Raw genomic sequence first — 50,664 nt, forward strand, 5'->3', positions numbered from 1 at the left:
CCTTCCGGCGTCGACGCCCCGGGATTGAAGTGCGGTGCGTATTGCGGGACCCGTCTACATGCAGGCTGCGAATGGGCGAGTCTCCGCGAATGCGTGGGGATGGGCTATGTCAGTCCACACGGCAAGATTCTTACCCTGGTTGCCCGAAAGCCCGGCGAACCCTCAGTGCGCGGGCGAGATGATCGCGTTGCTCGATGACCAACCTGCGCAACGCGGCCGGCGCCCATTCGTGCGCGGACAGCCAGGCATCGGCTGCATCCGTCGACTCCTGCTGAGGAAAGAGGCCGACGACGAGCCGTCGTGCGATCTCGATGCTGCGCGTGGACCACAGTTCTGCGATGGCGTCGAAATAGAGGTCGTCGTACTGGGCGAGCAGGTCTCGCCGTCCACCTGCTCGCAGTCCGGTTACGGTGGCGTCGACCGCGTCGTTGGACAGTTCGGTCGACTCCGTCAGATCGGACCACGCTCGGGCCTTTGCTTCCGCGGTCGGCTGTGCTGCGACCGCGGCTCGGTGCGAATTCAGTCCGGAAGCCGTTTTGTCGTTGTGCAATTCGGCATCCAGAGATGCCCTGGAAGTGTGGCCGAGGGCGCTCAGCGAACGAATCAGCATCCACCGTTGCTCTGGATCCAGTTCGAGGCCTTCGATGGGCAGGGTGCCGTCGACAAGTCGTTCGATCTGCCCGGCGCGGGCGTCCGACGCCTGGGATGCGGCCGCGACTGCTCGTAGCCACACGATCTGTCCATCGCTGCCGGGGTCGGACGTCTCGAGTTGGCTCCAGCAGGTGGAAATCCATGTCTGCGAAGCGGTGTCGGGATCGTCGAGATAGTGGTCGATCGCATACTGAACGTTGGCAACGACAGCGCTGGCAACACCCACCTTCGTCTCGGAACCCGCGAACTTCGATGCGATCTCGACGTAGGTAGTGGGGTCCAGGTCGGCGTCGCGGGTGGAGTTCCACAGAGCCGACCAGATCAAGCCGCGCGCGAGAGGATCCGCGACGCGATCGAGTGACGATTCGATCGTTGCGAGCGAGGAGGCGTCGAACCGCATTTTCGCGTAGGTCAGGTCGTCGTCGTTGAGGAGAGTCAGTGCGGCGCTGGGCAATTCGATCGGCGTGCTCGCCGCGCTGATGTCGATCTCGCGACGGTGGACGCGAACCAAGTTGCCTTCTGAATCCTCGTCGTACAGGCCGATCGCGAGCCGGTGTGGTCGTGGGTCGGTCTGTTCGATTGCCGAGCCGGTGCATGACAGCGTCGACACCCCGGTCGTCTGCAGCCACGCTGCGGCCCAGTCGTCGAGATTGCGACCGGATGCCGCCGATGCATGGATGAGTAGATCTGCGAGCGTCGTATTACCGTAGGCGAATTCGGCGAAGTACCTGCGCGAGGCTTCGAAGAACGCGTCCTCTCCGACATACGCCGCGAGCTGTTTGAGCACGCTCGCGCCCTTGGCGTAGGTGATGCCGTCGAAGTTCAATTTCGCGGCTTCGAGATCAGGGATGTCGGCGACGATCGGATGTGTCGTCGGGAGTTGATCCTGCAGGTAGGCCCACGCTTTGCGGCGATTCGCGAAGCTCACCCATGCGTCGGTGAATCGCGTCGCATGCGCAGACACGAAGGCGCCCATGAAGTCGGCGAACGATTCCTTCAGCCACAGATCATCCCACCACTCCATCGTGACGAGGTCACCGAACCACATGTGGGCCATTTCGTGAAGAATCGTATTGGCGCGCTGCTCGTACTGTGCTTCCGTTGCAGCCGAACGGAATACGTAGGACTCGGTGAACGTGACGAGTCCCGGGTTCTCCATCGCTCCCAGGTTGTACTCGGGTACGAAGATCTGGTCGTACTTGCCGAAGGGGTAGGGCAAGCCGAATTTGTCGTGGTAGAAATCGAGCCCCTGCTTGGTGATCTCGAAGATGTCCTCGGGGTCGAAGTACTCCGCGAGCGAGGATCGGCACAGTGCCGCCAACGGGACGGTCAATGTGCCCCTGGACCAGGTTGATTCCGCCCGGTGGTACGGGCCTGCGGCGACTGCGGTGATGTACGTCGAGATCGGGAGCGTCGGCTCGAAGGTGACCGTCTGGCCGGAACGGTTGCCGCTTCGGTTCGACAAGACTTCCCAGCGCTCGGGTGCCGTGACCTGAAAAGTGAACGGAGCCTTGATGTCCGGTTGTTCGAAGTTCGCGAACACCCGTCTCGCATCGGCGGGCTCGTACTGGGTGTAGAGGTACACCTCGTCGTCGACCGGGTCGACGAAGCGGTGCAGACCCTCCCCGGACCTGCTGTACCTGCCGAGGGCATCGACGACGACGGTGTTGTGGCGGCCCAGTCCGACGAGCTGAATCCGGGAGCCGTCGTGGTCGACGGGGACAGGCGTGCCGTCGATAGTTACCGACAGAACCTCCGGGCCGATGAAGTCGAGCCACGTCGCTTCGGTGCTGGCGTCGAACGTGATGGTTGTTCGTGTGCCGAAGCTGTCTCGCTGGGCATCGGCTGCGCTCCGCAGGTCCAACTCGACGCGATAGGCGACGTTGGAGATGTGCCGTGATCGACGTCGGGTCTCGGTCCGGGAGAGGTTCGCGGTGTTCACGACTTCCAGGGTATGCGGCGTCACCGGTTCGCACCGGCGCGTCAATCAAGGTTGACGAAACTGGTTTGTCAACGTACGTTGACGTTCATGACGGAAGCAACGACACTCGCGGCCGCAGCAGGTAGCCCGGATCCGAAGGAGGGCCTTCGGGCCGTCCTCGCGCTCCGCCGGTTACTCGAGCGGCTGGAGGCGATTCAGGTGCGCAACGCGCGACGGCAGGGGTGGTCATGGCAAGCGATCGCCGACTCGCTCGAAGTGAGCAAGCAAGCCGTGCACAAGAAGCACAACGGAAACTAGGAGCGCGAAGATGTTCGAGAAGTTCACCAGTGATGCGCGTGAGGCCGTCATCGCAGCCCAGAGGGAAGCGCGGCACCTGAAGGCAACGCGAATCGAACCTGTTCATGTTTTTCTGGGTGTCATCGCATCCGCGAAACCTGGGCTCCGCGGCGTGTTGGACGGTGAGGGGTACACCTCCGAGTCGGTGAGATCGAAGCTGTCCGACGGGATTGCGCTGGGTGATGGTGATTCGAAGGCGCTGGAATCGATTGGCATCGACCTCGATGCGGTCCGCGCGAGCCTCGAGGCCACGTTCGGTGAAGGTGCGCTCGACCGACCTGCCGATGAGAAGAAGGGGTGGCTGCGTCGAAAGTCGGGGCACATCGCTTTCGCGCCCAACGCGAAGAAGGTATTGGAGCTGGCGTTGCGTGAGGCCATCGCGCACAAGGATTCGGAAATCCGCTGTGAGCACCTGCTGCTCGGCCTGATTCGAGGCGCTGACGACGGCTTCCTCGACATCGTGCGTCAGCCTGATCGGCTGCGTGAGCGGATCGAATCCCTGGTCCCCTAGTGGCGCGGTTGAGCGCACGCCAGTGCACTCAACCGCGCCACTGGAGCGGAGCGACCGCGGCCACTGGAGCGGAGCGACCGCGCCACTGGAGCGGAGCGACCGCGAGAGCCCGACCACCATCCATGGCTACCGCGGCCCTCACCACCTAGGGTGTCTGGCATGACATTTCTCGTACGGCTCGTCATCAATGCAGTCGCGATCTGGCTTGCAGCGCAGTGGGTCGGCGGAATCGACCTCGCCAGCTCCGGCCGTGGCACCGGCTGGGATTTGATCGTCCTCGCGGGAGTTGCAGCGGTGTTCACCATCGTGAATGCCTTCATCAAGCCGGTGGTGCAGTTGCTGTCGCTGCCGCTTCTGATTCTGACGCTCGGGTTGTTCACCCTCGTCATCAATGCCCTGATGTTGATGTTGACGGCGTGGATCTCGACGGCAACAGACTACGGACTGTTGATCACCGGATTCGGAGCCGCATTCTGGGGTGCACTGATCATCTCGATCGTGAACTTCTTGCTGGGGGCATTCGTTCCCGACAAGCGCTAGGCGAACGCCAGCGCACCTCCGGTCGAGAGACCCCACACCAACATTGCGAGCCCGGAATCGCGGAGGGCCGGTATGAGCGCCAACCCTGTCGCGCCCGTTCGTACCGGTTTGTTCGCCCGAGCGGCGAGGGGGAGCGCGATGAGCGCGACGAGCGCCCACGGAGTGCGGGCCACGAGCGCCACGGTGACCGCGAACGGTACGACCATCAGCGCCAGGTGCAACAGCCGGGTTCGGGTGTCTCCCAACCGCACGGCGAGAGTGTGCTTTCCGGAATCCGGGTCGGTGTCGATGTCGCGCAGATTGTTGGCGACGAGCACCGCGCTGGAGAACGACCCGACTGCCACGGCTGCGACGAGGCCCGCCCAGTCGACCCGGCCTGCTTGAACGAACTGGGTGCCGAGCACCGCGACCAACCCGAAGAACACGAACACCGCGACCTCACCGAGTCCGCTGTACCCGTACGGTTTCGCCCCTCCGGTGTAGAACCACGCGCCCGCGATGCACACGACACCGATCGCGACGAGCCACCATGCCGACGTCGCCGCCAGCGCCAGCCCCGCGACGGCTCCGACGGCGAAGCAGCCGATGGCGGCAGCTTTCACAGCCTGCGGAGATGCGAGGCCTGATCCGACGAGCCGCAAAGGGCCAACCCGCTCGTCGTCGGTTCCGCGGATACCGTCGGAGTAGTCGTTGGCGAAATTGACGCCGATGATCAGTGCCAGCGATACGACGAGTGCCAACAACGCCTTCCACCACACCGCGCCGTCGAGCGAGGCTGCGGCGCCGGTGCCGACGAGGACGGGTGCAATCGCATTCGGGAAGGTTCGCGGGCGTGCGCCCTCGATCCAGTGAGCTGTCGTGGCCATTGCATGATCTTTGCGTATCGCAGACTGCCCGTCTGCACGAGGTACGACGCTGCCACGAGGCACCGAGTCGCTCAGGGCAACGGCAAACGCGGAAGTGCTGGTAGCTGAATCTGAGGCAGCTGAATTTGCGGGAGTTGGAACGGAGCCGGTGCCGGAGCAGGGGCCGGAGGCGGAGGTGCGTACGGCGCCACGTATGCGTCGGTGTCGTATCGCGCAACGTATGGAGTCGGCGCATGGGGATCGGGGCTCGGAGGGACGGTCGTCGTTGCCACCACCGGAGCCGAGGTAGGTGCCGTCGATGTCGCTGCCGGCCGATCGGACGCCGTGACTCTCGTCGTCGACGCCGTCTCTGCGATGGTGGTGACAGGGGTGCCGGCCACAGAACGGTCGGCACTTGCATCCGGCCACAACATCCACGACAGCAGACCGATGGCGACGATCGACGGTAGGCCGAACCTGAGGAGCGGCGTCAGCAGAGTTCTTGCGTTGCGCCTGGCTGCGGTCGGCGTCGGCGGTCGGGCCTCGTCGACCCGCGTCGCGTAGAGCGCTGCGCCTTCGGCGCTGAGCAACTCTGGGTTTTCCGGCACGATCACCGGGATGTGCAGATAGCGACGCAGCACGTCCTGGACGAGCGGAATCCGAGAGCCACCACCGATCGCGACGACGACCTCGGGTGGGATTTCCGACATCTCCGCCAGATCGCGCAGCGCGATTGCGGATCGCTCGGCCGGTCGGATGATCTGTAGGTCGAACATACGACGGTCCATGAGCCGGAACTGTCCGTCGGAGGTCTGCGTCGCCTCGTGTGTGGAGAGCGCTTCCTTGATCTCCTTGCTGAACTCGAGCAGCGAGGCCTCTTCCTCTTGGTTGCGAGGTACCGCGAGGATGTCGAGAGTCAGAAGGTGTTCGCGGACAGCCCAATCGATGGAGGAACCGCTGAGTTCGGACGACCGCGTCGTCGCGTAGACGGTTCCGCTGTCGATGTCGGCGACGGTCATCTCCAGGCCGGTCGCTCCCAGGTCGTACAGCGCGACCGTGCGGTACTTGAACCCCGGGTCCGACCGTAGCTTCTCGATCGTCCCGGCAATCTCCGAGATGATGTGCACTTCCGAGACGTACTCCTCGACCAGGGCGGTCTTGAGAGCGGCGCTGTAATCGGGATCGGGGAACGCCACGCCGAGTGAATGGGGGGCATCGGGCCGATCGACGATCGCGCGAATTGCGTGCGCAACGTCCTCGGCATCGGGTACCGGACCAGCCGACGGGAACCACTCGGCCGCGAACGACCGCCCGTCGGTGGTCCGGACCGCGCGTATCCCGCTGGTGCCCATGGACATGCCGACTGACGAAACCATCGCTGCTCGTGGCCTCCCATCCCCTGACAGCACGTCGCATCCGCCGCGGCGTACGTCTCCTCGGGCCTCACCATACCGTCTCACGGTCTGTTTTCCGACTCATAACCGACTGAAAGGCGATTGTGGTGACCCTAGCGCCTGGTCGCCGACGGTGTCTGGCCGGTCGAACGACGCAGGTGGGGGTTAGAGGGGTAACTCCGTCTCGGTGAGCCCGGGACCACCGCCTACCCGTCGGAACCACTCCCGGCCGAATGCTGTCTGCAGCATCTCGAGAGGCATTTCGAGGAACGGACCGAAGTCGCCGATCTGAGTTGCGTGCGCCTGCATCGCCCGACGTTTTGCATCCATGACCGAACCGACGTCGACGATGGTCGTGATCTCGGATTCGGGCAGTCCGAAGGAGTCCATGTCGGGGGGACTGTTTTCTTCGGACCAGTTCGGATTCGCCTCGACGAGTGCCCTCAAGTGATCACGATTGGTGGTTGTCTCGTAGACGTTTTTCGTGCCCGCGATCTCGGCCGCGCGGAGCCCCACGACGTGGACCGCGATGTGGTCGGGGTGCCCGTACCCACCGTTCGGGTCGTAGATCGTCAGAACGTCGGCGTTCTCCTCGTTCAACACCGCAGCCAGCTTGCCGGCCGCGTCCTCGACGTCGGCGTTGCAGAAAGCGTCGGGATTGCCGTTCTCCGGAGTCCCTGCCATGCCCGAGTCGAGGTAGTGCAGCATCACTATTCGACTCACCCCGAGAATGTCCGCCGATTCGGCCAGCTCGGACCGCCGTCGTTCGGCGAGTGTTTCACCGTCGGACAGGATGCCGTCGGGAAACTCGCCGAGGGCACCGTCGGTAGCGGTGACGAGTACTACTCGATGGCCTGCGTCGGCCGCGAGGCGCATGACGCCGCCCGTATTGAAAACCTCGTCGTCGGGATGGGCGTGAAAGCAGACCAGTGTGCTCATGTACGAATGCTTGCACGGTGTCCGTCGGCTGTCTCACTTGCAGGTTCACCGATGAGGTGCCAGCGTCTGCAACACCGCCCGCAGCCGAGCGCGATCCAGCTTGCCGGGCCCCCGCATCGGGAGCGCATCGACCAGGTACAGCTCGCGGGGAGCCGCCGTCGGATCCAACGTCAGTGCAACGTGTTCCCGCAGCTCGGCCAGCGTCACGGCCGAAGACGCAACGACTGCTGCGACGACTCGCTGGCCGAGCCTGGTGTCGTCGAGACCCGCGACGGCGCACTCGCGCACCGCAGGATGCGTCGCGAGCGCGGCTTCGACGACCTGCGGCACCACCGTGAGACCGCCGGTGGAGATGGCTTCGTCGAGCCTGCCCTCGATCGACAGAACACCGTCCGTCAGCCGACCTGCATCGTCGGTGCGGAACCATCCGTGCTCGGCGAACGCCGGATGGTCCGGCCAGCCGCGGTACCCGAGCGCCACGGTCGCCCCGCCCAGCACGACGCGACCCGAATCGATGTGCCCAGAATCGATGCGGAGACGCGTGCCGTCCAAGGGCACGCCGTCGTAGACGCATCCGCCCGCTGTCTCGCTCATGCCGTAGGTCCGGACGATCGAGATGCCGGCCGCGACGGCTCTCTCCCGCAATGGAACCGGAGTCGCCGCGCCCCCGAGCAGCACGGCGTCGAACTGCGTCAGCGCCTCGGTCGCAGCGGGATCGTCGAGAGCCTTGACCAGCTGTGTGGGCACCAGGGAGGTGTACCGGCGGCCGGACATCCGAGCGACTGCAGCCGGTAGTTCCGAGGGGTCGAAACCCGCACCGACGTCGAGAATCACCGGATCTGTGTTCGCGAGCACGCTGCGCAGTAGCACCTGCATCCCGGCTATGTGGTGGGCGGGCAGCGCGAGGAGCCACGTTCCGGGACCGCCGAGGCGATCGTGCGTCGCGTTTCCGCTCGCCCGCAGCGCAGACGCCGACAGCATGGCGCCCTTGGGTGTGCCGGTGGTGCCGGACGTCGCGACGACGAGGGCCGCAGCTGCTTCGATCTCGGTTCCCGGGACCAGCGCGTCACGTAGCCGCTGTGCCTCGCGCTCGTCGGTGGCAGGAACCGGCAACACCGCGGGTGAAGCGCCGGCCAGAACGGAGACGAGCCGCGGCAGGATCTCGGCCGCGGCGTCGCCGGTAGGAATCTGCAGTTCTTCGAGCATGTTCACAGGCTCGACACTAGATCGTGAACGGATCCGCGACCTCGTCGAAGCAGTGACGCCAGAGGCAGCTTCAGGTCAGTTCGCTGAAGCGTTCGGTGTCGCGGACTTGGCCCGAAACGATGATGGTGTCACCGGCAGCGATCACCGTGTCTGCGGTGGCGTAGGTGAAACCCTCACCTGGACGTTTGATCGCGACCACGGTGACCTTGTGCTTGGTTCGGATTGCACTCTGACCGAGCTTGTCTCCGATGAGGAACGACGGCGGCGAGGTCTTGACCATTGCGAACCCGTCGTCGAACTCGATGTAGTCCATCATCCGGCCTCGCACGAGGTGGGCGACTCGCTTGCCCATGTCGTGTTCGGGCCGGACAACGTGATGAACGCCGATCTGATTCAAGATCTTTGCGTGGGCGTTGCTGATCGCCTTGGCCCAAATGTTGGTGACGCCCAGGTTTATCAGTGCGGACGCAGTGAGCAGACTCGCTTCGAGGTCGGATCCGATCCCCACCACGGCACGGTCGCATTCGTGGACCGACAGCTGCCGTAACGACTCCTCGTCGGTAGTATCTGCGACGGCGGCATGGGTAAGGCGATCGGAAACTCGTTGGACGACGGCCTCGTCGGTGTCGACGCCGAGGACCTCGGTGCCCTGTGACATCAGCTCGAGTGCGAGGGACTTGCCGAAGCGGCCGAGGCCGAGGACGGCGCCCACGTCGGAGGACGGTTTCCTAGCCAATGAACGGCCTTTCCTTGGGAAGTGCGTACCGGCGGTCGCGCTCTCGTGCGGCAAGGGCGCTGACGAGGGTAATCGAGCCGATGCGCCCCAAGTACATCAGGACAACCAGAATCAGTTGGCCCCATGCGGGCAGTTGGGCGGTGATGCCTGTGGACAGCCCCACGGTTGCGAATGCGGACACGACCTCGAACAACAGCACGTCGAGGTCGAAGTCCGTTCCCGCCAGAAGAGCCACCACCGGGATCATCACCAGCGCGACGCCCACGAGTGCCACTGTCAGTGCCTGGCGTTGAACTCGTGCGTCGATTTGCCGGTCGAATACCGTCACGGCTCGATCGCCGCGGACTTCGGCGATGATCACGAACAGCAGTATCGCGAACGTGGTGACCTTGATTCCTCCAGCAGTTCCGCCGCTGCCGCCGCCGATGAACATCAATACGTCTGTGACCAGCAAAGTGGCGTTGTCGGCCTGGGCATAGTCGATGCTGTTGAAACCGGCGGTGCGCGGCATGATTCCTTGGAACGCCGCGACGAGGAGTTTGCTCCCGAATCCGAATTCGGTCAGGGTGCGGGACCATTCGAGCGCTAACACCAGAACCGGGCCGACTACGAGTAGGACGGCGGTGACGGACAGTGTCAGTCGGGTGTGCAGCGACCATCGCCGCTGGGAACGCCGTCGCATATGACGATAGATTTCGAAGAGCACCGGAAAACCGAGACCGCCCAGTACCACTGCGACCAGCAACGGGATGCATATCCAGGGGTCGGTGGCGAAGCCGATCATGTTGTCGCTGAACAGGGCGAATCCGGCGTTGTTGAACGCCGAGACGGAGTGGAAGATCCCCAGCCAGAGCGCACGGGTCGGTGATTCGCCGTAGCCCACGGCGAAGCGGACAGCTAGTGCGACGGCGACGGTCGCTTCGATGATGACGCTGGTGCGGGCAACTCCGATGACGACGCTTCGGACGTCGCCGAGCCCCGAGGTTCGTACTTCGGCGGCAGCGTTGAGTCGACCCCGCAGGCCGATTCGGTCGGCGAGTATCAAACCGACCAGCGACGCAATGGTCATGATTCCGAACCCGCCGATTTGGATGAGGGCGAGGATGACCCCTTGGCCGAATCCGGACCAGTGTGTCGGTGTGTCGACGACGATCAGACCGGTCAGGCTCATGGCCGACGTCGCCGTGAACAACGCACCCAGCACGTCGGTATCGCTAGCGAGTTCAGTCGCGGCCGGAAGCATCAACAACCCCGTGCCGACTGCGATGGCAGCAGCGAAGCCCAGTGCGACCAACCGCACCGGGGTCAGTTTCGCCATCACTTTCGACCGGGGCACCTGCTTGAACTCGCCTGAGGCACTCGTCACCGGACGTAGCGTACTGGTCGGTGACGCGCTCGATCAGAATCGATCGGTCGGCCGGAGTCGGGGGACTGACCATGCTTTGTCCTGCGGACCCGCACAGAGAAACCAAATCGACCCAGTTCACGTGTGCGCACTTGCGCACACGTGTGTATGTTTTGAGTATGCCCGCAGCACCGTCCGAGACGAGCCACGTTCTCGCGATTCCGGCGTTCCGCCGCCTGTTCACCGCTCAGGTGGTCGCTCTGGTGGGCACAGGGTTGCTCACGGTGGCGCTGGGTTTGTTGGCGTACGACATCGCCGGTAGCTCCGCAGGCGCTGTGTTGGGCACTGCGCTCGCCATCAAGATGGCTGCCTATGTCGGTGTCGCGCCGATTGTTTCGGTGTTGACGGACCGGCTACCACGCAAGGGAGTTCTGGTCGCGGCGGATGCCGTACGCGCGGCGACCGCGCTGGCGCTGCCGTTCGTCGATCAGGTGTGGCAGGTGTACGTACTGATTTTCGTTCTGCAGGCGGCGTCGGCGACGTTCACCCCAACCTTCCAGGCCGTCATTCCGTCCGTCGTCCAGGACGAGGACCAGTACACGCGAGCACTGACGCTCTCGCGACTCGCGTACGACCTCGAATCCTTGTTGAGCCCGCTCCTCGCCGCCGTACTGCTGACGGTCATCAGCTTCCACACCTTGTTCGTCGGCACGTCCCTTGGGTTCGTGATCTCCGCGGTGATGGTCCTCGGAACAACTCTGCCGAAGTATGTTGCGCCCGAACGAGGTGAACCGTTCATGGATCGCGCGACAACCGGTGTCAGAGCGTTCCTCGTCAACCCTGCCTTGCGTGGTTTGCTGGCTCTGAATGTGGTCGTCGCGTCCGCGACAGCGCTGGTCGTGGTCAACACCGTGGTCTACGTCCGCGATCTGTTCGGCGGTTCCAACAGTGGAGTCGCCATCGCATTGGGCTTCTACGGCGCGGGGTCGATGGCGGCCGCGTTGTGCATTCCCATAGTCCTGACATTCATATCGGATCGACGCCTGATGCTCACCGGCGCTGTGGTCACTGTCGTCGGGACCGCAGCGGCAGCCATCGTGGCTGCGACCGCCTCGGGCGGGACTGCGGGTTGGATCCATCTCGGCTTGGTGTGGACAACACTGGGCGCGGGAACTTCGATGATCAGCACCCCGTCAGCCCGGGTGCTGCGCCGCGAATCCGACGACGGGTCGCGTACGTCGATCTTCACGGCTCAATTCTCACTGTCACACGCTGCGTTTCTCATCACGTACCCGGTGGCGGGGTGGATTGGCGCGCAGATCGGCCAGGTCGTAGCAGCGATAGCTCTATCGGTCTTGGCTACACTTGCAGCACTGTCCGCAGCGCGACTGTGGAGTGGCTCCGTATCTCGGTCGTCGCCTCCGCGTAGGGAGACCATCTTCGATGCCAGCACCGGAACATGAGCCGCAGATCAGTCTGGACCACGCGGTCGAACCCGACGTCGCGCGACTGACCACGGCCAGCGACGCCTTCCGGATGCTGTCCGACCCCACCCGGCTGCACATCCTGTGGCTACTCGACCGCGGTCCTGCGGATGTGAGCGCGCTGACCGCTGCCACCGGAGCCTCCCGCACCGCAGTGAGCCAGCACCTGGCCAAACTGCGCTTCACCGGCATGGTCGATACCCGCAAGGACGGCCGCAACGTCATCTACCGACTCAGCGACGGACACCTGGCCCGTCTCGTCCGCGAGGGGCTCAACTTCGCCGACCACAAGGTCACCGGCGAACCACCCCACGAATAGACCGGTCCCGCTGTGGAACAGTGGAAGGCGTGGAATTCGATGACGCGGTCGCGGCTGCATTGTCGTACCTCGATTCGGTGGATCCAGCGTCGGCGGCGGATGCGCAGATCGGGTGGGACGGACTGCGGAGCATCTCGCCCCGGAGCGGCCCGACGCAGAACTCGGTGCAGACATTTCTGTGGTCCCGGCTCGTGGACGTCACGGACGACTCGGCACGCGCATGGGACATTGCGCAGGCATTGGCCGACCTGCTGGACCGGCTCGGACACTCCAGATATGCGGACATCGCGCGCAGCGCTACGACGCGGGCAATTCTGCTCGGTGATGACACCGGCAGCGGCGAAGACGAAGCAACGAGGCAGCAGCGTGTCCTCGACGCCGTCGAAGACTCCGGAATCGGCCCTGAGGACACGGATCTGATCACCTGGCTGGACGACCGCGCCGGCGTCGAACGCTCGGTGGCCGATCTCATCAGTGAAACTCTCGAAGTTGCTGCTGTGGCAGGGGAATTCGCGCCGACGCGGCAGGGTGGCCGGCCACCGCGCCCCGCGGCTCAGGTGGCCAAGCGAAGGCAACTGACCGATTCGGTACTGCGGTCGGAGCGTGCGGGCGGAGTACTGCTCGAGCAACTACTCGATCACCGGATCGCACTGTGGACGCGATACAGCCCACCCAGAGCCGAGCTTTATCGCGACCTGTCCGTGCCGCTGCACGATGCCGCCGAACCGGCGTACTCGTGTGTCCGCAGGCTCGAAGGCTTGCTCGGCATCGTCGGCGACGGAATCACGCTCGACGAGCGGGGCTACCTCCCGGGAGCCGTCGTCGAACGCGCCGTCGGCACCCTGTGGACGCCGCGGGAATGGCCCTTTCCCACGGGCGAAGAACTCGACACCGAGCCAGTACTGCGTATTCGACGGTTGTTGCTGCGGCTCGGGTTGGTCCGTAAACACCATGGACGACTGCTCCCGACCGCCCGCGCCCGCGGAATGAGTGCGGACCGGATGTGGCGAATACTCGTGAGCCGAACCATCGGCACCGTGTACCACCCCGACACGATTGCTGCGGAAGTCGTGCTCGCCGAGGTCGCCCGTGGTCGACGCCCGGAGGGCTCGAGTGAGCTGCTCACCGAGCTGCTCACCGCTGAGGGGTGGTCGCACGTCGGTGGAACGCAGGCCGCACACGCCGAACAACCACTCGGCGACGGTGTGTTGGCCGATCTGACCGCGCTCGGCGCTCTGTCCTACGCCGGGGCGGGACGCGCCGACGCGGTTGTCTCGCCAGACGGATCGCGACTCGCTGCGGCCCTGCTCCGGCACCGGTTGCTACACACCCGGCTTCCATCCGTCTGACGACACGCTGGCGCGGACGCAGTCCGCGGCTAAGCTGACGTTCGGCCGCGCCATGCTCGGGGGTGGCCCGCGGAGCCTCGATTGGAGACGCAGGTGGAAGATGATTCAACCTTGCCGAACCGTCGATCGCAGACGCGCAGACAGAGCGACTCGGCTCGCCGCTATCTCGACCTCGAAGCGACTACCCCTGCGCTGCGTTCCACGGTAGAACTTGCCGCGCGAAGCGTCGGGTTCGCCATCGCGCAGCTCAACGTCCTCGACGAGACAACCCAATACACGCTCGTGAACATCGGCGGACCGCCTGTGTCTGCGGTCGAACGTTCCACGACGTTGTGCGACGACGTCGTGCGGTCCGAGAAGCCTGCAGTCGTCACCCGCAACCGAATCGACGCCACCGTCCGTCAGCGCAACATCCTCGACCAGAACGGGATTGCGGCCTACGCGTCGGTTCCGCTCCGAGGCCGCGAAGGACTGGTGATCGGTTCACTGTGCTTGCTCGACCGGATGCCGCGTGAGTTGAGCGAGGGGCAACTACAGGAGCTCGAACAGTACGGGTCGGTTCTCGAAGAACAACTCGACCTGCATCGGCGAGTGGGCTCGACCTCGGCCAAACTGGACAACGACCACGACTTGGCCGGTGCGTTGGATGCGGGCCAGATCGTGCCGTGGTTCCAGTCGGTGGTGGATCTGCGTACCGGTTTCACCATCGGATTCGAGGCTCTTGCGCGGTGGCATCATCCGACGAGAGGGCTCGTGTCACCCGTCGACTTCGTTCCGTTCGCCGAGTCGAGCGAGTTGATCATCGACATCGACCTCGAAGTCCTCCGACTTGCGGTGAAGGAGGCGCAGGTGTGGCACGAGTATCAGCCGGACCTGAGGCTCAGCGTCAACATGTCCGGCAGGCACCTTGCACATCCTGATGCCGTCGCGCAGCTTCAGAGCGCCGTTGCCCACTCCACCGTGTCGCCGCGCCATATCTTGCTCGAACTGACCGAGACATCGTCGGTCAGCGACGGCCCCCTCATCCGTAGACACATCGACGACGTGCACGCTCTTGGATTTCAAGTGTTGCTCGACGATTTCGGTTCCGGTTGGTCCTCGCTCGAGCGTCTTGTCACCCTCGAGCCGGACGGCATCAAGATCGACGCCCAACTGACCAAGTTCATCGATACCGATCGTGGTCGGGCGCTGGTGCGCGCACTGTCCTCGGTCGCACACGATCTCGGGTTGGTCATGGTCATGGAGGGCATCGAGACCCCCAAGCAAGCCGAGATCGCGCTCGAACTCGGCTGCACTCTCGCGCAAGGATTTCTGTGGTCTCGCCCGCAATCGGCCTCGGCTGTCCGAAGGCTCGTGAGCGGCGTCGGCTAGCCGCGCACGTCGCACCGCAGGGGATGGTCGGCGGGGATCTCGACCAAGACGATCGGCACGCCGTCCGGGTCTCGAAGCCACAACTCGATCAGCCCCCAGGATTCCTGTTTCGCTTCGCGTTCGATCACTACATCGCGGCTCCGCAATTCCGCCGAGGCAGATTCGATGTCGCGGACTTGCAACCACAGAGCGCCGTCGAACCGCTGCGGTGACTCCGATCCTCCGTGCGCGGCTATCTCGAGCAAGGCTTGGCCGGCGAAGAAGACCGTTCCAGCGCCGTATTCGCGGTGTACGGCGAGCCCGAGACCGTCTCGATAGAAGGCGAGGGTCCGTTGGTAGTCGACGGGACGCAGAATCGTTCGGCCGCTCAGTATTTCCACGGCTCATCGATACCACACGTTCCGTGGGTCAGGGTGTCGCCTCGTGCCCAGGCTTACCGTGGGTGCGCCGCGACTCTTTCATTTCGGCCTCGAAGACGTGTCGTTTTCCATCCTGCAGTTCCTCACGGACCTGTTGCTCGTGGCTGCGGAACTCCGACCAGTACAGGTCGTCGAACTCCTCGACGATCTGAAAGGACCAGCGTCCGTCGACGACATTGCGTCCGATCAGCTCGGAGTTCAATCGATCGGCCTGCTCGGCGTGGCCGGCGTTTCGCAGCGCATCGACAGCCTCCCCGAGTTGTAGATCTGCGTGCCCGATCAGCTGATGAAACGAGTAGAGGTGGCCGCGGGCGCGTTCGATGGTTTCCAACGCTTCCGAGACTTTGCCGACGGCGGAAATCGATTCGTCCGACACCGTCGGAGGTCGACGGTGATCGGGCGACGGGGTCTGACGGTCTGTGCTCGTTCGGTTGTTGCTCATCGAATGGGTATTGCCGAAATGTGTGTTGTCGAAAACCTGTGGATCCAATGACGGTTCTAGATCAACGTCGTGACGACGCGATTCCCGCCCGCGGCTTTCGCCTCGTACATCTTGGAGTCCGCCACCCGAGCGGCGACGCGCACCGTGTCGGTACTGGTGTTCCACAGACTCGACTCCGCGTAGAGAATGGCTGCCCCGACACTCACCGTCACCGGGATGGTGTCGTTTTCTCCATGTAGTGCTCGTCGGATGCCGTGGATCAACGCGTCGATGTGCAGTCTGGAGGTGACGACGGCGGCCAGGTATTCCTCGCCGCCGGTGCGTCCGAGAACGCCGTATCGTGCGACATGCGAGGTCAGACGCTCGGCGACGGAGCAGATGACGGCGTCTCCGGCGTCGTGCCCGTGAATGTCGTTGACGGACTTGAAGTTGTCGATGTCGACCACCACGACGGCTGCGCACTGACCCTCTCGTCGACCCTGCGCCCACAGGTCCTCGAGCGCGGCGTCGAGACCTCGGCGATTGAGCAGTCCCGTCAGCGGATCGAGAACGGAACTGCGCGCGTCGGCAGACAGCGTGGTGAGGAAGATGTGCGTGGTGACCGGAACACTCATGATGGCGATCAGGACCACGTCGGCCTGGACGAAAAGAGTAAGCGTCTCCATCTCGCCTCGGAGGTACAGCGCTGCGGTGAACGTCAGAGCGACGGCGGAGGTGAACACGAGGTGGGTCACCACCCACCGAGGGCTCAGGAAGAACGTGACGAACGCGCCGATCACTGCGAACAGGACACAGCCGATCAGTGCGTACTGCAGATCGAACACCGACAGTGTGGCCGCGACGCCGACGTCCGCGTAGATGGCGAAGGCGACGACGCCGAGGCGTCCGGGAAACGGTCGGACGATCCACAGTGCCGCGATGACGAGGTTGACTGTGCACAGCGTCAGCGTCAGTGCCGTCGCAGCAGCTCCGGTCGGGCCGCCGTCCGCGAACAACGACACGAGCGACATGCCGCTGACATTGATCACCGACAAAGCCACGATGATCCCGATGATCTTTCCCGACGCGTGGGAGTTCTGAAACTCCTTCATCCACTCGTAGTCGTGCGGCTGGACGAACCACAAGGCGATCGCCGCCGCAGCACTGTCGGGCGCGCGACCGTGACGCGGGCGTGGCGAACGGGAAACGGACATCTTCCTCAGAAGTATCTGGGGAAAGGGGACCAGTCCGGGTCGCGCTTCTCGAGGAACGAGTCACGGCCTTCGACTGCTTCGTCGGTCATGTACGCCAGCCGAGTGGCCTCGCCGGCGAACAACTGCTGGCCGACCAAACCGTCGTCCTGCAGATTGAACGCGTACTTCAACATCCGCTGAGCCTGTGGCGACTTGGCGTTGATCTTCGCTGCCCATTCGATGGCCACGTTCTCGAGTTCGTCATGATCGACGACGCGGTTGACGGCGCCCATTCGATGCATCTCCTCGGCGGTGTACGTATCGCCGAGGAAGAATATCTCGCGAGCGAACTTCTGTCCCACCATCTTCGCGAGGTAAGCGCTTCCGTAACCTCCGTCGAAACTGCCGACGTCCGCGTCGGTCTGCTTGAACCGAGCGTGCTCGCGACTGGCCAGAGTCAGATCGCAGACGACGTGCAGGCTGTGACCGCCGCCCGCTGCCCAGCCGTTGACCAGGCAGATCACTACCTTCGGCATGAACCGGATGAGGCGTTGCACTTCGAGGATATGAAGTCGGCCTGCGCGCGCCTTGTCGACGGTGTCTGCGGTTTCGCCACCCGCATACTGGTAGCCACTGCGGCCACGAATTCGCTGGTCACCGCCCGAACAGAAGGCCCACCCCCCGTCTTTGGAGCTGGGGCCGTTGCCGGTCAGCAACACCGTTCCGACGTCGGAACTGACTCGAGCATGCTCGAGCGTCCGGTAGAGCTCGTCGACCGTGTGCGGGCGGAACGCATTTCGAATGTCCGGTCGATCGAACGCGATACGCACAGTGTCGTCGGTGACGTGTCGGTGATAGGTGATGTCGGTGAGGTCGTCGAACCCGGGAACGGTCTGCCAGAGCGAAGGAGTGAAGGTCACCTGCGCCACGATAGATCGTGGGGTTCTCCCGGTCGCGAATACCCGAGAAGCTGCCGCAGGTTACGGTGCTGGGATGAGCGAACAGGCAGGCCAGGACGAGTACGAGCACCACGGCGGGTTCCCCAAGTACGTCCCCGCCGACGTCGGGCCAGAATTCGGTCGCCTGGTCGAAGCGCTGCGCACGTTGCAGGATCTCGCGGTCAGCACCGCGCCGACACCGGAAGTGACCCTCGACCTCGCCGAACGGGTCGAAGCGATCAACGAGGAGCTGAAGTCGTTCCAGGTACCCGAGGGGCAGTCGCCCGCGGGACGCGTCATCACACTGCCCGGCCGCGGATCTCTGCTGATGCTGCCGTGGACCGTCGAGAAGTTCGACGCCGAGGGAGTGCGAAGCCGGGGTGTGTTCCGCCGGTTCCATCTCGGCGGCAACGGGGCCGCGCATGGAGGCACGCTGCCGCTGCTGTTCGACGACATGTTCGGAATGATCCAGCACGCCTACGGCCGGCCGATCAGCCGTACCGCGTACCTGCACATCAACTATCGCAAGATCACCCCGCTCGACACCGAACTCGTGATCGAGGGCAACGTCGACCGCGTCGAAGGTCGCAAGACGTTCATCAGCGCGGTGTTGAAGGACACGGAAGGGAACGTCCTCGCTGACTGCGACGCACTGATGGTCCAGCTGTTGAAAGGTCAGCCGTGATCCCGTCGCTCGATGAAGTCCTCGACGGATCGCACGTTCTCTCGCTGCCGATGCGCACCAAGTTCCGCGGCATCACCACGCGCGAAGTGATGCTCGTCCGCGGTCCCGCAGGGTGGGGTGAATTCTCGCCGTTCACCGAGTACGACGATCAGGAATCCTCCGCGTGGTTGCGTTCCGGGATAGAAGCGGCATGGGATGGACCCCCCGAGCCGCACCGCGAACGAGTCCGTATCAACGCGACCGTCCCCGCAGTCCCAGCGACGGAAGTTCCGGGCATCCTCGCGCGATACCCGGGCGTCGACACCGCGAAGGTCAAGGTGGCCGAAAAGGGACAGACGGTCGCCGACGACGTCGAGCGGGTTCGGGCCGTTCGTGCCGTCGTGCCGCGGGTGCGGGTCGATGCGAACGGCGGCTGGACCGTCGACGAGGCCGTCGAGGCCCTGTCGTTGCTTCTGGAGGACGGCGAACTCGAATACGCCGAACAACCGTGTGCGACGGTTCCCGAGCTCGTCGAGGTGCGTCGCCGACTACCGGGACTGCGGGTGGCAGCCGACGAGAGCATTCGGCGCGCCGAGGATCCGCTGCGCGTCGTGCGGGCTGGGGGCGCGGACGTCGCTGTCGTCAAGGTCGCACCGCTCGGCGGGATGCGAGCTCTGCTGGAACTGGCGGGTGAACTCGGTGAATACGGCGTGCCCGTCGTCGTGTCGAGTGCGCTGGATTCTGCGGTCGGAATCTCGGCCGGAATCGCTGCCGCCGCGGCGATCCCGAAGCTCGAGTTCGCGTGCGGACTCGGAACCGGCAGCTTGTTCGTCGACGACGTCTGTCCGGGCCAGGAACTCGTCGACGGAACTCTGCTCGCCGGCTCGGTCGAACCGGACTCGTCCAGGTTGGAAGCGTTGGCAGCATCGGACGAGCGTGTCCGGTGGTGGCACGAGCGAGTTCGGCGGACGTACGCGTTCCTGAACTGACCTACCTGCTGTAGCTGCGGTAATCTTCCGACGGCCGCACGCCGACGTTGATGTGCGCGGAAACCGAAGAATCTTGGGAGGAATTTCGAAGTGGTTGCTGCACTGAAGGAATCGTTGCTCGACGAGTCGAAGCGCGATGTTCTACTGTCCGACGTTCTGGCGCTGATCGACGCCGAGGTCTCGGACAAGAAGGGAGCCAGCGGCCTCGCGGTCAAGGGCGGGTACGGCGCGGTCAAGAAGGTCGGACCGTCGTACATCGAAAAGGCCGTCGAGGCGCTGTGGCCTGACTTCGTCGACCAGCTCGAGCCGTTCTGGCAGTCGTACAACGCGGCGCCGGCCGGTTCGTTCGCGGACTACCTCGTCGCGAACTCGGATCAGGTGTCGAACGCGTTGCTGTCGGTCACCGATTCGCGGATCGAGGACACGGACAAGAGCGTGGTGAAGAAGTTCTACGGCAGCCTGCGGGGGTCGGCTCAGAAGAACGTCGCCGAGGCACTGCCGCGTCTGGGCGATCTGGTCACCAAGTACGCCGCGTAGGCGACTCCGTCGCCAGTGGTGCGGTTGAGTGCACCCTGTGACACTTAACCGTGCCACTGGCGTGGAGCGCCAGGTCACGGCTGATCGAAGCGGCCATTCCTCACAGCTTCCACCAGCAATGCATGGTCGGATTCGGTCTGATCGGCGTACAGCCGCGCGAACCGGCACAGCGCGATATCGAGGATGTCGGAATCGCCTGTGTACCCCGCGATCATCGACGCCCCACTCGTGCGTGCGTGTCCCTTGGCGAGCAACCGGCCGACGACGCCTGCGTAGTCCACGAGCGCGGGGGCATCGATCGAGCCGAGGTCGATCGTGCCCTTCATGTTCCGGAACTGCCGGACGTAGTACTGACGACCGTCGATCGTCGTCCACCCGAGAAGCGGATCGCTGACGGTCTGCAGATCCTGCTGGTACTCGACGACGCGTTGCCCCTGGTGTGCGTGCCACGCCGACTCGCCGTGCACGTACGGCGCCAGCACCGAGCGTCGCGCCTGCTTGAGCTGAAGGAACACCACATCGTCCGGACTACTGCCCTCGAGCAGAGCCACGTAGGCGCGCAGACCGACACTTCCGACGCCGACGACCCGGTGGGCCACGTCGATCAGCGTGTAGCCGCCGAGCACTCGACGCCAATGCGGCGACAGCGTCTGCAGGTAATCGTCCAGTCCCTGGGCCAACAGTTCCTCGTCACGAGCCGGAAGGCGCGTAGTGATGGGAGGTTCCTCCACGATCCGCCGGGTGCCCTCGTGCTCTTCGGTGAACCGCGGCAACACGCGGTCGCTCGTGCGCCTGCGTGCTTTCTTGGTCGCCCTCTTGATCTCCTTGCGCAACGAGCCCTCGGTCGCGTCGGCCTGCAGCTTCTCTGCAGTGAGGCGCTGGAACGAGCGTGACATCAGCGGCTCGTCGGCCAAGCGGGACACCTCGATCCGATACGCCCGAACGCACGCTGCGACGGCTTCCTCGCACTGGTCTTCGGTCCGTCCGTTCTGCCGGCCTGCCACCCAGATGCTTGCGGCGAGGCGTCGTAGGTCCCACTCCCAGGCGCCGGGGTGTGCCTCGTCGAAGTCGTTGAGATCGATGACGAGGTCCCGTTCGGGGGACGCGTAGAAACCGAAATTTCCGAGGTGCGAATCACCGCTGATGACGGGGGTGATGCCGGTCGACGGGAGGAGGGCGACGTCGCGGGCCATGACGATGGCCGTTCCCCGGAGGAAACCGTAGGGTGACTCGGCCATCCGCTCGACCCGGACCGGAATGAGCCAATCGATCCGACCGTCGTGCGAGTGTTCGATCTGCCTGATGGGGTCCAGACGGTTCGCCGGGGGAGTCCAGTCGCCCATCGACTCACGCGACACGTGCTGGCGGAGGCTCTTGCCCAGCTCGTAGCGCTCGGCGCGGGGAGTCGTCCTCGCCCGCAGTGTGGCGTAGGACTTACTGTCCACATTGCCGACCTGGGGGACTACGGCATGGCCTGCATGGGCATCGGGCATGGAAGAACTCTATGTCGGACGTGCGGGGGGTTTTCGTGCGCCTCGCGAGGACCCCCACTCACTTCTCCCGATAGTGCCGAACGATTTTCGTACCGACAGGGACGGCGAAGAGCATCATGAACACCCTGATCACCTGGGCCGCGACGACGAAGGTGACGTTGGCGCCCGTCGACGCTGCGATGGCGAGGACTGCATACACCCCTCCCGGCGTCGTGGCGAGATAGCCCTCGTAAGCGGTGATGGACGTCGACGCGGTGAGCCACAGACCCAGAAGTGCACACCCGACGGTGATGCCGATGATCAGGAGCAGCGCGGTCGGCAGCACCCTGGAGATCGATCGCAGACTGTCCATCGTGAAGCGCATACCGGCCTGCCAACCGATCCCGATGTACGCCGCAGCCAACAGCAGCGACGGAACGCCCGCGCCGAACGAGAAACCGAGCAGATCAGCCGCGGTCGCAACGATCAGCGGACCGAGCAGACCCGGCGCCGGAAGCCTGACGAGCACTGCGACGGCGTACCCGACAGCACCGCAGACCACCACGAACAGCAGATCGACGAGCCACGGTGCTTTCACGGCGTCGACGATCACGGCGTCGGTTCCTCGCGCCGAGAACACCACCGTTGCGACGATCGGCATCGTGGTCGTCACAAGAACGACCCTGAGGTACTGCACCACCGCGACGACCCGTTCGTCGCCGCCGAGTTCCTGCGCGATGGCAACCAGACCCGACGCACCGCCCGCGACGAGGGCGAGGGAACCGGTGATCGTATCGACGTCACGTCGGAGTCCGAGCAGAGCGCCCGCTGCGAGCGACAGCACCAGGGTTCCGATGCACGCGAGTACGACAGGGACCCAGTTGTCGCCGAGTGTGGACAAGGTGTCGCGCTGCACGAGGGTGCCGATCTCGACGCCGAGAATCGCCTGCGCGGCGATACCGATCTTCCTGGGTACGCCGGAGGACGGCGCCCATCCTGCGAGCGCGAAGACGACGGCGACGAACAGGGCGACGAAGAGGCCCGCCGAGGGCACCCCGAGCTGCGACGCACCGAGCGTCAGGACGACGGTGACAACGATCAGGGAGAGCCAGCGGGTCAAGAAGGAGTGCCGGGCCGGTCGATCAAGCGCACCTGCGGCGGCAGACCCCATTCGTTGCGACCGAGACGGCTCAGAGGCGCGATCTTCTCGAACGACGGAAGCCCGTCGTCGGCGATGAACTCCTCGCGCACAGCGAGGGCGACGACGCGTCCCATGACGACGAACGAATTACCGACCTCGATGATGCGATGCAACGTCGCCTCGATGGCGATAGGAGATTCCGCGACGCGAGGAGGGGCGACCTTCTCGCTCGGTTCACTGACGATTCCGAGTTCTGCCCATTCGCTGACGCCGTGCTCGTACACCGCCGACGAAGCGTTGACCTGTTCGGCCAGGTGTTCGGTTGCCAGGTTGATGACGAACTCGCCCGTCGCCTCGATGTTCCGCAGGCTGTCCTTGCGGCCGACAGACGTGAATTGCACTACAGGTGGGTTCGACGAGGACACCGAAAAGAAGCTGTACGGCGCGAGATTGGCCACGCCGTCGGCGGATACGGTCGATACCCAGGCGATGGGACGCGGCACGACAGACGACGTGAGCAGGGGATAGAAGCCGCCAGGCGGCATCTCGGACGGATCGAAGACAGTTCGCACACCACCATCGTGTCAAACGATCTGCAGCCGGGCCGAATAGTGGCGCGCGGCAGGAATCTGACAACCTGAAGGAGTGAACCCGTCCAGCGCCCAGGCCGCAGCCGTCGTCGATGAACTCGTCCGCGGCGGTGTACGAGATGTGGTTCTGTGTCCGGGTTCGCGGAATGCGCCGCTCGCGTTCGCATTGCAGGAGGCCGACGCCGCCGGACGGCTACGGCTGCACATGCGCATCGACGAGCGCACTGCAGGCTTCTTGGCAATCGGTTTGATCTTGGGCGGGGGCCGCCCGGTCCCGGTGGTCATGACGTCGGGGACTGCTGTCGCGAATCTCGGACCTGCGGTTCTCGAAGCGAACTACGCACGCATGCCATTGGTCGTGCTGAGCGCCAATCGCCCGTACGAGATGCTCGGCACCGGTGCGAACCAGACCGTCGAGCAGCTCGGACTGTTCGGCAGTCAGGTCCGGGCGACGATCAGCCTCGGTCTCGCCGAGGACGGCGAAGGCCAGAACAGTCAGTGGCGCAGTGCCGTATGCCGGGTGCTTGCTGCGGCCCGCGGAACTCGCTCCGGGAACGCCGGTCCGGTGCATTTCGACATCCCGCTCCGTGAACCGCTGGTTCCCGATCTCGCCGACGTCATCCCCGCCCCTGCTGGACGGGCAGGTGGCGCCGCCTGGACGACGACGCAGCAGGCGACGCTCGACGTTCCGGTCGACATAGATCTGTCGATCGACACCATCGTCGTCTCCGGTCACGGCGCCGCCCTGCGCCCCGAGTTGGCAGGCCTACCGACGGTCGCGGAGCCGACGGCGCCGCTGCACGGCGTTCCGTTGCATCCACTCGCGTTGTCGCAACTGAAGCCGCGTCAGGCGATCATCACCGGCCGTCCGACGCTGCATCGACCGGTGTCATCCCTGCTTGCCGATCCTGCGGTCGACGTCTTCGCACTCACGACGGGTCCCCGCTGGCCCGATGTCTCCGGAAACGTGCTGGCGACCGGAACCCGCGCCGTTGTCTCGGGTAGTCCTCGACCCGAGTGGCTGTCCAGGTGCACCCACCTGTCCGCCCGAGCCGACCTCGCCGTACGTGATCAGTTGGCCGCGCACCCCAAGCCGACGGGGCTACATGTCGCTGCCACAGTCATGTCCTCGCTCCGCGCCGGCGACCAGCTGTTGCTCGGGGCATCGAACCCTGTCCGTGACGCTGCGCTCGTCAGCTATCCGACATCGGGTGTTCGGGTGCTGTCGAATCGTGGCGTGGCGGGCATCGACGGGACGGTGTCCACAGCCGTCGGCGCGGCGCTCGCGAGAGAGGGGCGGACGATCGCTCTGATGGGTGATCTGACGTTTCTCCATGACGCGGCGGGCCTGCTCATCGGCACCGGTGAGCCTCGCCCGATGGATCTGACGATCGTGGTCGCCAACGACGATGGCGGCGGCATCTTCGAGCTGCTGGAACAGGGGGATCCGCAGTACGCCGGCGCGTTCGAGCGAGTCTTCGGGACGCCGCACGGGATGGATCTGGCGGCACTGTGCGCGGCTTACCGCATCACACACCGCAGCGTGGACGGCGCAGAGTTGGCCGTTGCGCTCGAGGGTGGTGCGGACGGGATCCGTGTTCTCGAGGTGACGACGGAACGCTCGGGCCTACGCGAACTTCACGCCGGAATTCGTGCGCGCCTCTAGCCTTCTTCCTCGTTCACTTTCTGTGCCCACTCGATTGTTTCGCGGGTTTCTCGATCGACCATGTCCTTGATCATGTCGATGATGAGCGACTCGATCTTGCCGCCGATCAGTGGGATCTTGACGGTCGACGTGCCTCGCACTGTGAGGATCGAACCTTCCCCGTCCGGACGCAGGGCCATCGAGCCTTCGACTCTGGCCGACACCGCGGAGGACCCGCCCGCCAGGGTGCCGTCGGCGATATCTCCGACGAGTGGTCCCCAGTGGTCGGTGCGGGTGATCAGCAGTTTGCCCCTGATGACTTTCTTGACGAATCCCGGCAGTTCCGACGTTCCGACTTCTTCCGAGATGTCGACGGTGAATGCACCGTCCGCGTGAGTGATCAGCTCGTATCCGTCGGTTTTCTCGGCGGTCGCGAAGCGGGCGAGCCATTGCTCCTCACTGGTCAGTGCCTGGTGCACATCGGCGGTGGTGTGTACGGAGACGATCGTGAACTCGAAGTCGCGAGACATGCCAGCAGACGCTACTACGACAATGGTCTTCGAGGGACGCACAGTAACGTCTATCGGCGTGAGTACCCCGAAAGCCCGGCGCCGAACGAGAATCGCGATCCTGATCGTCGCGACCGGGATTTCTGTTCTCGCGTTCCTGTTGGGGGTCGCCGCCTGGCAGAACGACCGCGCGATCACCTCCGACGAGGGCCGGGCGACTGCCGAGGTGCTTTCTGCGGGCAAGTTGAGGTCGGCAGTGAGCTTCGTGACTCCGGACGGCGTCACCCATAACCCGCAGCTCGGCGTTCTGTACCCGACCAATTTGATCGCGGGCCAGCGCATCGACGTCGAATTCGCGAAGTCCGATCCCGACCTCGTGCGGGTGTCCGGCCGCAACGCGAGTGTCGCGATCATCCCTGCCGCCTCGGTCGTCTTCGTGACGTGGTTGATCGCTGCGCCGGCCCTCTTGGTGATCCGCCGTCGAGACCGGCAAGATCTTGTTCATGGCTAAGTGCTGAGACGGTCCTTCTTCGGCGCCGAACACTGCACCAACCAAGTCCGGCGTGGGTGGCAGAGCAGAACCATTAGCGTGAACTTCGCTCGCCCGTAACGTCTGCGCTTCCCGGTGGCCCGAAGCGCTGCCCACACTGAGGATCGTGCGAGTAGCCATCGTTGCGGAATCGTTCCTACCCAACATGAACGGCGTCACCAACTCGGTTCTCCGGGTTCTCGAGCATCTCGAAAGAACAGGCCATGACGCCATGGTCGTCGCTCCGGACAATCCGTCGGGCAAACCCCGCGCCGCCGTCGAACACGGTCGCATCCCAGTGCACCGCGTGCCCGCCGTCATGGTGCCCAAAGTCAGTTCGCTCCCGGTCGGAGTTCCCGGACCCGGTCTGACGGCAACGCTGCGTGACTTCGCGCCCGACGTCGTACATCTGGCGTCGCCCTTCCTACTCGGAGCCGGTGGTCTCGCCGCGGCAAACCGGCTCGATGTGCCCGCAGTGGCCGTCTATCAGACCGATGTCGCGGGTTTCGCCGAAAGCTACGGGCTCGGTCTGACATCGCGGGCAGCATGGCGGTGGACGCGACGGGTGCATCGCGGCGCCGCACGGACGCTTGCGCCGTCGACCTCGGCGGTCGAAGCACTCGAACTGCACGGGGTTCCGCGCGTCCACCGGTGGGCCCGTGGCGTCGACGCCGTCCGGTTCGCACCATCGTCCCGGCGTGAAACTCTGCGTCGGCAGTGGACTCCCGACGGTTCTCTGATCGTCGGGTTCGTCGGCAGGCTCGCACCGGAGAAGCACGTCGAAAGACTTGCGGTGATCGCACAGGATCCTGCGATCCAGGTCGTGATCGTCGGAGACGGACCCGACCGGGCGTCGCTGGAGAAGCTGATGCCGTCGGCGATATTCACCGGGCAGCTCGGCGGGGACGAGCTGGCGCAGGCATACGCGAGCTTCGACGTCTTCGTCCACCCGGGCGAGCACGAAACGTTCTGCCAGGCGGTGCAAGAAGCGCTCGCGAGTGGCGTCCCGGTCATCGGACCCGACGCAGGTGGCCCGCGCGATCTCGTCTCACACTGCCGCAACGGTTATCTGCTGCCCGTCGACCGCTTCACCGAACTTCTTCCCAGTGCGGTGGCGGCACTCGAGGCCCCGACGATGCGCGCACGGTTCGGCGAAGCCGCACGCCGATCGGTCCTGCACCGCACCTGGCCCGCGATCTGCGACGAGCTGCTCGGGCACTACGGTGACGTCCTCGGCCACGAACGCCACAGGTCGCTCAGAACGGCTTGAGGCTAAGCTCGAGCAGTGGCTACAAGTTCGCGTGCAACGCTCGAGAAGGAACCCCACGAGGTCGCGTCGATGTTCGACGGAGTCGCTCGTCGGTACGACCTGACCAACACGGTTCTGTCCTTCGGGCAGGACCGCAGCTGGCGGAAACTGACCCGTGCCGCGCTGAACCTGAAGCCAGGGGAGAAGGTTCTCGACCTGGCGGCAGGGACCGGGGTGTCCACCGTCGAACTCGCGCGAAGCGGAGCATGGTGCGTTGCGACGGACTTCTCGAAAGGCATGCTGCAGGCAGGCGCCGATCGGCCCGTGCCCATGGTTGCCGGCGACGCGATGCACCTGCCGTACGCAGACGCGAGCTTCGACGCAGCGACCATTTCCTTCGGCCTACGCAACGTCTCCGATTTCGAGGCCGGACTCCGCGAGATTGCCCGTGTCACCAAGCCTGGCGGCCGGCTCGTCGTGTGTGAATTCTCGACGCCGGTGTTCGCGCCGTTTCGAACGGTCTACATGGAGTACCTGATGAAGGCCCTGCCGGCCGTCGCCCGTGCGGTCTCCAGCAACCCCGACGCGTACGTGTACCTCGCCGAGTCGATCCGCGCCTGGCCGACGCAGGAGAAGTTGGCCACCATGATCGCCGGCAACGGGTGGTCGAACGTCCAGTGGCGCAACCTCTCGGGCGGAATCGTCGCGCTGCACCGAGCGGTCCGCTGACTTACAGGTTGTTCTAGCTGAACGGCGGTCGTGCGTCGATCCTGAGCGACGCACTTCCCGACGCCCTCCAGGCACGTGCGACCAGATCCGAATCCGCCTCGGTGACGAGATTGCCCATCACCCGCACGGCCACCGTCATCAACGCCCGCGAACGCATCCCGACCGGCCCGGTCGCAGGCAGGAAGCGCGGCACCGTGAGGAGGCCGGCGAGCCGTCGGGCAATGGAGAACGCCTGCCCGTAGTGCTCGCGCAGCAGCGACGGCCAGGCCTCGGTGAGGTCTTTCTCGTCGAGCAGGTCTGCGATCATCCGGCCGCCCTCGAGGCCGTAGTCGATGCCTTCGCCGTTGAGTGGATTCACACACGCTGCGGCGTCGCCGATGATGGCCCAGTTCGCGCCCGCGACATTCGAGACCGCCCCGCCCATCGGCAGCAGCGCCGACGCAACGGCGCGTAGATCGCCCGACAACGACCAGTCGTCACGCCGCTGCGAGGTGTACAGGTCCAGCAGCGGACGCAACGCACCGGGGCCCGGGCGTTTGGCTGTGGCCAGTGTCCCGACACCGATGTTCACTTCGCCGGTGCCGAGCGGGAAGATCCAGCCGTAACCGGGTTGCACCGTTCCAGCGGCGTCGCGGAGTTCGAGGTGCGAGGAGATCCACGGATCCGACGATCGCTCGGAGGAGATGTATGCGCGCGCCGCGACGCCGAACGTGGTGTCGCGATGCCATTGCCTGCCGAGCTTCTTGCCGAGCGTCGAGCGAACACCGTCCGCGACGATCAGTCGGTTGCACGTGATCTCGTGACCGTTCGAGAACGTGACCGACACGACCTTCGCGTTGTCGAGTCGGATGTCGACAGCCTTGGCGCCCTGGATCATCGTCGCACCGGATTCGATTGCGGTGCTGCGTATTCGGTCGTCCAACTCGGTTCGGGGTACGGCGCTGCCCACCGACGGGAGTGACCCACCCGGCCATTCGAGTTGCAGTTCCTGACCGAAGCCCGACAGTCGCAACCCTCTGTTCTCGGCACGCCCGCGCACCCACTCACCGATGCCGAGCCGGTCGAGCTCGGCTATCGCGCGGGGAGTGAGGCCGTCGCCGCAGGTCTTGTCGCGCGGGAACGTCGCCGAATCTGCGAGCACGACGTCTCTACCTGCACGCGCGGCCCAGGCGGCGGCCGCCGACCCGGCGGGACCTGCGCCGACCACCAGCACGTCGGCTTCGATGGGTAACTGCGATGCGGACGTCACCGATCCAGTATCGCAGTGGCATCAGGGGCACCCCACACGCCAGGGGCGTGGTCTACGGCACCTTCCGGCGCTGCCGTACTCGAGGTTCACTACGGTATAGGCGGGGTACGTCGCGAGAGAAACAGCGAACCGCTGAACACGAAGAGGACAGGACGAACAATCGTGAGCACAGACGACACGACCGGATCGACGGTCGTTGCCGGGGTGGATCTCGTCGATCCGGAGCTTGCACGAACCGTCGCCGCTGGGCTTTCGAGCGTCGAGAAGCTCATGATCGCCGAGCTGTCCGACGGGGAGGACTTCCTCACCGAAGCCGCACTGCACCTCGCGAAGGCAGGAGGCAAACGCTTCCGCCCGCTGTTCACCGTTCTGACCGCACAGCTCGGCCCCAACCCGACCGACGAGTCCATCGTCACAGCGGCGACCGTCGTCGAGTTGGTTCACCTTGCGACGCTGTATCACGATGACGTCATGGACGAGGCGTCGATGCGTCGAGGTGCGGAGTCCGCCAACTCGCGCTGGGGAAACAGCATCGCGATCCTCGCCGGTGACTACCTCTTCGCACACGCGTCGCGGCTGGTGTCGACGCTCGGTCCCGAAGCCGTCCGCATCATCGCCGAGACGTTCGCCGAACTGGTCACCGGACAGATGCGTGAGACCATCGGTGTCAAGGCGGACGAGGACCCCATCGCGCACTACCTGCGGGTCGTGTGGGAGAAGACCGGGTCACTGATTGCGGCGTGCGGCCGGTTCGGCGGGACGTTCTCCGGCGGCAGTATCGACCATGTCGCCTCGCTGGAGCGTCTCGGCGATGCAGTCGGAACGGCCTTCCAGATCTCCGACGACATCATCGACATCTCGTCGGCATCCGAGCAGTCGGGTAAGACACCAGGGACCGACCTTCGTGAAGGTGTCCACACGCTTCCTGTTCTGTACGCACTCACCGAGGACGGCCCGGACGGGGACCGCCTGCGCGTTCTTCTCGACGGCCCGGTCACCGAGGATGCCGCAGTCGCCGAAGCCCTCGAGCTGCTCGGGCGTTCGCCGGGAATGGCGAAGGCCAAGGCAACGCTCGGTGACTTCGCCGCGAAGGCACACGCAGAGCTGGCCACCCTTCCGCAGGGTGAGGCCAACGACGCCCTCGGACGATTGGTGAACTACACGGTCGAGCGCGTCGGCTGAGCTCGGACGGGTCCGGGAACCTTGTCTGCTCTCGCGGTCGTTCTATCTTTCGAGAGAGAACGAGTTTTCTTCGGAAGAGGCGACCAATGAGTTACGCGAACGGCGCAAAGACATTCGGCCTACTGGTGGGAATGTCGGCGCTCATCGTCTTCATCGGCTCACTGTTCAACAGCTCGACCATTCTCCTGCTGTCCGTTGCGCTCGCGGTCGGAGTCAACGGATACGTGTACTTCAACAGTGCCAAGCTGGCGCTGCGGTCGATGCACGCTCAGCCGGTCACCGAGGTACAGGCGCCGGTCATGTACAGGATCGTGCGCGAGCTGGCGACCACGGCACATCAGCCCATGCCGTCGCTGTACATCAGCCCGACCAACAATCCCAATGCGTTCGCCACCGGCCGGAATCCGCGCAACGCCGCCGTGTGCTGCACCACCGGCATCCTGCAGATCCTCGACGAGCGGGAACTCCGCGCAGTGCTCGGTCACGAACTGTCGCACGTCTACAACCGCGACATCCTCATCTCCTCGGTGGCGGGCGCGATGGCAGCCGTCATTTCGGGCCTCGCGAACTTTGCAATGTTCGCGTCGATGTTCGGCGGACGAGGCAACAACGGTGCGAATCCGATAGCGCTACTGCTGGTCGCACTCCTCGGGCCCATCGCGGCCACCGTCGTCAAGCTGGCGATCTCGCGGTCGCGTGAGTATCAGGCCGATCAATCGGGAGCCGAGCTCACCGGGGATCCGCTCGCTCTGGCGTCGGCGCTGCGCAAGTTGGAGCGGGGCGTGCAGGCGGCCCCGCTGCCTCCGGAGCCACGCATCGCCGCGGAGTCGCATCTGATGATCGCCAACCCGTTCCGAGTGGGGGAGAAGGCCAGCAGGCTGTTCTCCACCCACCCACCGATGGCGGAACGGATTGCCCGGCTCGAACGGATGGCGCGCGGGGAGTAGGCGGCCTCCGCCGGGTATGCACCTGATGCGGCTCCGCCGCAGTGGCGCGGTTGAGTGCACGCCAGGGCACTTGACCGCGCCACTGGGGCGGAGCCCCCCGAGTTCTACCGGTAGTTGACGAACTGCAGCGCGAGACCGAAGTCCTCGGACTTGAGGAGCTGCTGAACGGCCTGGAGATCGTCGCGCTTCTTGCTGCTGATGCGAAGCTCGTCACCCTGAATTTGCGCCTTGACGCCCTTCGGGCCCTCATCGCGGATTTTCTTGGTGAGCTTCTTGGCGTTCTCGGTGGAGATGCCCTGCACCAACTTGCCCGTCACCTTGTAGACCTTGCCCGACGCTGCGGGATCGTTAGTCTCGAAGGCCTTCAGCGACACGTCGCGGCGGATCAGCTTCTCCTTGAAGACGTCGAGCGCGGCCTTGACCTTCTCTTCGCTTTCCGAGGTGATCGTGATCACCTCTGCGTCTCCGCTGCCGGACCACTCGATCACGGTGCCGGACCCGCGGAAATCGAACCGGGTCGCCAGCTCCTTCGCAGCTTGTCCGAGAGCGTTGTCCACCTCCTGGCGGTCAACTTTGCTCACTACGTCGAAGGAAGAATCAGCCACGTGCAACTCCTGAAGTCGAATCGTCTGTGTCGGTCGTCGGCCCCGACGTTAGCCCGTCCGCACCCCCGCTATCCACCCGGTTTGCGTTGGAGGGGCACGTTCGTTGTATTCTTCTCTCCGCGTCGGAGAGTGAAACTTTTCGGTGCATCCAGGCAGATTGCCCGAGCGGCCAATGGGAGCGGACTGTAAATCCGTCGGCTTATGCCTACGTAGGTTCGAATCCTACATCTGCCACCCGTAGCGCCCCAGCGAGATGATTCTCGCTGGGGTTTCTACTGTTAAGAGAGAACGCACGAAGGTCGCTGAGCATGCAATTTGGTACTCGGTGCTCGGACTGTGTAACCTCTTGAAGGCTTCGGCGCACGACTTGTTCATGCGTCAGGAGTGCAACATGCGGAACGAACAGATCCGCAGTCGCAACGCCCCCTTAGCTCAGTCGGTAGAGCGTTTCCATGGTAAGGAAAAGGTCAACGGTTCGATTCCGTTAGGGGGCTCGCTGGATTGGATGGTTCGCCAGACACCCTCATCGCCGGGGAAATCCTCGGCAGTGAGATGATGTAGTGGTGAGCACCTGAGGCGGTGTAGCTCAGTTGGTAGAGCAAACGACTCATAATCGTTGCGTCGCCGGTTCAAGTCCGGTCACCGCTACACAAGAAGATTGCACAGTCCTGATTAACCGGATCAGATTTACCCGAAAGTAGGCATCCAGTGGCCTCCTCCACCGATGTGCGGCCCAAGATCACCTTGGCCTGCGAGGTTTGCAAGCACCGTAACTACATCACGAAGAAGAACCGTCGCAACGATCCCGACCGCCTCGAGCTGAAGAAGTTCTGCTCGAACTGCGGTACGCATCGTTCGCACCGCGAGTCTCGCTAGTCGCGAGCCTTCTCGGCTGCTGGTCTTCGTTCGGAGTCGACGCCACGCGTTAGGCTTACTTTTCGTGCCCTAACCGCACTTGCGTCCTGGGTAGAAAAGGTTCACTTAACAGCGTGACTGAGTCAGTGCAGGATCCAGAGGTTCAAGATCCGGCGGCGCACGCGGCGGCGATGGTGGGACACCACTATCGCGTCGAGCACCCGTACGAGGTCGGTCGCGAGAAGGTGCGCGAGTACGCCCGTGCTGTCCAGGACTGGCATCCGGCTCACCACGACGAGGCTGCCGCCAAGAGCCTCGGATACGACGGCCTTCTTGCGCCACTAACGTTCATTTCTCTGGTCGGCATCATCGCGCAATCTCGGATGTTCAAGGAGTTCATCTCCGGCTACGATCCCAGCCAAATTTTGCAGACCGACCAGCGACTGCAGTTCCACAAGGCCATTTCGGTCGGTGACGAACTGTCGTGCGAGGTCTACCTCGAATCGTTCCGTCAGATGAGTGGTAGTGACATCATCACTACCAAGAACATCGTGACCGATCAGAACGACGAATTGGTTCAGACGACGTGGACCACCCTTGTCGCCCGGACCGGTGGCGAAGTAGACGAGAACATAGCCCACGCAGTCAAGGATGTGATCATGCATGGCGCTTCGTAGTTTCGCGGATGTCGCGGTCGGCGACGAGCTGCCTGAGCGCATCGTCAAACTCACTCGCGGCGATCTGGTCAACTACGCGGGCGTGTCAGGTGATCCCAACCCGATTCACTGGAGCGACGAAGTCGTCAAGCTCGCCGGGCTCGACAATGTCATCGCCCACGGAATGTTGACGATGGGGCTCGGCGCCGGTTTCGTCACATCCTGGCTGGGTGATCCCGGTGCTGTCACCGAGTACAACGTGCGATTCACCAGCTCCGTCTATGTGCCCGCCGATTCGGCGGCATCTGTCGAATACACCGGCAAGGTGAAATCGGTCGATCCCGATTCGAAGTCGGCGGTCATCGCTATCACCGCGAAGTCCGAAGGCAAGAAGATCTTCGGTCGAGCGACCGCGACAGTCCGCCTTGCTTGATCGACCGCGTGGGATCGGATTTCTAAGTTCCACAGCCCGTGCAGTACACTGAGATTTCTGGGGTTGTTCAGCGCTGCGCGCTGCCGAGGTGCTGGTTCGAAGGCCGAAGGTAGCGCGTACGTCATGTGAGACGGCGTTCGCGTCGATCGAGCATGGTTCGATTCCAGAACGACTTCGTCCGATGGCGGACGGAGCCGAAGGGGCGTAGCTCAATTGGTAGAGCAACGGTCTCCAAAACCGTAGGTTGCAGGTTCAAGTCCTGTCGCCCCTGCCCATGTGGCTCCCTCATCGCGATGTCGGTGAGGGTAGCGACGGTGTCAGCTACTGAGAGGAACGACGGGTGACCGAGGAGCGCGGTAAGCGCGACGACCAGTCCGAGGACTTGTCGGCGCCCGACTCGTCGACGCCTGATGCGTCGTCGACCGAGAGCTCTTCCGGCAAGTCGGACTCAGCCGGCGCATCGCCGGCCGCCGCAGCCAGGCCGTCCGGAAAGCGGACTGCCCGTCGCTCACGCACCGCAGGTGAACCGACCGAGAAGGTGTCGGTCTCCAAGTCGGCAACAGCGAGGACGTCGGTCGCAACCCGCGCCGAGAAGTCCCGCGAACCCAAGCGTCCGAATGTGTTCAAGCGGCTGATTCAGTTCCTTCGCGAGGTCATCGCGGAGTTGCGCAAGGTCATCTGGCCCAACCGCAAGCAGATGGTCACCTATACCAGCGTCGTGCTCGTATTCGTGACGTTCATGGTCGCGTACATCAGCGGTATGGACCTGGCGTTCACTCAAGGGATCGAATGGGTGTTCGGCTGACGCTGCGCGCTCGGATACGTTCGATGATCTTTACGACATGCACGAAACGACAGAAAGGGTGCCTGCTGTGAGCACGCCGCACAACGACGCCACCGAAGTGGCCGCATTCGACGCCGATGTCGAGGCGACCAAACAGGGCCTCGAAGCGGAGCAGGCGGCTCAGGACCGCGAGACCGACGAGGCTATCAAGGCCGATGTCGCCGCGGCCACAGGTGAGGATGTCCCCGCCGAAGGCGGCGATGTCACGGCCGAGGGCGACGATGTCGCCGTCGACGAGACCGCGGACATCTCAGCCGAGCCCGAGGATCCCGTCGCCGAGATGAAGGCCGCGCTTCGCCGCGCCCCCGGTGACTGGTACGTCATCCACTCGTACGCCGGATACGAGAACAAGGTGAAGGCAAACCTCGAGACCCGTGTTCAGAACCTCGACGTCGGCGACTACATCTTCCAGGTCGAAGTTCCGACCGAAGAGGTCACCGAGCTCAAGAACGGCCAGCGCAAGCAGGTCAACCGCAAGGTACTTCCCGGCTACATCCTGGTCCGAATGGAACTGAACGACGAGTCCTGGGGAGCGGTCCGCAACACTCCCGGCGTCACCGGTTTCGTCGGTGCCACGTCGCGTCCGTCGCCGCTGACGATCAACGAGGTCGTCAAGTTCCTGATGCCTCAGCAGGGTCAGAAGAAGGACGCGAAGGCCGGAGGCGCAGCGGACGGCAGCGCAACCGAGAGCACGTCGAAGCCGACCATCGAGGTCGATTTCGAGGTCGGCGAGTCGGTCACCGTCATGGATGGCCCCTTCGCGACCCTCCCGGCCAGCATCAGCGAGGTCAACGCCGAGCAGCAGAAGCTCAAGGTGCTGGTCTCGATCTTCGGCCGCGAGACTCCGGTCGAACTCGGCTTCACGCAGGTCGCCAAGATCTAGCGCGAGCCGCACACACTTGCAGTAGTAACCGCAAGAAACCCGAGCGAATACAAGGAAAAAGAAATGCCCCCGAAGAAGAAGAAGCTAGCCGGGATCATCAAGCTTCAGATCCAGGCTGGAGCGGCAAACCCCGCTCCTCCCGTCGGCCCCGCACTGGGCCAGCACGGCGTCAACATCATGGAGTTCTGCAAGGCGTACAACGCAGCGACCGAGTCGCAGCGCGGAAACGTCGTGCCGGTCGACATCTCGGTCTACGAAGACCGCACGTTCGACTTCAAGCTGAAGACTCCTCCCGCCGCCAAGCTGCTGCTCAAGGCTGCTGGCGTCGCAAAGGGCTCCGGCGAGCCACACAAGACCAAGGTTGCCAAGGTGACCATGGAACAGGTGCGCGAGATCGCCAAGACCAAGGCAGAAGACCTCAACGCCAACGACATCGATCAGGCCGCGAAGATCATCGCCGGCACTGCTCGGTCGATGGGCATCACCGTCGAAGGCTGATTCAGCCTTTTGCGACAACGTGGGAGGGCCGGCCAGGCCCGTCAACCACACTGAACTCGAAACAAAGGACAGTAAGACATGGCAAAGCGCAGCAAGGCCTACCTCGAGCAGGCCGCAAAGGTGAATGCAGACAACCTGTACTCGCCGCTCCAGGCAGCAAAGTTGGCCCGGGAAACCGCGTCGAGCAAGTTCGACGCGACCGTCGAGGTAGCCGTTCGTCTCGGCGTCGACCCTCGTAAGGCCGACCAGATGGTGCGTGGCACCGTCAACCTTCCCCACGGCACCGGCAAGACCGCTCGGGTTATTGTTTTCGCCGCTGGTGAGAAGGCTGCTGAAGCAGAGGCAGCAGGAGCCGACGTCGTCGGCGCAGAGGATCTGATCGAGCGCATCCAGGGCGGATTCCTGGACTTCGACGCTGCGATCGCCACCCCCGATCAGATGGCCAAGGTAGGCCGCATCGCCCGCGTCCTCGGACCGCGTGGCCTGATGCCGAACCCGAAGACGGGCACGGTCACCAACGACGTGACCAAGGCTGTCAACGACATCAAGGGCGGAAAGATCAACTTCCGCGTCGACAAGCAGGCCAACCTGCACTTCGTCATCGGCAAGGCGTCGTTCGACGACACCAAGCTGGTGGAGAACTACGGCGCTGCACTCGACGAGATCCTTCGCGTCAAGCCGTCCTCCGCGAAGGGCCGCTACGTCAAGAAGATCGTCGTCTCGACCACGACCGGACCGGGAATCCCCGTCGATCCGACTCGTACGCGCAACCTGCTCGAGCTCGACGAGAGCTGAGTCTGCTCGAACTCCACAAGGCCGGCATCCCCTCGGGGTGCCGGCCTTGTTCGTGTTTGGGCGGGGCGGGGTTTGGCGGGTGGTTTGGTGACCGAAACAGACATTCGCACACTCTGAGTGACTGAAACAGACAGTCGGTCCCTGCGGACCCGACGCGGCCAGCTCACACCCGCCCGAAGTTCGCCCCCAGCTCACCGAGGATCTCGTCCCACAACGGCCGAGGCAGATCGTGGCCCATACCGCCGATGAGGTGGAGTGACGACCCTTTCACGGCCCGGGAGATGGCTTTGCCGCCGCTCGGACGCATGAGTCGGTCTGCGCGACCGTGGATCACGACGGTCGGTGACGCGATTTCCGCCGCGATCCGGCGAAGGCTTCCAGTCCCGGTCACGGCAGCCATATGTCGTAGTGCTCCGGCAGGATTGTAATTGCGGTCGTACATTTCGCCTGCGGTGACGAGGAGTTCGTCCATCGGCGTCGGGTAGGCCGGACTGCCGATGATGCGCCGGGTGTTGGCCGAATGCGCGATGATCTGCTCGCGGGTTGCGCCCGGGCCGGGACCCTTCATCAGGGGGAGAAGCGCGCGGGGATCCGGTGGTGGTAGGAAGGCTTCGTTGGTGCTGGAGAAGATGATGCCGGTGCTGAGTACCCGATCGGGGTACAGCCCAGCGAATACCTGAGCAATCATTCCACCCATGGATGCGCCGACGACGTGGACGTGCTGGATCTCGAGGTAGTCGAGGAGGCCCTTCGCATCGAGGGCCATGTCTTGCAGCGTGTACGGGACTCTGCTCGACGCACCGAGCTGGGTGCGGAGGAGTCGCAGCAGAGCAGATCCTTCGATGCGTTGACCGTCCATCTTGGTCGACAGGCCGATGTCACGGTTGTCGAACCGAATGACCCGAAAGCCCTGTTCGACGATACGTTCGCAGAACTCGGTCGGCCACAGCGTCATCTGGGCACTCAGACCCATGATCATCAACACGACGGGATCGTCGGGGTTGCCCATGTCCTCGTAGGCGATCTCGATATCGTTCGACGGCGCGAAGCCGGTACGCGACTGCATGTGTCCTCTCTACCAGCCTGGCTCACCGAGTAAGGGGACGACGAGAAAGCTGGGTCTCTCGGCGTCGATCACCAAATCCTGTGCTCGGGCCCGTGTGCGGAGGAGGTCGGGCAAGATCGGCATGAAACGCGGGGCGTCGGTTGCGAAGACGTCGACGCGAAGCCGATGCCCGGTCTCGATTCTGGCCTCCGTGGTGAGCAGGTCGATGTCGAGCTCGATGGCCTCACCGACCGGCACCGGCAGCAATGTGCCCTCGGTCAACGGGTGGTGGGGCCGGGTGTAGTCGCCGTTCGGTGCGAACAGTGAGAGCTCGTCGTCGACGGCACGGCGGGAGGCGAGGAGCGCGCCGTTGGTCAGAACCGTCGATCGGCCGCTCGGGTCGACATCGCACACCATGATCGCCCAGAGCGCCTCAGGTGCGTGGCACACCACACGCAAGTGGAGGTTCATCGGCCCCGAGATCACGGTGTCCGCGTGGGCAATTCCAGTTGTGAAGGTGAGTGCACTTTTCTCGGCGAACCGGTTGTCGTAGGTGAATCCGCCGCCGAGTACGGCCGTCAGACCGGCGAGAACCTGTGTGGTGTCCCGTGAGATCGCCGACCGCAGGTTCGGTCGGACGGACATCGTTCCGGCGGACGGGCGGGCGTCGGCGTGCAGACTTCCGTCGGCCACCGCTTGCGGTGCGCTCCCGGACGCTGCAGCGGACAAGTACAACCGCCTCGGCTCGGCATGTGGCGCAGGAAACCTCCCGTGCGCCGTCCAGCCACCACCTTGCTGCCGGAGGGTGACGGGACCGTACTTCTCGATACCGTTGTCCTCGTCTCGCAGCCATCGGTCGAACCACGCGCGCTCCAGCACGTCCAGCCGCGGGGGAAAGCGAGGTTCTCCGAATCCGATCCCTGGATTGGCGTGGTAGCCGTCGCCGACGAGGAGTTGCTTGTGCCCTCGCTCGAGCGAGAGGCGGTTGTAGATATCAGGTGCCGCGCCTCCGAAAATGTCGTGCCAGCATCCGTAGACGAAGGTCGGGGCTTCGATGTCCTCGATGTTCGCATCGATCGTGTCGAAGTAGGGGTCGTCGTAGATCCTTCGATCGCCGCCCGTGACGAAACCCCTGGCGAGGTCGAGGAGATCGGTCGCGGGTGAGGAGAGCCGATCGCGCAACCACGTGGCGACATCGAGGTCGCGGACGGACGGCACCCATTTGAGCCCGTTGACGGTCGCCAGCCACAGCGGGATGAACAGCGACGGTGCCCCACCTGTCGCGAAGATTTCGCGGAACATGTCGACCGATCCTTCGACTGCGAACACGGCCTGCAGTCCAGCGGGGCGTTTCGCGGCGGCCTGAAGCGCATTGATTGCCGAGTACGAGATGCCCGCCATTCCGATGCGCCCGTTGCACCACGACTGTGCGCCGACCCAGTCGATGGTCTCCAGCGAATCCTCCTGCTCCCGTGCACCGAGAACGTCCCACGCGCCGGTGGACGATCCGGTTCCTCGGACGTCGACGATCACGTGCACGTAGCCGCTCCGGACCAGATGCCTGTTGACCGTGGAGACATCCGCGGCTCCGCCCGCGACAACCCGAGTGATCCCGGTGATGCCGTCGAACGGGGTGCCGGTGAGATCGAATCGTCGCGACACCGAGCGGATCAGCGGGCCGAAGACGGGTGCATTGAGGACAGTGTCGATGCCCTTGATCAGCAACTTGTTGTACGGGGTGAGGGTGAGGACGGTGGGAAAGTCGCCCGCGACGGCGCGCCCCGACGCATCGGCCGGCCGAAAGACGTAGGCGCGGAGTACGACGCCGTCGCTCATCGGGATCCGGACGTCGGCCGAGACCGAGACCTTCGGGTAGCGCGGCTCTTCTTTGGCGATTCTGCTCCACGTCAGCGCCGCGTCACCGCCGCTCGGATCACGACCCGGTTGCAAGAGTGGGTGTGGCTGCGCTGCCGTCATGAGTCCGATTGAACCTCTCTGATCGGTTGGTGTCACCTTTTTGTTGTGCCGCGCCCGAATTCGATGCTTTGTCCACTTTGCGTCGCGTCGGTCCGAGCCCGGCAGCCGTCGAAATTGTGAAGATCCCCATCCGTTCGCCGGTGGATGTATCAGTAGTCATAAACATCGAAGGAAAGGAATCGGGAGCGTTTTCTCGGTGCTTACCATTCCGTTGCTTCCATCACCGGAAGTCCAACTGTGTGGAGGCCAAGTGTACTTCGACGAACTACTCGGGGACGGTTCTCTCAGGCCCAAGTGGCCGCATGCGGACGCATTGATCACCTCGGAATGTCCAGGGTTGCGCTTCGACGGGAAATACGCGGACATCGTTGCGCTCAGCAACGGTGACCCGACCGCACTGCGCCCGTACATCGACGAGCAGACGCGTCGCCGCGTGGCCGAGATGCCCCCACCTCGTACCGACACCGCAATGGTGTTCGGCGCCAACGGATTTCTCGGCGCTCACCTGATCGGGCGATTGACCCGGGACTCGCGGGTCGAGACGGTGTGGGCCGTTGTCCGTCCCACCGAGGAGGAGACTGCCGAAGAGCGATTGCAGCGCACCTTCGACATGTATTCGATCGAGGTCGACGCGCACAAGATTCGCATCGTCGAAGGCACTCCGACGAAGTTTCGGTTCGGTCTGGACAAGCAACGCTACTTCGAGTTGGCCGCGGACGTCGGACAGGTGTTCAACTGTGCCAGTTCGACCGACTACACCGAAAGCTACGTAGAGCTGCGTGAAGACTGGTTCATCAGTGTTCTGCGCATTCTCGAGTTCACCGTCGTTTCTGCACGCAAGCACCTCACCTATGTCGGGAGCATCGGCGGGCACCTCTATCAGAGGCCGGATGACTTTCGTCGACCCGACTCCTGGTGGTACTCCGGCTATGCGCAGATGAAGTGGGTGAACGCGGCACTTCTCGGTTGGTTGTCCGTATCCGATACCTATTCTGTGACGCTCTGCGAGGCGCCGTACATCCTCGGGAGTACCGAACTCGGTCTCGATCCCGGTCGGGCGTACAGCTTTTGGCGTATCGTCGAGGTCGCTATCGCATGCGGCGCGATCTGGGACGGTCCTGGCATGAATTACGTACCGGTGGACGTGATCTGCGACGTGATGGCAGGCAACGCACTCCACAGTCATCCTCTGGCCCGCCTGCTCCCGAGCAACACCACGGGGTACGGCCACGACCTGTACGCCGAATTGCTCGGTCTCGATCTCGTCAGCTGGGAGGAGTTCGTCGACCGGGTGAGCGTGCGGATCTCGCCCAAGTTCGCCGAGACGATGCTGGCCGACAACATCGACAAGCTGATGAGGTTGGTGCACAAGCCGGAAGCGATATTCCCTGTCGATCACGACAGTTCCTGGTGTGATCACCGAAAGCTCTTCGAGCTGTACTTCAGAAAGGCAGAGCTGAAGACTCTTACTCCCGTAGCCGTGGAATGACGTGATCGAGAGACATGAACCATCGTCGGTTCGATTGCGCGACATCGACGTCCGGGCCGAGTCCGTCAATGCTGTTCTTTCCCTCGGCTTCTACGCGGTATGCGGAGTGATCGGTCTGTGCCCTCGTCCGCTCCGCCACCAGCTGACGAATGCATTCGTCAGCTGGTCCGAGGCCGTCGACGAACAGCGCTACTCATGAACGCAGTAGGCAGAGGCGCGGTCGGTTCGGCCGCTGCCCTTCTAGGATTCTTCGGGCTCTTTCTGTACTGGCGTCTTCGCTTCTTCTTTCGAGATCCGGACAGGTCGCCACCTGCCGATACGAAGTCGATCGTTGCGCCCGCCGACGGACTCGTCACGTACGTGAAGCGGATCGAAAAGGGCGACATTCCGCACGCGGTGAAGAAGGGGCGGACCATTCCTCTCGAGGAGTTCACCAGTGTGAGCAGCACGGCGAGCGGATACCTGGTGGGAATCTACATGACCGAGTACTCCGTTCACCGCAACCGAATTCCCATTTCGGGAACGATCTCGTTGCGACAACACCGATCTGCGGCCCCGGTCAATCGATCGATGGCACGCGTCGGCGCCAACTTCATCACCAGACATACCCCGTACGACGACGGTTGTGACTACTTGTTCACCAACGAGCGACTGACCATCGCTATCGAACATGTGTCGGGAGCGGTGGTCACCGTGACCCAGATTGCCGACCTGTGGGTCGACAGGATCGTCGCACACGTCGACGTCGGTGACGTGGTTTCCCGTGGCGAGCAGTACGGAATGATCCGCTTCGGTTCGCAGTGCGATGTCTTCCTGCCCGACGAACTCGTCACCGAAATCGAAGCGGTGCCAGGGCAGTATGTCTTGGCGGGACACACGGTGGTGGCGAGGTCACCGATCTCTGTCGACGAAATCTCACCCCCCGAAGAGGAACGATGATCACAGTCAGAGAAGTCACCACACCGGCGCAATGGTCGGAGTTTCGCTCGGTCTCGACGGAGATCTACCGATCCGATCCCTACGGTCTGCCAGACGAATCGATGGACATCGATCGCGTGTTGACGAAGCCGCCGGCCGTCGTTGCCGCTACACGTGCCATCAGGGCGTTCGTTGCGCGCGACGGTGACGTACCGGTCGGTCGCGTGGTCGCCATACATGACCTGAGCTTCACCGAATACACCGACGAGTCCATCGGATTCTTCGGATTCTACGAAGCGATCGACGATCAGGACGTAGCGAACGCGCTGTTGGACGCGGCATCCGGGTGGCTCGCGGACCGAGGTCTGACATCGATGTCCGGGCCGTTCAGTCCATCGATGTTCTACAGCGCGGGCATTGTCGTCGACGAGGCTCCCAAGCTGCCACTGGTCGGTATGCCGCATAACCCGCTCTATTACGCGGAGCATTTCGAGAAGTGGGGGTTGGTCGGCGTCAAGGACTTCTACAGTTACCTGTTCGACGACCCGTACATGCTCTACAAACGTCCCGAGTACAAGCGCCACCTGCAGATATTCGAGAAGGTGAAGGCGCGTTCGGAAGTCACTTTTCGCACGATGAAGTATCGGAACCTGCGTAGTGACGCGCGTATCGTGCAGACTCTGTACAACCGCACATTCACGAACTTCTGGGGATTCTCGCCGCTGTCGTACGCCGAGTTTCTCGAGTTGCTGAAGATGATGCTTCCCATCCTCGATCGAAAGCTCACCCTGCTGGCCGAATTGGACGGCAAACCCGTCGGGTTCCTGATGGCCATTCCGGACGCGAACACCGCGGCGCTGCGGGCCTCTCGGTATTCGTCGAGATGGATGCGTGACCTCGTGACGCTGTGGCATGTGAAGCGTCGACGTCGAGATGTGGTCGACGGGGTGCGCGTGGACATGCTCTTCGTCGATCCGGATTGTCCCGACCGCGCGGTGGCGTCGCTATTGATCATGGAAATGTCGCAGCGGATGAAGGATCGTGGATACACGCGAGTGGAAGCGGCACCTGTGCTCGACGACAGTCCGTGGATGAAAGGGTCGCTGCTCACTCGTGTGGAGCAGTCGCCGCATCGCGTCTATCGGATCTACCGACGTGACCTCACCGAAATCGTGAGAGCAACAAGATGATCGATACGACCGACATCGGGAGCCCGGACACCGGCTCGGCAAGGATCGGTGATCGGTGGGGCCGGCTGATCGCCCGCCAGCGATGGATCGTGGCAGCGGTATGGGTGCTGTTGGCCCTTGCATCCGCATTGATGTACCCGTCGTTGCAGAACGGCCTCGTCGGTGTCAACTTCTCCGTTCCAGGAACCGATTCGAGCCGCGCCGACGAATTGGTCGAGCGTCACTTCGCGTCGTTCGGTTCCGAACAAGTGGTCGTCACGTTCTCGTCGGAGTCGGAGTCGGAGTCGGTGACCGTGCAGGACAGCAACTTTCGCGATCGGGTAACCGAGGTGGTCTCGTCACTTCGGCAGTCGCCCGACGTGGTACGGGTAGTCGATCCGTACGAGTCGGCAGGTTTCGTTCCACAGATTTCCGAAGATCGGACGTCGGCAGTGGCTCTGGTCGGTGTCACGGGTGACGCGCGTGATCGAGTGGCCGTCGCGGAGCGATTGCAGGACTTGCTGTCGTTGGCGTCACAAGACGGAATCGACGTGGCGATCACCGGTTACTCGCCGATGACCGTCGATCTCACTCGAGTCGAATCCGACGACGCCCTCCGTGCCGAAAGCATCGGCCTGCCGATCGCATTCGTGGTGCTGATTCTCGCGCTCGGTTCGGTCGTTGCCGGGATCATCCCGCTGGTGTCCACGGGGGTCGGTCTGCTGGCGGCGTTCGGAGTGTTCTCGTTGCTCTCGAACGTGATGACGTTCGACGTGTTGGTCACCACCGTCGCATCGATGATCGGGCTCGGGCTCGGAATCGACTACTCGCTGTTCATCGTCAGCCGCTTTCGCGAAGAGCTCGCGCGCGCGGGGGTGACGTCGCGGCGTGACCGAGCGCCCATCGACCGGGCGGTCGGGGCGGCGATGGGCACAGCCGGCCACACGATCGTCATCTCGGGTCTGGTGGTGCTGATCGCTCTCGGTGCGTTGACCATCGTCGAAGTTCCTGCGGTACGCAGCATCTCACTGGTGGTAGCCCTGACGGTCACGTGCGTCGTGATCGTGGCGTGGACGCTACTGCCTGCAATTCTCGCGATACTCGGACCGTCGGTCGATACGCTCCCCATCCCGAAGCGACTCCGTCCGGCAACCGTCATGGCAGAGGGGGCAACCGGTGGCACGTGGTGGTCGCGATGGGCCCGCCACGTCATGAAGCGGGCATGGCGGTATACAGCTTTGGCCACTCTCGTTCTGGTCGCCTGCATGGTTCCGATCGGCTCGATCCAGTACGGCGTCGATCTCGGCACCAACGCCCTGAGTGCGGAGCCGAGTGGACGGGCGAACGCCGTCTTGACCGAGAAGTTCGCTCCCGGCACGATCTCTCCGCTCACCGTGGTGTTCACCGGCGCGGACGACCAGCAGCTGACGCCGAGCCAACTCGGCACAGTCGAGGACTTCGCTGCGCGAGTCCGCGCCGACGACCGTGTTGCCTATGCACTGGCTCAGCAGAGTGACGGGCGTTCGATGCTCATCGTGGTGCCCTCGGTTCCTATCGACTCCACTGCCGCATCGGACCTCGTCGGGGAAGTGCGAGCGCAGGCAGTGATGGCGGGTGACGCAGACGGTACGAGTGTGTCGGTCGGAGGAACCACGGCGCTCGCCGCGGATGCGTCGCAGGAGATCTCGAGTATATTGCTGTGGGTTGTCCTCGCCGTGTTGACATTCTCGTTCGTCTACTTGGCGTTCGTGTTTCGTTCTCTGGTGATTCCGGTCAAAGCAGTGGCGATGAATGTCCTCGTCACCGGCGCAGCCCTGGGCCTGACCGTTGCGGTGTTCCAGTGGGGCTGGGCGTCGGAGATTCTCGGATTCGAGAGCTCCGGCTACATCCAGGTGTACCTACCGGTGACGGTGTTCGCTGTGGTGTTCGGTCTGTCGATGGACTACGAGGTATTTCTCATCGGCCGAATGCGCGAGGTCTTCTCCAAGACAGGCGACAACGACGCTGCCATCGCCGATGGAATCGAGCACACGGCCAGGCCCATCACAGCCGCCGCCGCGATCATGATTGCCGTGTTTGCCAGCTTCCTCACTGCGAACGTGTTGGAACTGCAGCAATTCGGGTTTGCACTCGCCGTCGCCGTGCTCTTCGATGCGGTCCTGGTGAGAATGATGTTGGTACCCGCGATGATGAAACTGTTCGGTGCTCGCAATTGGTGGCCGGGCTCGCGCATCGAGTCGAGCATGAACTCTGTCCTGGAGAAGGAGACCGCCTCGCGTTAGCTCGCGAGCGTCAGCGTCTTACCTGACTCGTTTTGCAGATGCGGTCAGGGCTGTTGTAGTCTGGGCGACGGCTTCGAACCAGGTTCCGCTTGCGCGGGTGGCCAGCTCGGATCCGCCCAATCAAGTTCTACCCAAGACCGTTGGTCACCGCGTTTTCGAAGGTCGGTCCTTTTTCAGGACTTTCACGACGGATGTGCGGTTGAAGGTTCGAGGCGACTCGGACGGCCCACGCAGGAGGACGAGGTAAGGGACCTGTTCGATGGTAGTGGGTTTTCGAATCCGTCACCGTCCGCCTGTCTACGCCCCGTGTGCTTCTTGCGCCGGGGCGTTCTTCGTTTCCGAAGGACCCTCTCGCGATCGACATTACTTCCCACGAGAGGAGGCGAAGTATGGCAAAGCCCGAAAAAGTCTCGGCAGTTTCCGAGATCACCGAACAGTTCAAGGGTTCGACGGCTGCCGTCGTCACGGAATACCGTGGACTGTCGGTATCCGGTCTGACTCAGCTCCGGCGTGCGCTCGGCGAGAGTGCCACCTACTCCGTCGCCAAGAACACCCTGGTCAAGCGCGCTGCTGCCGAAGCCGGCATCACCGGGCTGGACGAGTTGTTCGTCGGACCGACCGCCATTGCATTCATCAAGGGCGAACCGGTCGACGCTGCGAAGGCCATCAAGGCTTTCGCTAAGGACAACAAGGCCTTGGTCGTCAAGGGCGGCTACATGGACGGCGCAACGCTGACCGTGGACGAGATCAACAAGATCGCGGACCTCGAGTCCCGCGAAATCTTGCTTGCAAAGCTCGCAGGTGCCATGAAGGGCAACTTGTCGAAGGCTGCAGGTCTGTTCAACGCTCCCGCGTCGCAGATTGCACGTCTGGCCCAGGCATTGGCAGACAAGAAGGCCGCAGAAGCTCCGGCTGCCGCAGAGGCACCCGCTGCCGAAGCACCGGCTGAAGCAGAAGCTCCCGCCGAAAGCTGATCCGCACACAAGCGAACAGCTCCACCCGAAACACTTTTGGTCGCGGATCAGCGACTGGAGTACTTACAGGAAGGACCGCCACCATGGCGAAGCTCAGCACCGAAGAATTGCTCGACCAGTTCAAGGAGCTCACCCTCCTCGAGCTCAGCGAGTTCGTGAAGGCATTCGAGGAGACCTTCGAGGTCACCGCAGCTGCCCCCGTCGCAGTTGCAGCCGCAGGCGCAGCCGGTGCTCCGGCTGAGGCTGCCGAAGAGCAGGACGAGTTCGACGTCGTCCTCGAGTCGGCCGGCGACAAGAAGATCCAGGTCATCAAGGTCGTTCGTGAGGTCGTCTCCGGCCTCGGCCTGAAGGAAGCCAAGGACCTCGTCGAGAGTGCTCCGAAGGCAATCCTGGAGAAGGTCGCCAAGGATGCAGCCGAGGCTGCCAAGGAGAAGCTGGAAGCAGCTGGCGCCAAGATCTCCGTCAAGTAGTTCTGCCGGAATTCTCTTACGAAGGGCCATCCCCACTCGGGGGTGGCCCTTCGTTGTGTCATGTGCATATAAGGGTCCCGTTCAACCGGTCCGGTTCTGTGTGACTTCACAGTCGGCAGATATTGGGTCATCTCACAAATCGGGCGAGTCGTACGCGTGTCGTCGTGATATAGGTCACACTGTCACCAGGATCACGGCCCGACTCGGAGAAGTTATTACTGGGCAGTAAGATCCTGTGTCGGAGCGGACACTCGTGTGCGATAGAGTGACCCAACCCACAACCGGGTTGATGTGTACGAACTGTGGAGGTCAGCGTGGGAGTCGAGGTTTCGGTCGAGGGATTGACCAAGTCTTTCGGGGTCCAGAAGATTTGGCAGGACGTCTCTTTGACGTTGCCGTCCGGCGAAGTCAGTGCACTCCTCGGCCCCTCGGGCACGGGTAAGTCCGTGTTCTTGAAGTCGCTGATCGGACTGCTGCGTCCGGAAGAGGGCAAGATCTTCGTCGACGGAACGGACATCCTGCAGTGCTCCTCGCGTGAGCTCTACGAGATCCGCAAGTTGTTCGGTGTGCTGTTTCAGGACGGTGCGCTGTTCGGTTCGATGAATCTGTATGACAACGTCGCGTTCCCGCTGCGTGAGCACACCAAGAAGTCCGAGTCCGACATTCGGGCGATCGTGATGGAGAAGCTCGAGCTGACGGGTCTGATCGGTGCCGAGGACAAGCTGCCCGGTGAGATCTCGGGTGGTATGCGTAAGCGTGCCGGCCTCGCTCGGGCGCTCGTTCTCGATCCGGAGATCATCCTGGTGGACGAGCCGGACTCGGGTCTCGATCCGGTGCGTACGACGTACATCTCGCAGACGTTGATCGATATCAATGCCGAGATCGATGCGACCATTCTGATCGTGTCGCACAACATCAATCTGGCTCGTACGGTGCCGGACAACATCGGTATGTTGTTCCGTCGTCAGCTGGTGATGTTCGGTCCGCGTGAGGTGTTGTTGACTTCCGATGAGCCAGTAGTGAAGCAGTTCCTGAACGGGACGATGATCGGGCCGATCGGTATGTCGGAGGAGAAGGACGAGGCGCAGATGGCGCACGAGCAGGCGCTCGTCGACGCCGGTCACCATGCTGGTGGTGTCGATGATGTCGAAGGTATTGTGCCGCAGATGAAAGCGACGCCGGGGACTCCGGTTCGGCAGGCGGTGGGGCGCCGTCAGGAACGGGTTCGTCAGATCATTCACACTCTGCCGCACAGCGCCCAGGTAGCCATTCAGGAAAGCCTCGACACGACGGACCCAGGTCAGCAGACACCGGCGTACGCGGGCAGCCAGACCTACGACAACTCCGGCCACGACAACGCGGGCTACGACACTTCCGGTCGTGACACCCCCGGCTACAGCCCCGGCTACGACAACTCGGGCTACGACAACTCGGGCTACGACAACGCCGGCTACGACAACTCGGGTTACGAGACCGGACACAACGATCAGGGCCGCGGCCCTGCGCAGGGGCGGGGACAGTAAGAACTATGGGGGGATCGAAGAAGTCCGCTCTAGCTCCGGCGGGCGCAGCACTCACGCAAGCCGGAAACATCGTCGAACTACTGGTGGAGGTTGCACGCAATACGTTCAGGCGGCCCTTCCAGTTCCGTGAATTCATCGAACAGGCGTGGTTCATCGCGAGCGTCACGATTTTGCCGACGGCTCTGGTGGCTATCCCGTTCGGCGCGGTGGTCTCGTTGCAGACCGGCTCGTTGATCAAGCAGCTCGGTGCCGAGTCGTTCACCGGCGCAGCCAGCGTGCTCGCCGTCATCCAGCAGGGCAGTCCGATCGTGACTGCGCTGCTGATCGCCGGTGCCGCTGGGTCCGCAGTCACCGCCGACCTCGGATCGCGGACCATCCGAGAAGAGATCGACGCGATGAAGGTGCTCGGCATCGATCCGGTGCATCGCCTCGTCGTCCCGCGTGTCCTCGCGATGATTCTCGTCGCGCTGCTGCTCAACGGACTTGTGTCCGTGGTCGGCATTGCGGGCGGCTACTTCTTCAACGTGATCCTTCAGGGCGGCACACCCGGCGCCTATCTCTCCTCGTTCTCGGCTCTCGCGCAGCTGCCGGATCTGTACGTGGCGGAATTCAAGGCAGCCATCTTCGGCCTCATCGCCGGAATCATCGCCTGCTACAAGGGACTGAACCCCAACCCGGGACCCAAGGGCGTCGGTGAAGCAGTGAATCAGACGGTGGTCATCACCTTCCTGCTGCTGTTCTTCGCCAATCTCATTCTTACCCTGGTGTACCTCCAGGTCGTGCCGGCGAAGGGAAGCTGACCCGCAATGACCATCGCCAAAGGTCGTGGCGACCGTACTCTCATGCGCGCGAAGCGAATCGCGGGCGCGCCGCTCACCGTGTTGGACAAAGCGGGCGAGCAGATGTCGTTTTATGCGCGCGCCATCGGGTGGATCCCGCGCACGCTGGTTCACTACAAGAAGGAAGTTCTGCGCCTGCTCGCCGAGGTCACTTTCGGCACGGGAGCGCTGGCCGTCATCGGTGGAACCATCGGTGTCATCGTCATGATGTCCGGCGCCACGGGTGTCGTCGTCGGCCTGCAGGGTTACGCGGCGCTGGAGCAGCTCGGAAGTTCCGTATTGACAGGCTTCCTGTCCGCTTACGTCAACACTCGTGAGATCGCGCCCGTCGTGGCCGGTCTCGCCTTGTCCGCGACGGTCGGAGCAGGATTCACGGCACAGCTCGGCGCCATGCGTATCTCCGAGGAGATCGACGCGCTCGAGGTCATGGCCGTACCCAGCGTGCCGTTCCTGGTGACGACGCGCATGATCGCCGGATTCGTGGCGGTGATTCCGCTGTACATCGTGGGTCTGCTCGCGTCGTACATCGCGTCACGCGGAATCAGTACGATCTTCAACGGTCAGTCGGGCGGATCGTACGACCACTACTTCAATCTCTTCTTGCCACCGGAGGACGTTCTCTACTCGTTCCTCAAGGTGTTGATCTTCGCGTTCGTGTTGATCATGATCCACTGCTACTACGGCTTCCACGCTTCGGGCGGACCGGCGGGTGTCGGTGTCGCAGTGGGCCGGGCCGTGCGGACCGCTATCGTGACGGTTGCTGTTCTGGACTTCTTCCTCAGTCTCGCTATCTGGGGAACCACCACCACAGTGAGGGTTGCCGGATGATCGACTCGCCGTCGCGCTTGAGGCGACTCCTGTTGGGTCTTGCGTTCTTCCTGGTGCTCATTCTCTTCCTAGGATGGTCGATCACCTCGTACAACAAGACGTTCAAGAAGGTCGTCAGTATCGATCTGGTGACCGATTCCGTCGGAAATGCGTTGCCGTCGAACGCCGATGTGAAAGTGCGCGGTCTGATCGTGGGCGAGGTCAGGTCCG

General features: G+C 63.5%; 52 protein-coding genes, 4 tRNA genes and 1 pseudogene. 38 read left to right on the plus strand and 19 right to left on the minus strand.

The window, feature by feature from the left end; translation table 11 throughout:
• Positions 1-130: 130 nt before the first annotated feature.
• On the minus strand, positions 131-2,593 hold the full coding sequence (gene pepN, locus A2J03_RS18125) for an aminopeptidase N (protein WP_068376695.1): 2,463 nt from the start codon (positions 2,591-2,593) through the stop codon (positions 131-133).
• Between the two features lie 87 nt (positions 2,594-2,680).
• On the opposite strand from pepN, the gene A2J03_RS18130 reads away from it, so the two are divergent.
• The 3 genes from A2J03_RS18130 (at position 2,681) to A2J03_RS18140 (ending at position 3,980) form a co-directional block, all read left to right on the plus strand.
• Positions 2,681-2,890 carry a hypothetical protein gene (locus A2J03_RS18130; protein ID WP_068376555.1) on the plus strand — a complete coding sequence of 70 codons (210 nt, stop codon included), beginning with the start codon at positions 2,681-2,683 and terminating at the stop codon, positions 2,888-2,890.
• Between the two features lie 10 nt (positions 2,891-2,900).
• Positions 2,901-3,440, plus strand: a complete 540-nt coding sequence (locus A2J03_RS18135) for a Clp protease N-terminal domain-containing protein (protein ID WP_068376563.1) — start codon at positions 2,901-2,903, stop codon at positions 3,438-3,440.
• Positions 3,441-3,599: 159 nt separating this feature from the next.
• Positions 3,600-3,980: a phage holin family protein gene (locus tag A2J03_RS18140; RefSeq protein ID WP_068376566.1), complete on the plus strand. Its 381-nt coding sequence runs from the start codon at positions 3,600-3,602 to the stop codon at positions 3,978-3,980.
• Here the strand turns inward: A2J03_RS18140 and A2J03_RS18145 are convergent.
• The 6 genes from A2J03_RS18145 to A2J03_RS18170 form a co-directional block, all read right to left on the minus strand.
• Complete coding sequence (locus A2J03_RS18145; protein ID WP_068376569.1) at positions 3,977-4,846, minus strand: 1,4-dihydroxy-2-naphthoate polyprenyltransferase; 870 nt, start codon at positions 4,844-4,846, stop codon at positions 3,977-3,979. The genes A2J03_RS18140 and A2J03_RS18145 overlap by 4 nt on opposite strands.
• A 71-nt stretch (positions 4,847-4,917) precedes the next feature.
• The gene (locus A2J03_RS18150) at positions 4,918-6,201 is read right to left on the minus strand and encodes an Hsp70 family protein (RefSeq protein WP_068376572.1); all 1,284 of its coding nucleotides are present in this window, start codon (positions 6,199-6,201) and stop codon (positions 4,918-4,920) included.
• A gap of 183 nt (positions 6,202-6,384) precedes the next feature.
• Positions 6,385-7,158, minus strand: coding sequence for a PIG-L family deacetylase (locus A2J03_RS18155; protein ID WP_068376575.1), 774 nt, complete (start codon positions 7,156-7,158; stop codon positions 6,385-6,387).
• A gap of 45 nt (positions 7,159-7,203) precedes the next feature.
• The gene (menE, locus tag A2J03_RS18160; protein ID WP_442971376.1) at positions 7,204-8,364 is read right to left on the minus strand and encodes an o-succinylbenzoate--CoA ligase; all 1,161 of its coding nucleotides are present in this window, start codon (positions 8,362-8,364) and stop codon (positions 7,204-7,206) included.
• Positions 8,365-8,434: 70 nt separating this feature from the next.
• Positions 8,435-9,100 (minus strand): potassium channel family protein, encoded by a 666-nt coding sequence (locus A2J03_RS18165; protein ID WP_082897917.1) that lies wholly within the window; start codon positions 9,098-9,100, stop codon positions 8,435-8,437.
• On the minus strand, positions 9,093-10,418 hold the full coding sequence (locus A2J03_RS18170; RefSeq protein ID WP_068376701.1) for a TrkH family potassium uptake protein: 1,326 nt from the start codon (positions 10,416-10,418) through the stop codon (positions 9,093-9,095). Before A2J03_RS18170 ends, A2J03_RS18165 begins: the two co-directional genes overlap by 8 nt.
• Before the next feature lie 206 nt (positions 10,419-10,624).
• Between A2J03_RS18170 and A2J03_RS18175 the strand changes: the two genes are divergently transcribed.
• The 4 genes from A2J03_RS18175 (at position 10,625) to A2J03_RS18190 (ending at position 14,968) form a co-directional block, all read left to right on the plus strand.
• Positions 10,625-11,908: an MFS transporter gene (locus A2J03_RS18175; RefSeq protein WP_068376704.1), complete on the plus strand. Its 1,284-nt coding sequence runs from the start codon at positions 10,625-10,627 to the stop codon at positions 11,906-11,908.
• A complete protein-coding gene (locus A2J03_RS18180; protein ID WP_068376580.1) occupies positions 11,889-12,248 on the plus strand; it encodes an ArsR/SmtB family transcription factor in 360 nt (119 codons plus the stop codon). Before A2J03_RS18175 ends, A2J03_RS18180 begins: the two co-directional genes overlap by 20 nt.
• 29 nt (positions 12,249-12,277) lie before the next feature.
• Positions 12,278-13,597, plus strand: a complete 1,320-nt coding sequence (locus A2J03_RS18185) for a hypothetical protein (RefSeq protein WP_231912593.1) — start codon at positions 12,278-12,280, stop codon at positions 13,595-13,597.
• Between the two features lie 93 nt (positions 13,598-13,690).
• Positions 13,691-14,968 carry a sensor domain-containing phosphodiesterase gene (locus tag A2J03_RS18190; protein WP_068376594.1) on the plus strand — a complete coding sequence of 426 codons (1,278 nt, stop codon included), beginning with the start codon at positions 13,691-13,693 and terminating at the stop codon, positions 14,966-14,968.
• Here the strand turns inward: A2J03_RS18190 and A2J03_RS18195 are convergent.
• From A2J03_RS18195 to A2J03_RS18210, 4 genes are read right to left on the minus strand one after another with little or no spacing between them, the layout of a single operon-like run.
• The gene (locus A2J03_RS18195) at positions 14,965-15,348 is read right to left on the minus strand and encodes a VOC family protein (protein ID WP_068376597.1); all 384 of its coding nucleotides are present in this window, start codon (positions 15,346-15,348) and stop codon (positions 14,965-14,967) included. The two genes, A2J03_RS18190 and A2J03_RS18195, sit on opposite strands and share 4 nt — an antisense overlap.
• A 28-nt stretch (positions 15,349-15,376) precedes the next feature.
• Positions 15,377-15,829 (minus strand): hypothetical protein, encoded by a 453-nt coding sequence (locus A2J03_RS18200; protein WP_068376599.1) that lies wholly within the window; start codon positions 15,827-15,829, stop codon positions 15,377-15,379.
• Between the two features lie 56 nt (positions 15,830-15,885).
• Positions 15,886-17,022 (minus strand): GGDEF domain-containing protein, encoded by a 1,137-nt coding sequence (locus tag A2J03_RS18205; RefSeq protein WP_082897918.1) that lies wholly within the window; start codon positions 17,020-17,022, stop codon positions 15,886-15,888.
• A gap of 5 nt (positions 17,023-17,027) precedes the next feature.
• Positions 17,028-17,921, minus strand: coding sequence for a 1,4-dihydroxy-2-naphthoyl-CoA synthase (locus A2J03_RS18210; protein WP_068376602.1), 894 nt, complete (start codon positions 17,919-17,921; stop codon positions 17,028-17,030).
• A gap of 73 nt (positions 17,922-17,994) precedes the next feature.
• Here A2J03_RS18210 and A2J03_RS18215 point away from each other — a divergent pair, with 73 nt between their 5' ends.
• From A2J03_RS18215 to A2J03_RS18225, 3 genes are all read left to right on the plus strand, one after another.
• Positions 17,995-18,624, plus strand: coding sequence for a PaaI family thioesterase (locus A2J03_RS18215; RefSeq protein WP_068376709.1), 630 nt, complete (start codon positions 17,995-17,997; stop codon positions 18,622-18,624).
• The gene (locus A2J03_RS18220; RefSeq protein ID WP_068376606.1) at positions 18,621-19,592 is read left to right on the plus strand and encodes an o-succinylbenzoate synthase; all 972 of its coding nucleotides are present in this window, start codon (positions 18,621-18,623) and stop codon (positions 19,590-19,592) included. The genes A2J03_RS18215 and A2J03_RS18220 overlap by 4 nt, the downstream gene beginning before the upstream one ends.
• A gap of 90 nt (positions 19,593-19,682) precedes the next feature.
• Complete coding sequence (locus tag A2J03_RS18225) at positions 19,683-20,129, plus strand: DUF6918 family protein (protein ID WP_068376609.1); 447 nt, start codon at positions 19,683-19,685, stop codon at positions 20,127-20,129.
• A gap of 74 nt (positions 20,130-20,203) precedes the next feature.
• Here the strand turns inward: A2J03_RS18225 and A2J03_RS18230 are convergent, their stop codons facing one another.
• The 3 genes from A2J03_RS18230 to A2J03_RS18240 are packed head-to-tail and all read right to left on the minus strand — an operon-like array spanning position 20,204 to position 23,314.
• A complete protein-coding gene (locus tag A2J03_RS18230) occupies positions 20,204-21,622 on the minus strand; it encodes a DUF2252 domain-containing protein (RefSeq protein WP_068376612.1) in 1,419 nt (472 codons plus the stop codon).
• Positions 21,623-21,680: 58 nt separating this feature from the next.
• Positions 21,681-22,721 (minus strand): AbrB family transcriptional regulator, encoded by a 1,041-nt coding sequence (locus A2J03_RS18235; RefSeq protein WP_156520448.1) that lies wholly within the window; start codon positions 22,719-22,721, stop codon positions 21,681-21,683.
• Positions 22,718-23,314: a flavin reductase family protein gene (locus tag A2J03_RS18240; RefSeq protein WP_068376617.1), complete on the minus strand. Its 597-nt coding sequence runs from the start codon at positions 23,312-23,314 to the stop codon at positions 22,718-22,720. Before A2J03_RS18240 ends, A2J03_RS18235 begins: the two co-directional genes overlap by 4 nt.
• A gap of 73 nt (positions 23,315-23,387) precedes the next feature.
• Here A2J03_RS18240 and menD point away from each other — a divergent pair, with 73 nt between their 5' ends.
• The gene (menD, locus tag A2J03_RS18245; protein WP_068376620.1) at positions 23,388-24,998 is read left to right on the plus strand and encodes a 2-succinyl-5-enolpyruvyl-6-hydroxy-3-cyclohexene-1-carboxylic-acid synthase; all 1,611 of its coding nucleotides are present in this window, start codon (positions 23,388-23,390) and stop codon (positions 24,996-24,998) included.
• Here the strand turns inward: menD and A2J03_RS18250 are convergent.
• Positions 24,995-25,507 (minus strand): DUF2505 domain-containing protein, encoded by a 513-nt coding sequence (locus A2J03_RS18250; protein WP_068376623.1) that lies wholly within the window; start codon positions 25,505-25,507, stop codon positions 24,995-24,997. The two genes, menD and A2J03_RS18250, sit on opposite strands and share 4 nt — an antisense overlap.
• 58 nt (positions 25,508-25,565) lie before the next feature.
• On the opposite strand from A2J03_RS18250, the gene A2J03_RS18255 reads away from it, so the two are divergent.
• From A2J03_RS18255 to A2J03_RS18265, 3 genes are all read left to right on the plus strand, one after another.
• The gene (locus A2J03_RS18255) at positions 25,566-25,997 is read left to right on the plus strand and encodes a DUF3592 domain-containing protein (protein WP_082897919.1); all 432 of its coding nucleotides are present in this window, start codon (positions 25,566-25,568) and stop codon (positions 25,995-25,997) included.
• 145 nt (positions 25,998-26,142) lie between these two features.
• A complete protein-coding gene (locus A2J03_RS18260; protein ID WP_197480848.1) occupies positions 26,143-27,285 on the plus strand; it encodes a glycosyltransferase family 4 protein in 1,143 nt (380 codons plus the stop codon).
• Between the two features lie 15 nt (positions 27,286-27,300).
• On the plus strand, positions 27,301-27,993 hold the full coding sequence (locus A2J03_RS18265) for a demethylmenaquinone methyltransferase (protein ID WP_068376629.1): 693 nt from the start codon (positions 27,301-27,303) through the stop codon (positions 27,991-27,993).
• Positions 27,994-28,006: 13 nt separating this feature from the next.
• On the opposite strand, the gene A2J03_RS18270 is transcribed toward A2J03_RS18265, so the two are convergent.
• Positions 28,007-29,242: a geranylgeranyl reductase family protein gene (locus tag A2J03_RS18270; protein ID WP_068376632.1), complete on the minus strand. Its 1,236-nt coding sequence runs from the start codon at positions 29,240-29,242 to the stop codon at positions 28,007-28,009.
• A 162-nt stretch (positions 29,243-29,404) separates the two neighbouring features.
• On the opposite strand from A2J03_RS18270, the gene A2J03_RS18275 reads away from it, so the two are divergent.
• Together A2J03_RS18275 and htpX are read left to right on the plus strand one after the other, a co-directional pair.
• Positions 29,405-30,424 (plus strand): polyprenyl synthetase family protein, encoded by a 1,020-nt coding sequence (locus A2J03_RS18275; protein ID WP_068376634.1) that lies wholly within the window; start codon positions 29,405-29,407, stop codon positions 30,422-30,424.
• 86 nt (positions 30,425-30,510) lie between these two features.
• Complete coding sequence (gene htpX / locus A2J03_RS18280; RefSeq protein ID WP_068376637.1) at positions 30,511-31,371, plus strand: zinc metalloprotease HtpX; 861 nt, start codon at positions 30,511-30,513, stop codon at positions 31,369-31,371.
• A 104-nt stretch (positions 31,372-31,475) separates the two neighbouring features.
• Here the strand turns inward: htpX and A2J03_RS18285 are convergent, their stop codons facing one another.
• Positions 31,476-31,976, minus strand: a complete 501-nt coding sequence (locus tag A2J03_RS18285; RefSeq protein WP_068376640.1) for a YajQ family cyclic di-GMP-binding protein — start codon at positions 31,974-31,976, stop codon at positions 31,476-31,478.
• A 151-nt stretch (positions 31,977-32,127) separates the two neighbouring features.
• Between A2J03_RS18285 and A2J03_RS18290 the strand changes: the two genes are divergently transcribed.
• The 11 genes from A2J03_RS18290 to rplA all read left to right on the plus strand — a co-directional run bounded on the left by A2J03_RS18290 (position 32,128) and on the right by rplA (position 36,940).
• Positions 32,128-32,210 (plus strand) — tRNA-Tyr (locus tag A2J03_RS18290).
• A gap of 187 nt (positions 32,211-32,397) precedes the next feature.
• Positions 32,398-32,470: transfer RNA gene (locus tag A2J03_RS18295), tRNA-Thr, on the plus strand.
• An 81-nt stretch (positions 32,471-32,551) separates the two neighbouring features.
• Positions 32,552-32,624: transfer RNA gene (locus tag A2J03_RS18300), tRNA-Met, on the plus strand.
• 60 nt (positions 32,625-32,684) lie between these two features.
• Positions 32,685-32,852: a 50S ribosomal protein L33 gene (gene rpmG, locus A2J03_RS18305; RefSeq protein ID WP_068376643.1), complete on the plus strand. Its 168-nt coding sequence runs from the start codon at positions 32,685-32,687 to the stop codon at positions 32,850-32,852.
• Between the two features lie 170 nt (positions 32,853-33,022).
• The gene (hadA, locus tag A2J03_RS18310; protein WP_231912597.1) at positions 33,023-33,508 is read left to right on the plus strand and encodes a (3R)-hydroxyacyl-ACP dehydratase subunit HadA; all 486 of its coding nucleotides are present in this window, start codon (positions 33,023-33,025) and stop codon (positions 33,506-33,508) included.
• Positions 33,495-33,920 (plus strand): (3R)-hydroxyacyl-ACP dehydratase subunit HadB, encoded by a 426-nt coding sequence (gene hadB / locus A2J03_RS18315; RefSeq protein ID WP_068376649.1) that lies wholly within the window; start codon positions 33,495-33,497, stop codon positions 33,918-33,920. The genes hadA and hadB overlap by 14 nt, the downstream gene beginning before the upstream one ends.
• A 198-nt stretch (positions 33,921-34,118) precedes the next feature.
• A tRNA-Trp gene (locus A2J03_RS18320) sits at positions 34,119-34,191 on the plus strand.
• A gap of 69 nt (positions 34,192-34,260) precedes the next feature.
• A complete protein-coding gene (gene secE / locus A2J03_RS18325; protein WP_068376652.1) occupies positions 34,261-34,725 on the plus strand; it encodes a preprotein translocase subunit SecE in 465 nt (154 codons plus the stop codon).
• A gap of 67 nt (positions 34,726-34,792) precedes the next feature.
• Complete coding sequence (gene nusG, locus A2J03_RS18330) at positions 34,793-35,647, plus strand: transcription termination/antitermination protein NusG (RefSeq protein WP_068376716.1); 855 nt, start codon at positions 34,793-34,795, stop codon at positions 35,645-35,647.
• A gap of 63 nt (positions 35,648-35,710) precedes the next feature.
• On the plus strand, positions 35,711-36,145 hold the full coding sequence (rplK, locus tag A2J03_RS18335; RefSeq protein WP_068376655.1) for a 50S ribosomal protein L11: 435 nt from the start codon (positions 35,711-35,713) through the stop codon (positions 36,143-36,145).
• 78 nt (positions 36,146-36,223) lie between these two features.
• Positions 36,224-36,940, plus strand: a complete 717-nt coding sequence (gene rplA / locus A2J03_RS18340) for a 50S ribosomal protein L1 (protein WP_068376657.1) — start codon at positions 36,224-36,226, stop codon at positions 36,938-36,940.
• Between the two features lie 163 nt (positions 36,941-37,103).
• Here the strand turns inward: rplA and A2J03_RS18345 are convergent, their stop codons facing one another.
• Both A2J03_RS18345 and A2J03_RS18350 read right to left on the minus strand, forming a co-directional pair.
• Positions 37,104-38,006 carry an alpha/beta fold hydrolase gene (locus A2J03_RS18345; protein WP_068376660.1) on the minus strand — a complete coding sequence of 301 codons (903 nt, stop codon included), beginning with the start codon at positions 38,004-38,006 and terminating at the stop codon, positions 37,104-37,106.
• A 9-nt stretch (positions 38,007-38,015) separates the two neighbouring features.
• Positions 38,016-39,962 carry a CocE/NonD family hydrolase gene (locus tag A2J03_RS18350; protein ID WP_068376719.1) on the minus strand — a complete coding sequence of 649 codons (1,947 nt, stop codon included), beginning with the start codon at positions 39,960-39,962 and terminating at the stop codon, positions 38,016-38,018.
• A 250-nt stretch (positions 39,963-40,212) separates the two neighbouring features.
• On the opposite strand from A2J03_RS18350, the gene A2J03_RS18355 reads away from it, so the two are divergent.
• The 11 genes and pseudogenes from A2J03_RS18355 to A2J03_RS30050 all read left to right on the plus strand — a co-directional run.
• Positions 40,213-41,451 (plus strand): SDR family oxidoreductase, encoded by a 1,239-nt coding sequence (locus A2J03_RS18355; protein ID WP_068376668.1) that lies wholly within the window; start codon positions 40,213-40,215, stop codon positions 41,449-41,451.
• A 1-nt stretch (position 41,452) separates the two neighbouring features.
• Positions 41,453-41,650 carry a serine/threonine protein phosphatase gene (locus tag A2J03_RS18360; protein ID WP_068376671.1) on the plus strand — a complete coding sequence of 66 codons (198 nt, stop codon included), beginning with the start codon at positions 41,453-41,455 and terminating at the stop codon, positions 41,648-41,650.
• Positions 41,647-42,390: a phosphatidylserine decarboxylase gene (locus tag A2J03_RS18365; protein WP_068376674.1), complete on the plus strand. Its 744-nt coding sequence runs from the start codon at positions 41,647-41,649 to the stop codon at positions 42,388-42,390. The genes A2J03_RS18360 and A2J03_RS18365 overlap by 4 nt, the downstream gene beginning before the upstream one ends.
• Positions 42,387-43,559: a GNAT family N-acetyltransferase gene (locus A2J03_RS18370; protein ID WP_068376676.1), complete on the plus strand. Its 1,173-nt coding sequence runs from the start codon at positions 42,387-42,389 to the stop codon at positions 43,557-43,559. The genes A2J03_RS18365 and A2J03_RS18370 overlap by 4 nt, the downstream gene beginning before the upstream one ends.
• Positions 43,556-45,820: an MMPL family transporter gene (locus A2J03_RS18375; protein WP_068376679.1), complete on the plus strand. Its 2,265-nt coding sequence runs from the start codon at positions 43,556-43,558 to the stop codon at positions 45,818-45,820. Before A2J03_RS18370 ends, A2J03_RS18375 begins: the two co-directional genes overlap by 4 nt.
• A gap of 389 nt (positions 45,821-46,209) precedes the next feature.
• On the plus strand, positions 46,210-46,794 hold the full coding sequence (gene rplJ, locus A2J03_RS18380; protein WP_068376682.1) for a 50S ribosomal protein L10: 585 nt from the start codon (positions 46,210-46,212) through the stop codon (positions 46,792-46,794).
• Between the two features lie 83 nt (positions 46,795-46,877).
• On the plus strand, positions 46,878-47,264 hold the full coding sequence (gene rplL, locus A2J03_RS18385) for a 50S ribosomal protein L7/L12 (protein ID WP_032380460.1): 387 nt from the start codon (positions 46,878-46,880) through the stop codon (positions 47,262-47,264).
• 314 nt (positions 47,265-47,578) lie between these two features.
• Positions 47,579-48,787, plus strand: a complete 1,209-nt coding sequence (locus A2J03_RS18390) for an ABC transporter ATP-binding protein (protein WP_231912594.1) — start codon at positions 47,579-47,581, stop codon at positions 48,785-48,787.
• A 5-nt stretch (positions 48,788-48,792) separates the two neighbouring features.
• On the plus strand, positions 48,793-49,587 hold the full coding sequence (locus A2J03_RS18395) for an MlaE family ABC transporter permease (protein ID WP_068376689.1): 795 nt from the start codon (positions 48,793-48,795) through the stop codon (positions 49,585-49,587).
• Between the two features lie 6 nt (positions 49,588-49,593).
• Positions 49,594-50,454 carry an MlaE family ABC transporter permease gene (locus A2J03_RS18400; protein ID WP_068376692.1) on the plus strand — a complete coding sequence of 287 codons (861 nt, stop codon included), beginning with the start codon at positions 49,594-49,596 and terminating at the stop codon, positions 50,452-50,454.
• Positions 50,451-50,664: pseudogene (locus A2J03_RS30050) on the plus strand (MCE family protein); the annotation flags it as partial. The gene A2J03_RS18400 and the pseudogene A2J03_RS30050, both read left to right, overlap by 4 nt.

The sequence above is a fragment of the Rhodococcus sp. EPR-157 genome (assembly GCF_001647195.1).
GTDB lineage: Bacteria > Actinomycetota > Actinomycetes > Mycobacteriales > Mycobacteriaceae > Rhodococcoides.

Bases quoted from the DNA above. Each gene is read 5' to 3' on its own strand.
- A2J03_RS18130 (WP_068376555.1), top strand. From the start codon at position 2,681: ATGACGGAAGCAACGACACTCGCGGCCGCAGCAGGTAGCCCGGATCCG.
- A2J03_RS18135 (WP_068376563.1), top strand. From the start codon at position 2,901: ATGTTCGAGAAGTTCACCAGTGATGCGCGTGAGGCCGTCATCGCAGCC.
- A2J03_RS18140 (WP_068376566.1), top strand. From the start codon at position 3,600: ATGACATTTCTCGTACGGCTCGTCATCAATGCAGTCGCGATCTGGCTT.
- A2J03_RS18145 (WP_068376569.1), bottom strand. From the start codon at position 4,846: ATGGCCACGACAGCTCACTGGATCGAGGGCGCACGCCCGCGAACCTTC.
- A2J03_RS18150 (WP_068376572.1), bottom strand. From the start codon at position 6,201: ATGGTTTCGTCAGTCGGCATGTCCATGGGCACCAGCGGGATACGCGCG.
- A2J03_RS18155 (WP_068376575.1), bottom strand. From the start codon at position 7,158: ATGAGCACACTGGTCTGCTTTCACGCCCATCCCGACGACGAGGTTTTC.
- menE (WP_442971376.1), bottom strand. From the start codon at position 8,364: ATGCTCGAAGAACTGCAGATTCCTACCGGCGACGCCGCGGCCGAGATC.
- A2J03_RS18170 (WP_068376701.1), bottom strand. From the start codon at position 10,418: ATGGCGAAACTGACCCCGGTGCGGTTGGTCGCACTGGGCTTCGCTGCT.
- A2J03_RS18175 (WP_068376704.1), top strand. From the start codon at position 10,625: ATGCCCGCAGCACCGTCCGAGACGAGCCACGTTCTCGCGATTCCGGCG.
- A2J03_RS18180 (WP_068376580.1), top strand. From the start codon at position 11,889: ATGCCAGCACCGGAACATGAGCCGCAGATCAGTCTGGACCACGCGGTC.
- A2J03_RS18200 (WP_068376599.1), bottom strand. From the start codon at position 15,829: ATGAGCAACAACCGAACGAGCACAGACCGTCAGACCCCGTCGCCCGAT.
- A2J03_RS18205 (WP_082897918.1), bottom strand. From the start codon at position 17,022: ATGTCCGTTTCCCGTTCGCCACGCCCGCGTCACGGTCGCGCGCCCGAC.
- A2J03_RS18215 (WP_068376709.1), top strand. From the start codon at position 17,995: ATGAGCGAACAGGCAGGCCAGGACGAGTACGAGCACCACGGCGGGTTC.
- A2J03_RS18230 (WP_068376612.1), bottom strand. From the start codon at position 21,622: ATGCCCGATGCCCATGCAGGCCATGCCGTAGTCCCCCAGGTCGGCAAT.
- A2J03_RS18250 (WP_068376623.1), bottom strand. From the start codon at position 25,507: ATGTCTCGCGACTTCGAGTTCACGATCGTCTCCGTACACACCACCGCC.
- htpX (WP_068376637.1), top strand. From the start codon at position 30,511: ATGAGTTACGCGAACGGCGCAAAGACATTCGGCCTACTGGTGGGAATG.
- hadA (WP_231912597.1), top strand. From the start codon at position 33,023: ATGGTGGGACACCACTATCGCGTCGAGCACCCGTACGAGGTCGGTCGC.
- hadB (WP_068376649.1), top strand. From the start codon at position 33,495: ATGGCGCTTCGTAGTTTCGCGGATGTCGCGGTCGGCGACGAGCTGCCT.
- rplK (WP_068376655.1), top strand. From the start codon at position 35,711: ATGCCCCCGAAGAAGAAGAAGCTAGCCGGGATCATCAAGCTTCAGATC.
- rplA (WP_068376657.1), top strand. From the start codon at position 36,224: ATGGCAAAGCGCAGCAAGGCCTACCTCGAGCAGGCCGCAAAGGTGAAT.
- A2J03_RS18345 (WP_068376660.1), bottom strand. From the start codon at position 38,006: ATGCAGTCGCGTACCGGCTTCGCGCCGTCGAACGATATCGAGATCGCC.
- A2J03_RS18350 (WP_068376719.1), bottom strand. From the start codon at position 39,962: ATGACGGCAGCGCAGCCACACCCACTCTTGCAACCGGGTCGTGATCCG.
- A2J03_RS18365 (WP_068376674.1), top strand. From the start codon at position 41,647: ATGAACGCAGTAGGCAGAGGCGCGGTCGGTTCGGCCGCTGCCCTTCTA.
- A2J03_RS18370 (WP_068376676.1), top strand. From the start codon at position 42,387: ATGATCACAGTCAGAGAAGTCACCACACCGGCGCAATGGTCGGAGTTT.
- A2J03_RS18375 (WP_068376679.1), top strand. From the start codon at position 43,556: ATGATCGATACGACCGACATCGGGAGCCCGGACACCGGCTCGGCAAGG.
- rplJ (WP_068376682.1), top strand. From the start codon at position 46,210: ATGGCAAAGCCCGAAAAAGTCTCGGCAGTTTCCGAGATCACCGAACAG.
- rplL (WP_032380460.1), top strand. From the start codon at position 46,878: ATGGCGAAGCTCAGCACCGAAGAATTGCTCGACCAGTTCAAGGAGCTC.
- A2J03_RS18395 (WP_068376689.1), top strand. From the start codon at position 48,793: ATGGGGGGATCGAAGAAGTCCGCTCTAGCTCCGGCGGGCGCAGCACTC.
- A2J03_RS18400 (WP_068376692.1), top strand. From the start codon at position 49,594: ATGACCATCGCCAAAGGTCGTGGCGACCGTACTCTCATGCGCGCGAAG.